The 55,232-nt window shown below is 70.2% G+C and carries 60 protein-coding genes (2 of these 60 only partly in view); 44 read left to right on the top strand and 16 right to left on the bottom strand.

Annotation, left to right across the window (positions count from 1 at the left end; all coding sequences use genetic code 11):
- The 9 genes from ATM97_RS29510 to proB all read left to right on the top strand — a co-directional run.
- On the top strand, positions 1–1,550 hold the 3' portion of the coding sequence (locus tag ATM97_RS29510; RefSeq protein WP_218721469.1) for a valine--tRNA ligase. Its footprint begins 1,129 nt before the window's first position; the window shows 1,550 of its 2,679 coding nt (coding positions 1,130–2,679); its start codon lies off the left edge, out of view; its stop codon occupies positions 1,548–1,550.
- Positions 1,551–1,636: 86 nt separating this feature from the next.
- Positions 1,637–3,007, top strand: coding sequence for a folylpolyglutamate synthase/dihydrofolate synthase family protein (locus ATM97_RS29505; RefSeq protein WP_218721558.1), 1,371 nt, complete (start codon positions 1,637–1,639; stop codon positions 3,005–3,007).
- The gene (locus ATM97_RS29500; protein ID WP_218721468.1) at positions 3,004–3,441 is read left to right on the top strand and encodes a DUF4233 domain-containing protein; all 438 of its coding nucleotides are present in this window, start codon (positions 3,004–3,006) and stop codon (positions 3,439–3,441) included. Before ATM97_RS29505 ends, ATM97_RS29500 begins: the two co-directional genes overlap by 4 nt.
- A gap of 9 nt (positions 3,442–3,450) precedes the next feature.
- A complete protein-coding gene (gene ndk / locus ATM97_RS29495; RefSeq protein WP_218721467.1) occupies positions 3,451–3,867 on the top strand; it encodes a nucleoside-diphosphate kinase in 417 nt (138 codons plus the stop codon).
- Between the two features lie 566 nt (positions 3,868–4,433).
- Entirely contained in the window at positions 4,434–7,589 is a 3,156-nt protein-coding gene (locus ATM97_RS29490) for a translation initiation factor IF-2 N-terminal domain-containing protein (protein WP_308248661.1), read from the top strand.
- A gap of 265 nt (positions 7,590–7,854) precedes the next feature.
- Positions 7,855–8,166 carry a 50S ribosomal protein L21 gene (gene rplU, locus ATM97_RS29485; RefSeq protein ID WP_110039506.1) on the top strand — a complete coding sequence of 104 codons (312 nt, stop codon included), beginning with the start codon at positions 7,855–7,857 and terminating at the stop codon, positions 8,164–8,166.
- 22 nt (positions 8,167–8,188) lie between these two features.
- Positions 8,189–8,455, top strand: a complete 267-nt coding sequence (gene rpmA / locus ATM97_RS29480; RefSeq protein ID WP_022567181.1) for a 50S ribosomal protein L27 — start codon at positions 8,189–8,191, stop codon at positions 8,453–8,455.
- Between the two features lie 121 nt (positions 8,456–8,576).
- Positions 8,577–10,031 (top strand): GTPase ObgE, encoded by a 1,455-nt coding sequence (gene obgE / locus ATM97_RS29475; RefSeq protein WP_218721465.1) that lies wholly within the window; start codon positions 8,577–8,579, stop codon positions 10,029–10,031.
- A gap of 129 nt (positions 10,032–10,160) precedes the next feature.
- The gene (gene proB / locus ATM97_RS29470) at positions 10,161–11,276 is read left to right on the top strand and encodes a glutamate 5-kinase (protein ID WP_374104918.1); all 1,116 of its coding nucleotides are present in this window, start codon (positions 10,161–10,163) and stop codon (positions 11,274–11,276) included.
- A gap of 329 nt (positions 11,277–11,605) precedes the next feature.
- Here the strand turns inward: proB and ATM97_RS34815 are convergent, their stop codons facing one another.
- The 3 genes from ATM97_RS34815 to ATM97_RS29450 are packed head-to-tail and all read right to left on the bottom strand — an operon-like array spanning position 11,606 to position 14,199.
- Positions 11,606–13,057, bottom strand: a complete 1,452-nt coding sequence (locus tag ATM97_RS34815; RefSeq protein WP_305082667.1) for a hypothetical protein — start codon at positions 13,055–13,057, stop codon at positions 11,606–11,608.
- Positions 13,057–13,428, bottom strand: a complete 372-nt coding sequence (locus tag ATM97_RS29455; RefSeq protein ID WP_218721463.1) for a hypothetical protein — start codon at positions 13,426–13,428, stop codon at positions 13,057–13,059. The genes ATM97_RS34815 and ATM97_RS29455 overlap by 1 nt, the downstream gene beginning before the upstream one ends.
- Before the next feature lie 36 nt (positions 13,429–13,464).
- A complete protein-coding gene (locus ATM97_RS29450; protein ID WP_218721462.1) occupies positions 13,465–14,199 on the bottom strand; it encodes an ESX secretion-associated protein EspG in 735 nt (244 codons plus the stop codon).
- A 183-nt stretch (positions 14,200–14,382) separates the two neighbouring features.
- On the opposite strand from ATM97_RS29450, the gene ATM97_RS29445 reads away from it, so the two are divergent.
- From ATM97_RS29445 to ATM97_RS29435, 3 genes are read left to right on the top strand one after another with little or no spacing between them, the layout of a single operon-like run.
- Positions 14,383–14,667: a hypothetical protein gene (locus tag ATM97_RS29445; RefSeq protein WP_218721461.1), complete on the top strand. Its 285-nt coding sequence runs from the start codon at positions 14,383–14,385 to the stop codon at positions 14,665–14,667.
- A gap of 5 nt (positions 14,668–14,672) precedes the next feature.
- Positions 14,673–15,470, top strand: coding sequence for a DUF5602 domain-containing protein (locus ATM97_RS29440; protein WP_218721460.1), 798 nt, complete (start codon positions 14,673–14,675; stop codon positions 15,468–15,470).
- 53 nt (positions 15,471–15,523) lie between these two features.
- Complete coding sequence (locus ATM97_RS29435) at positions 15,524–18,265, top strand: AAA family ATPase (RefSeq protein ID WP_218721459.1); 2,742 nt, start codon at positions 15,524–15,526, stop codon at positions 18,263–18,265.
- Here the strand turns inward: ATM97_RS29435 and ATM97_RS29430 are convergent.
- The 7 genes from ATM97_RS29430 to ATM97_RS29400 form a co-directional block, all read right to left on the bottom strand.
- Entirely contained in the window at positions 18,259–19,209 is a 951-nt protein-coding gene (locus ATM97_RS29430) for a D-isomer specific 2-hydroxyacid dehydrogenase family protein (RefSeq protein WP_218721458.1), read from the bottom strand. The genes ATM97_RS29435 and ATM97_RS29430 overlap by 7 nt on opposite strands.
- Before the next feature lie 119 nt (positions 19,210–19,328).
- Positions 19,329–20,288, bottom strand: coding sequence for a non-homologous end-joining DNA ligase (gene ligD / locus ATM97_RS29425; protein WP_218721457.1), 960 nt, complete (start codon positions 20,286–20,288; stop codon positions 19,329–19,331).
- A gap of 63 nt (positions 20,289–20,351) precedes the next feature.
- Positions 20,352–22,520 (bottom strand): MMPL family transporter, encoded by a 2,169-nt coding sequence (locus tag ATM97_RS29420; protein ID WP_218721456.1) that lies wholly within the window; start codon positions 22,518–22,520, stop codon positions 20,352–20,354.
- Positions 22,521–22,548: 28 nt separating this feature from the next.
- Complete coding sequence (locus ATM97_RS29415; protein WP_218721455.1) at positions 22,549–22,992, bottom strand: EXLDI protein; 444 nt, start codon at positions 22,990–22,992, stop codon at positions 22,549–22,551.
- 215 nt (positions 22,993–23,207) lie between these two features.
- Positions 23,208–23,597 (bottom strand): hypothetical protein, encoded by a 390-nt coding sequence (locus ATM97_RS29410; protein WP_255588603.1) that lies wholly within the window; start codon positions 23,595–23,597, stop codon positions 23,208–23,210.
- Between the two features lie 64 nt (positions 23,598–23,661).
- Positions 23,662–24,765 carry an acetylserotonin O-methyltransferase gene (locus ATM97_RS29405; RefSeq protein ID WP_255588602.1) on the bottom strand — a complete coding sequence of 368 codons (1,104 nt, stop codon included), beginning with the start codon at positions 24,763–24,765 and terminating at the stop codon, positions 23,662–23,664.
- A gap of 106 nt (positions 24,766–24,871) precedes the next feature.
- Positions 24,872–26,995 (bottom strand): ATP-dependent DNA helicase RecQ, encoded by a 2,124-nt coding sequence (locus ATM97_RS29400; protein WP_255588601.1) that lies wholly within the window; start codon positions 26,993–26,995, stop codon positions 24,872–24,874.
- Positions 26,996–27,271: 276 nt separating this feature from the next.
- Here ATM97_RS29400 and ATM97_RS29395 point away from each other — a divergent pair, with 276 nt between their 5' ends.
- The gene (locus ATM97_RS29395) at positions 27,272–27,754 is read left to right on the top strand and encodes a hypothetical protein (protein ID WP_218721454.1); all 483 of its coding nucleotides are present in this window, start codon (positions 27,272–27,274) and stop codon (positions 27,752–27,754) included.
- Between the two features lies 1 nt (position 27,755).
- Here ATM97_RS29395 and ATM97_RS29390 read toward each other — a convergent pair whose 3' ends face one another.
- Positions 27,756–28,967 (bottom strand): RtcB family protein, encoded by a 1,212-nt coding sequence (locus ATM97_RS29390; protein ID WP_218721453.1) that lies wholly within the window; start codon positions 28,965–28,967, stop codon positions 27,756–27,758.
- Between the two features lie 99 nt (positions 28,968–29,066).
- Positions 29,067–29,942: a ribokinase gene (locus tag ATM97_RS29385; protein WP_218721452.1), complete on the bottom strand. Its 876-nt coding sequence runs from the start codon at positions 29,940–29,942 to the stop codon at positions 29,067–29,069.
- Positions 29,943–30,135: 193 nt separating this feature from the next.
- Between ATM97_RS29385 and ATM97_RS29380 the strand changes: the two genes are divergently transcribed.
- The 11 genes from ATM97_RS29380 (at position 30,136) to lexA (ending at position 39,946) form a co-directional block, all read left to right on the top strand.
- Entirely contained in the window at positions 30,136–31,401 is a 1,266-nt protein-coding gene (locus ATM97_RS29380; protein ID WP_218721451.1) for a glutamate-5-semialdehyde dehydrogenase, read from the top strand.
- Positions 31,398–32,276, top strand: coding sequence for a MoxR family ATPase (locus tag ATM97_RS29375; RefSeq protein ID WP_218721450.1), 879 nt, complete (start codon positions 31,398–31,400; stop codon positions 32,274–32,276). The genes ATM97_RS29380 and ATM97_RS29375 overlap by 4 nt, the downstream gene beginning before the upstream one ends.
- A 1-nt stretch (position 32,277) precedes the next feature.
- Positions 32,278–33,669, top strand: a complete 1,392-nt coding sequence (locus tag ATM97_RS29370) for a VWA domain-containing protein (protein WP_218721449.1) — start codon at positions 32,278–32,280, stop codon at positions 33,667–33,669.
- An 11-nt stretch (positions 33,670–33,680) separates the two neighbouring features.
- Positions 33,681–34,022: an MmcQ/YjbR family DNA-binding protein gene (locus tag ATM97_RS29365; protein ID WP_218721448.1), complete on the top strand. Its 342-nt coding sequence runs from the start codon at positions 33,681–33,683 to the stop codon at positions 34,020–34,022.
- A gap of 152 nt (positions 34,023–34,174) precedes the next feature.
- Positions 34,175–35,164, top strand: a complete 990-nt coding sequence (locus tag ATM97_RS29360) for a hypothetical protein (RefSeq protein WP_218721447.1) — start codon at positions 34,175–34,177, stop codon at positions 35,162–35,164.
- An 11-nt stretch (positions 35,165–35,175) separates the two neighbouring features.
- Positions 35,176–35,817, top strand: coding sequence for a nicotinate-nucleotide adenylyltransferase (nadD, locus tag ATM97_RS29355; RefSeq protein WP_218721446.1), 642 nt, complete (start codon positions 35,176–35,178; stop codon positions 35,815–35,817).
- Positions 35,818–35,845: 28 nt separating this feature from the next.
- Positions 35,846–36,259, top strand: a complete 414-nt coding sequence (gene rsfS, locus ATM97_RS29350) for a ribosome silencing factor (protein WP_218721445.1) — start codon at positions 35,846–35,848, stop codon at positions 36,257–36,259.
- Positions 36,256–36,915 (top strand): histidine phosphatase family protein, encoded by a 660-nt coding sequence (locus ATM97_RS29345; RefSeq protein ID WP_218721444.1) that lies wholly within the window; start codon positions 36,256–36,258, stop codon positions 36,913–36,915. The genes rsfS and ATM97_RS29345 overlap by 4 nt, the downstream gene beginning before the upstream one ends.
- A complete protein-coding gene (octT, locus tag ATM97_RS34665; protein ID WP_255588600.1) occupies positions 36,905–38,368 on the top strand; it encodes a diglucosylglycerate octanoyltransferase in 1,464 nt (487 codons plus the stop codon). Before ATM97_RS29345 ends, octT begins: the two co-directional genes overlap by 11 nt.
- Before the next feature lie 3 nt (positions 38,369–38,371).
- Complete coding sequence (locus tag ATM97_RS29335) at positions 38,372–39,214, top strand: DegV family protein (protein ID WP_218721443.1); 843 nt, start codon at positions 38,372–38,374, stop codon at positions 39,212–39,214.
- 81 nt (positions 39,215–39,295) lie between these two features.
- Positions 39,296–39,946, top strand: a complete 651-nt coding sequence (lexA, locus tag ATM97_RS29330; protein WP_218721442.1) for a transcriptional repressor LexA — start codon at positions 39,296–39,298, stop codon at positions 39,944–39,946.
- 11 nt (positions 39,947–39,957) lie between these two features.
- Here lexA and ATM97_RS29325 read toward each other — a convergent pair whose 3' ends face one another.
- Positions 39,958–40,920, bottom strand: coding sequence for a DUF2332 domain-containing protein (locus ATM97_RS29325; protein WP_218721441.1), 963 nt, complete (start codon positions 40,918–40,920; stop codon positions 39,958–39,960).
- Positions 40,921–41,099: 179 nt separating this feature from the next.
- On the opposite strand from ATM97_RS29325, the gene ATM97_RS29320 reads away from it, so the two are divergent.
- From ATM97_RS29320 to ATM97_RS29310, 3 genes are all read left to right on the top strand, one after another.
- A complete protein-coding gene (locus ATM97_RS29320) occupies positions 41,100–42,059 on the top strand; it encodes a ComEA family DNA-binding protein (protein ID WP_218721440.1) in 960 nt (319 codons plus the stop codon).
- A gap of 307 nt (positions 42,060–42,366) precedes the next feature.
- Positions 42,367–43,440 carry a hypothetical protein gene (locus ATM97_RS29315; RefSeq protein ID WP_218721439.1) on the top strand — a complete coding sequence of 358 codons (1,074 nt, stop codon included), beginning with the start codon at positions 42,367–42,369 and terminating at the stop codon, positions 43,438–43,440.
- Positions 43,379–45,040, top strand: a complete 1,662-nt coding sequence (locus ATM97_RS29310; protein ID WP_218721438.1) for a recombinase family protein — start codon at positions 43,379–43,381, stop codon at positions 45,038–45,040. The genes ATM97_RS29315 and ATM97_RS29310 overlap by 62 nt, the downstream gene beginning before the upstream one ends.
- Here ATM97_RS29310 and ATM97_RS29305 read toward each other — a convergent pair.
- The 3 genes from ATM97_RS29305 to ATM97_RS29295 all read right to left on the bottom strand — a co-directional run bounded on the left by ATM97_RS29305 (position 45,024) and on the right by ATM97_RS29295 (position 47,192).
- Complete coding sequence (locus tag ATM97_RS29305) at positions 45,024–45,773, bottom strand: hypothetical protein (protein WP_218721437.1); 750 nt, start codon at positions 45,771–45,773, stop codon at positions 45,024–45,026. The genes ATM97_RS29310 and ATM97_RS29305 overlap by 17 nt on opposite strands.
- A 48-nt stretch (positions 45,774–45,821) precedes the next feature.
- Positions 45,822–46,145, bottom strand: a complete 324-nt coding sequence (locus tag ATM97_RS29300; RefSeq protein WP_218721436.1) for a helix-turn-helix domain-containing protein — start codon at positions 46,143–46,145, stop codon at positions 45,822–45,824.
- A gap of 465 nt (positions 46,146–46,610) precedes the next feature.
- Positions 46,611–47,192, bottom strand: a complete 582-nt coding sequence (locus ATM97_RS29295; RefSeq protein WP_218721435.1) for a helix-turn-helix transcriptional regulator — start codon at positions 47,190–47,192, stop codon at positions 46,611–46,613.
- Positions 47,193–47,395: 203 nt separating this feature from the next.
- On the opposite strand from ATM97_RS29295, the gene ATM97_RS29290 reads away from it, so the two are divergent.
- From ATM97_RS29290 to ATM97_RS29210, 17 genes are all read left to right on the top strand, one after another.
- Positions 47,396–47,680 (top strand): helix-turn-helix transcriptional regulator, encoded by a 285-nt coding sequence (locus ATM97_RS29290; RefSeq protein ID WP_218721434.1) that lies wholly within the window; start codon positions 47,396–47,398, stop codon positions 47,678–47,680.
- Positions 47,677–47,826, top strand: a complete 150-nt coding sequence (locus ATM97_RS29285; protein ID WP_218721433.1) for a hypothetical protein — start codon at positions 47,677–47,679, stop codon at positions 47,824–47,826. Before ATM97_RS29290 ends, ATM97_RS29285 begins: the two co-directional genes overlap by 4 nt.
- Positions 47,827–48,196: 370 nt before the next feature.
- Complete coding sequence (locus ATM97_RS29280) at positions 48,197–48,598, top strand: hypothetical protein (protein WP_218721432.1); 402 nt, start codon at positions 48,197–48,199, stop codon at positions 48,596–48,598.
- A complete protein-coding gene (locus ATM97_RS29275; protein ID WP_218721431.1) occupies positions 48,595–48,942 on the top strand; it encodes a hypothetical protein in 348 nt (115 codons plus the stop codon). Before ATM97_RS29280 ends, ATM97_RS29275 begins: the two co-directional genes overlap by 4 nt.
- A complete protein-coding gene (locus ATM97_RS29270; protein ID WP_218721430.1) occupies positions 48,939–49,157 on the top strand; it encodes a hypothetical protein in 219 nt (72 codons plus the stop codon). Before ATM97_RS29275 ends, ATM97_RS29270 begins: the two co-directional genes overlap by 4 nt.
- Positions 49,157–49,822, top strand: coding sequence for a WhiB family transcriptional regulator (locus ATM97_RS29265; protein ID WP_218721429.1), 666 nt, complete (start codon positions 49,157–49,159; stop codon positions 49,820–49,822). The genes ATM97_RS29270 and ATM97_RS29265 overlap by 1 nt, the downstream gene beginning before the upstream one ends.
- On the top strand, positions 49,822–50,070 hold the full coding sequence (locus ATM97_RS29260) for a hypothetical protein (protein ID WP_218721428.1): 249 nt from the start codon (positions 49,822–49,824) through the stop codon (positions 50,068–50,070). The genes ATM97_RS29265 and ATM97_RS29260 overlap by 1 nt, the downstream gene beginning before the upstream one ends.
- On the top strand, positions 50,067–50,492 hold the full coding sequence (locus ATM97_RS29255; RefSeq protein ID WP_218721427.1) for a hypothetical protein: 426 nt from the start codon (positions 50,067–50,069) through the stop codon (positions 50,490–50,492). Before ATM97_RS29260 ends, ATM97_RS29255 begins: the two co-directional genes overlap by 4 nt.
- Positions 50,489–50,665 (top strand): hypothetical protein, encoded by a 177-nt coding sequence (locus tag ATM97_RS29250; protein ID WP_218721426.1) that lies wholly within the window; start codon positions 50,489–50,491, stop codon positions 50,663–50,665. Before ATM97_RS29255 ends, ATM97_RS29250 begins: the two co-directional genes overlap by 4 nt.
- Complete coding sequence (locus tag ATM97_RS29245) at positions 50,662–50,838, top strand: hypothetical protein (protein WP_218721425.1); 177 nt, start codon at positions 50,662–50,664, stop codon at positions 50,836–50,838. Before ATM97_RS29250 ends, ATM97_RS29245 begins: the two co-directional genes overlap by 4 nt.
- Positions 50,835–51,374 (top strand): hypothetical protein, encoded by a 540-nt coding sequence (locus ATM97_RS29240; protein ID WP_218721424.1) that lies wholly within the window; start codon positions 50,835–50,837, stop codon positions 51,372–51,374. Before ATM97_RS29245 ends, ATM97_RS29240 begins: the two co-directional genes overlap by 4 nt.
- Positions 51,375–51,376: 2 nt before the next feature.
- Entirely contained in the window at positions 51,377–52,267 is an 891-nt protein-coding gene (locus ATM97_RS29235; protein ID WP_218721423.1) for an ATP-binding protein, read from the top strand.
- Complete coding sequence (locus tag ATM97_RS29230; RefSeq protein WP_218721422.1) at positions 52,264–52,689, top strand: HNH endonuclease; 426 nt, start codon at positions 52,264–52,266, stop codon at positions 52,687–52,689. Before ATM97_RS29235 ends, ATM97_RS29230 begins: the two co-directional genes overlap by 4 nt.
- Entirely contained in the window at positions 52,686–53,477 is a 792-nt protein-coding gene (locus tag ATM97_RS29225; protein ID WP_218721421.1) for a phage antirepressor, read from the top strand. The genes ATM97_RS29230 and ATM97_RS29225 overlap by 4 nt, the downstream gene beginning before the upstream one ends.
- A complete protein-coding gene (locus ATM97_RS29220; RefSeq protein ID WP_218721420.1) occupies positions 53,477–54,688 on the top strand; it encodes a hypothetical protein in 1,212 nt (403 codons plus the stop codon). Before ATM97_RS29225 ends, ATM97_RS29220 begins: the two co-directional genes overlap by 1 nt.
- On the top strand, positions 54,685–54,891 hold the full coding sequence (locus ATM97_RS29215; protein WP_218721419.1) for a hypothetical protein: 207 nt from the start codon (positions 54,685–54,687) through the stop codon (positions 54,889–54,891). Before ATM97_RS29220 ends, ATM97_RS29215 begins: the two co-directional genes overlap by 4 nt.
- A protein-coding gene (locus ATM97_RS29210) for a hypothetical protein (protein ID WP_218721418.1) crosses the window boundary here: on the top strand, positions 54,888–55,232 show its 5' portion. The gene runs 276 nt beyond the window's last position; only the first 345 of its 621 coding nucleotides appear in the window; the start codon lies at positions 54,888–54,890; its stop codon lies beyond the right edge, outside the window. Before ATM97_RS29215 ends, ATM97_RS29210 begins: the two co-directional genes overlap by 4 nt.

Genomic DNA, 55,232 nt, shown 5'->3' with positions numbered 1-55,232 from the left:
AGGTCGAGTCGCTGGCCAAGGCCGCGGGCGACGCCGTCCGCGACGGGGACGTGAAGATCCACCCCGCCAGCCAGGAACCGCGCTGGTTCGATTGGGTCGACAACATGCACGACTGGTGCATCTCGCGGCAGCTGTGGTGGGGCCATCGCATTCCGATCTGGTACGGCCCCGAAGGCGAGATCGTCTGCCTCGGACCCGATGAGGAAGCGCCCGAGGGCTGGGTGCAGGACCCCGACGTGCTCGACACGTGGTTCTCCTCGGGCCTGTGGCCGTTCTCCACGATGGGCTGGCCCGAGGCCACCCCGGAGCTGGCGAAGTTCTATCCGACCAGCGTGCTCGTCACCGGTTACGACATCCTGTTCTTCTGGGTGGCCCGGATGATGATGTTCGGCATGTTCGTCAGCGACGACCCGGCGCTCACCGTCGGCAAGGGCGGGCAGAAGCAGGTGCCGTTCGAGGACGTCTTCCTGCACGGCCTGATCCGCGACCAGCACGGCAAGAAGATGTCGAAGTCGCGCGGCAACGGCATCGACCCGCTGGACTGGATCAACTCCTACGGCGCCGACGCGTTGCGCTTCACCCTGGCCCGTGGCGCCCAGCCGGGCGGTGACCTCTCGGTCGGCGAACCGCACGCGCTGGCCTCGCGCAGCTTCGTCACCAAGCTGTTCAACGCCACCAAGTTCGCGCTGATGAACGGCGCTCGCTCGGGTGAGCTGCCGCCGCGCGAGACGCTGACCGACACCGACCGCTGGATCGTCGACCGGCTCGACGAGGTGCGCGCCGAAGTGGACGCCGCCTTCGACGCCTACGAGTTCGGCAAGGCCTGCGAGGCGCTGTACCACTTCGCCTGGGACGAGCTGTGCGACTGGTACCTGGAACTGTCCAAGGTCCAGTTCGCCGAGTCCGACGCCCGCGCCGAGAGCACCGCGGTGGTGCTCGGCACGGTGCTCGACGCGGTGCTGCGCCTGCTGCACCCGGTGATCCCGTTCGTCACCGAGACCCTGTGGAAGGCGCTGACCGGCGGCGAATCGGTGGTCGTCGCCCCGTGGCCGACTGCCGGCGGCGTGGCCACCGACACCGTGGCCGCGCAGCGGGTCGCCGACGCGCAGCGCCTGATCACCGAGATCCGCCGCTTCCGCAGCGACCAGGGCCTGGCCGACAAGCAGAAGGTGAAGGCCACGCTGGTGGGCCTCGCCGAGGCCGGGCTCGGCGAGTTCACCGGCTCGGTGGCCAACCTGGCCCGGCTGACCGAGCCCGGTGACGATTTCGCCACCACCGCCGAGGTGCAGGTCCGCCTGTCCGGCGCGACGGTCACCGTGCAGCTCGACACCTCCGGCGCGATCGACCTCGACGCCGAACGCCGCAGGCTGGAGAAGGACCTCGCGGTCGCGCAGAAGGACCTCGACACCACCACGGCCAAGCTCGGCAACGAGGCATTCCTGGCCAAGGCGCCGCAGCAGGTCGTCGACAAGATCACCGGGCGTCGGGATGTGGCCGCGGCCGAAGTCGCGCGCATCGGTGCCCGGCTGGCGGAGCTGAGCGGCAAGTGAACGACGAGCCGGAGCCGCAGTACGAGGCCGACGACCACCGCCGGGCTCCGCTCGGCGCCGGACCGTCGCCCGTCGACCTGGCCGAGATGGCGCTGGTCGAGGCCGAGCTGGACAAGCGCTGGCCCGAGACCAAGATCGAGCCGTCGCTGACCAGGATCAGCACGCTGATGGATCTGCTGGGCAACCCGCAGCGCAACTATCCGGCGATCCACGTCGCGGGCACCAACGGCAAGACCTCGGTGACCCGGATGATCGACGCCCTGCTCACCGCGCTGCACCGGCGCACCGGCCGGATCACCAGCCCGCACCTGCAACTGGCGACCGAGCGGATCAGCGTCGACAACGCGCCGATCAGCCCCGCCCGGTACGTGGAGACCTTCCGCGAGCTCGAGCCCTACATCGCGATGATCGACCAGCAGTCCGAGGCGGCCGGCGGCCCGGCGATGAGCAAGTTCGAGGTGCTCACCGGCATGGCCTTCGCCGCCTTCGCCGAGGCGCCGGTCGACGTGGCCGTCGTGGAGACCGGCATGGGCGGTACCTGGGACGCCACCAATGTGATCGACGGGCAGGTCGCGGTGATCACCCCGATCGGCCTGGACCACACCGAGTACCTCGGCCCCGACCTCGCCTCGATCGCGGGGGAGAAGGCCGGGATCATCAAGCGCGCCCCCGAGGCGCTGATCCCGGTCGACACCGTCGCGGTGATCGCCGAGCAGGAGCCCGAGGTGATGGACGTGCTGCTGCGTCGCGCCGTCGAGGCCGACGCCGCGGTCGCCCGCGAGGGCGCGGAGTTCCGGGTGCTGGAGCGGGCCGTCGCGGTCGGCGGCCAGTTGCTGACGCTGCAGGGGCTCGGTGGCGTCTACGACGAGATCTTCCTGCCGCTGCACGGCGAGCACCAGGCCCGCAACGCCTCGCTCGCGCTGGCCGCGGTGGAGGCGTTCTTCGGCGCGGGCGCGGATCGGCAGCTCGACATCGAGGCCGTGCGCGCGGGCTTCGCGAGCGCGGCCAGCCCGGGCCGGATGGAGCGGATGCGCAACGCGCCGACCATCTTCGTCGACGCGGCGCACAATCCGGCGGGGGCGACGGCGCTGGCGAACACCCTCACCACCGAGTTCGACTTCCGCAAGCTGGTCGGCGTCGTCGCCGTGCTCGCGGACAAGGACGCGGCGGGCATCCTCGACGCGCTGGAACCGGTCTTCGACGAGATCGTGGTCACCAGCAACGGTTCGCCACGGGCGATGGACGTCGACGCGCTCGCCGACCTGGCCGTGCAGCGCTTCGGCGACGAGCGGGTGATCACCGCCGAGACCTTGCCCGACGCGCTGGAGTCGGCGATCGCCCTGGCCGAGCAGGCCGGCGACGACGGTGACGTGATCTCGGGCGCAGGCGTTGTCGTCACGGGCTCGGTGGTGACCGCGGGCGCCGCGCGCGCCCTGTTCGGAAAGGCTCCGGCATGAGCAGCACGAGTGAGGTTCCACCCCCGGCCACCGACCCGTGGAAGGGTCTGCGCGGGGTGATGGCGGGCACTCTGGTCCTCGAGGCCATCGTGGTGCTGCTGGCGCTGCCGGTGGTCGCCGACGTCGGCGGCGGGGTCACCTGGTTCTCCGGCACCTACCTGGTGGCGCTCGCGCTGCTGATGATCCTCGGCGCGGGCGTGCAGCGGAAGCCGTGGGCGATCCCGTTCAACCTCGGCCTGCAGGTGCTGCTGCTGGCGGGCACGTTCATCCACCTGTCGATCGGGATCATCGGGCTGGTGTTCGTCGCGGTGTGGGCGTTCATCCTCGTGCTGCGCTCGGACGTGCAGCGCCGGATGGACGCGGGGCTACTGCCCAGTCAACGAATGGGTGGCCGAACTGACACGAGTTCGGCTCCGGGCGGCGACGCCGGTTAGAGTGACGCCGTGACTGAGCAGACTTTGGTACTCATCAAGCCGGACGGCGTCTCCCGTGGCCTCGTCGGCGAGGTGCTGGCCCGTATCGAGCGCAAGGGCCTGACCCTCGAGGCGCTGGAGCTGAAGAACGTGTCGACCGAGCTCGCCGAGGAGCACTACGCCGAGCACGCCGAGCGCCCCTTCTTCGGCTCGCTGATCGAGTTCATCACCTCGGGCCCCGTCGTCGCGGCCGTCTTGTCCGGTCCGCGCGCGATCGCGGCCTTCCGTCAGCTCGCCGGCGGCACCGATCCGGTCGAGAAGGCCACCCCGGGCACCATCCGTGGCGACTTCGGCCTGGAGACCCAGTTCAACCTCGTTCACGGTTCCGACTCGCCCGAGTCCGCCAAGCGCGAGATCGCGCTCTGGTTCCCCGAATTCCCTGCCTGAACGGTCAGCGCCCGGAGGCGGTAGCGCAGCGTAACCACGCAGGGCGCCCGGTCAGGCAGTTTCGGATGCTGCCTGAACGCGCTGTACTCGCTCGTCGCGTCCGGTGTGGACGCGACGAGCTCGAGCGGCCGAGGTTCGCGGGAGTTGCGCCGATGGCGATCCCCGCGCGAACCGTATGGGATACTGACTATGGATGTGTTCGTCACCGATGCTCGAACAGGGCGGTTGGTGACAGCCTGTCGCGCAGGTACGCGACGGCGGTGACGGACATGACCGGATGACACCGCGGTTGGATGCCGATCATCGCTGCCACGGACGACCCTGTTGCTGGGGTTGCCCGCGCAGGCACGCTGGATGAGCGCTCGGAACGCGGAGTCACGCCGCACAGCCAGGCGCCGCGTGACCGGTTGGCCCGCCAGAAGATCGATCGAGGTGCGACCGGACACGCGGGGCGAGACCAGATGACCCTCGTACCATCGGGTACGAGGTGCACGGACGATGCCCCCGCGTCGGCCGCGTCACTCCCGTACCGGGGATGGACGCGCCCGGGGGCCCGAGGAGACTTCGTGGCCGATACAGAGCCGCTGGACACAACACAACAGGATGCCGATCAATTGCCGGAGCGAATTCGAGTTCATGCACTGGCCAAGCGGTTGGGAGTGACCAGCAAACGCATCCTGGCCAAACTGGCCGAACTGGGGGCCGAGGCGCGCAGCGTCCAATCGAATGTGGATCGCGCGGTCGCCGAGACCGTGCGCGACGCGATCGCCGCCGCTGACGCCGATACCGGCGAATCCCCGGCATCCACCCCCGCGACGGCGACCCCGCCGTCGACCGCCCCCGTCGCCGAGCAGCCGGCCGACACGACCACCGCGCCCGCGCCGATGTTCTCGGCACCCGAGGTCGCGCGGACCGACGAAGTCTTCGCCGCCATGGCCGACGACGCGCACACCGGTCTGTTCACCCACCGCCCGGTCGAGGAACCGGCGGTGGTCGAGCCGGTCAGCTTCGAGGCGCCCGCCTTCACCGCGCCGCTGTTCCTGCCGCCGGACGCCACCGCCGCCGAGGAGGCGCGTAAGCGCCGCCGCGCCGAGCGGACCGTCAAGCGGACCGAGGAGCCGGTCGAGGAGATCGAGGCCGAGGCCGAGCCGGTCGAGGACGAGTCCGACGCCGCCGGGGACACCGGCGACCACGACGCCGACGGGCAGCCGCGTCGCCGTCGCCGGGGCCGTCGTGGCCGCGGCCGTGGCCGGGGCGAGCAGTCCGCCGACGGCGACGACACCGACACCGAGGGCGCCGAGCACGACACCGACGACGAGCCCGCCGCGCCGTCCGAGGCCGCCACCGACGAAGCCGAGCAGCAGGCCGAGGACACCGATACCGACGCCGACTCCGACGACGAGGATGACACCCAGCCCGAGGGCGCGAGCCGGCGCCGCCGCCGTCGTCGCCGCCGCAAGGTCGGCGGGGAGGGCGGCGATGCCGACGCGTCGTCGGAGGACGATCCGCCGAACACCGTCGTGCACGAGCGCGAGCCGCGCAACAAGAGCCGTGGCCGGGCCGCGTCCGACGAGGTGCAGGGCATCTCCGGATCCACCCGGCTCGAGGCCAAGCGTCAGCGCCGCCGCGACGGCCGCGAGGCCGGTCGCCGTCGTCCGCCGATCCTGACCGAGTCGGAGTTCCTGGCCCGCCGCGAGGCGGTCGACCGGGTGATGGTCGTGCGGGAGAAGTCGTTCGACGCCGCCGAGCACGCGCCGGGTCACCAGATCACCACCCAGGTGGCGGTGCTCGAGGACAACATCCTGGTCGAGCACTTCGTGACCAGTTCCGGCCAGGCGTCGATGGTGGGCAATGTCTACCTCGGCAAGGTGCAGAACGTGCTGCCGAGCATGGAGGCCGCGTTCATCGACATCGGCCGCGGCCGCAACGGCGTGCTCTACGCCGGTGAGGTGAACTGGGACGCCGCCGGTCTGGGCGGCAAGGAGCGCAAGATCGAGCAGGCGCTCAAGCCCGGCGATCAGGTGCTGGTGCAGGTGTCCAAGGACCCGGTGGGTCACAAGGGCGCCCGTCTGACCACTCAGATCTCGCTCGCGGGCCGGTTCCTGGTGTACGTGCCGGGCGGCACCTCCACCGGGATCAGCCGCAAGCTGCCCGACACCGAGCGCAAGCGCCTCAAGGAGATCCTGCGCGAGATCGTGCCCGCCGACGCCGGTGTGATCATCCGCACCGCGTCCGAGGGTGTCAGCGAGCCCGAGCTGGCTCGCGACGTCGAGCGGCTGCAGGCCACCTGGCGCACCATCGAAGAGGCCGCCGCCAAGGAGTCCAACGCGCCCAAGGCTCTCTACGAAGAGCCCGACATGCTGGTCAAGGTCATCCGTGATCTGTTCAACGAGGACTTCGCCAAGCTGGTCATCGAGGGCGAGCGGGCCTGGAGCACGGTCGAGACCTACGTGCGCACCGTCGCGCCGGACCTGCTGCCGCGGGTGAACCGGCACGAGAACAACGGTGTCGACGTGTTCGACGCCTTCCGCATCGACGAGCAGCTGGCCAAGGCGCTCGATCGCAAGGTGTGGCTGCCCTCGGGCGGCACGCTGGTGATCGACCGCACCGAGGCGATGACGGTCGTCGACGTGAACACCGGCAAGTTCACCGGGTCGGGTTCGTCGAACCTGGAGGAGACGGTCACCAAGAACAACTTGGAGGCGGCCGAGGAGATCGTGCGCCAGATGCGGCTGCGCGACATCGGCGGCATGATCGTCGTCGACTTCATCGACATGGTGCTCGAATCCAACCGTGACCTGGTGCTGCGCCGGCTCACCGAGGCGCTGGGCCGCGATCGCACCCGGCACCAGGTGTCGGAGGTGACCTCGCTCGGCCTGGTCCAGATGACCCGCAAGAAGCTGGGCACCGGACTGGTCGAGGCGTTCTCGACGACCTGTGAGCACTGCCACGGGCGCGGCATCCTCGTGCACTCCTATCCGGTCGACGCCGGGTCCGGTGCCGACGACTCGGGCAACCGGGCCAAGGAAGGCTCGTCGCGTCGTCGTCGCGGCAAGGACAAGACCCAGGACAAGCCCGCCGCCCCGGCCGCTCCGGCGACCAACGGCACCGCGCCCGCCGCCGAGCACGGTGAGGAGGACATCGCGGTCAAGCGGGCCCACCCGGTCGCGCTCGCGATGGCCGCCCACCACGGTGAGGACGGCGAGCCCATCGAGGAGGTCGTGGCCGAGACCGCGGCCCCCGCGGAGGCGCCCGCCGAGCCGACCCGGTCGCGGTCGCGGTCCCGGTCGCGCCGGTCGAGCCGCGGCGCTGCCGCTCAGACCGAGTCGGCGGTCGACAGTCCCGCGCTCACCGGGGTCATCCCGGCCGAGCCCGTCGCGGCGGACGAGGAGGCGGCCCCGGTCGCCGAGCCTGTTGCCGAGCCGGAGCCCGTCGTGGCGGAGACCGCCGTCGAGCCGGAGCCCGAACAGGCCGAGCCCGAACCCGAGCCGGTCGTGGAGGAGCCCGCTGCTCGCGCACCGCGCAGGCGCCGCGTGGCCCGCTCGACGGCGGCACCCGCCCCCGACAGCGCGGGCGCGGTGTTCGTCCTGTCGACGAGCGAGCAGCCCCCCGCCGCGGCCGTCGTGGACTTCGCCGCCGAGCCGGTCGTCGTCCCGGCCCGCAAGCCGCGCCGTCGCGCGGTGGGCAGGCCGGCGGGCGCACCCGCGCCCGAATCGAACTAGGAGGCCGCCTGCGCGCGGGGAGCACTCCTCGCGCGCAGGCCCTCGATTCGGCCCTGACCGGCCGAATTGGGGGAGTGGATACCGGTCTGGTAACCTAGGTCGGTCGCTGCCCCGCGATTGGGCACCTAGCCGAACGGCAGGGTGATTCCGCAGGCAAGTGACCGTTGCTCTCCCCGTTCGCGGGAATGAGCCCCAGTCAAGAACACGCGTCGCGCAGCTGTGACGTGAAACGAGCACGACCAACGTGAGTGGAGGAAGCCGACCGATGGCAGCGTACGCAATCGTCAAGACCGGCGGAAAGCAGTACAAGGTCGCGGTCGGTGACCTGGTGAAGGTCGAGAAGATCGAGGGTGAGCCCGGCACCGCCGTGGCCCTGACCCCGGTTCTCGTCGTCGACGGCGCCGATCTGACCACCGACGCCGACAAGCTGGCCAAGATCTCCGTGGCCGCCGAGGTCGTCGATCAGACCAAGGGCCCGAAGATCCGGATCCACAAGTTCAAGAACAAGACCGGCTACCACAAGCGCCAGGGTCACCGTCAGCCGCTGACGGTCATCAAGGTCACCGGCATCAAGTAAGACATCCCGAGGAGACGAAGCAATGGCACATAAGAAGGGTGCATCCAGCTCCCGGAACGGTCGTGATTCGAACGCCCAGCGCCTCGGCGTGAAGCGCTTCGGTGGCCAGAAGGTCAGCGCGGGCGAGATCCTCGTCCGTCAGCGCGGAACCCACTTCCACCCCGGCGTGAACGTCGGTCGTGGCGGCGACGACACCCTGTTCGCCCTCGCGGCGGGCGCGGTCGAGTTCGGCACCAAGCGTGGCCGCAAGACCGTCAACATCGTCGTCCCGGAGCCGGCCCAGGCCTGACCGCCTGGAGCGTCAGCTCCCCACGGACACCGGAGCGGGTCAGGGTTGTTTCCCTGACCCGCTCCGTCGTGTTCGCTCACCCTTACCGCAATCGACCAGTCAGAAGGAGGAGGATCAACCCATGTCCAAATTCATCGACCGCGTCGTGCTGCATGTTCGTGCCGGTAGAGGTGGACACGGTTGCGCCTCGGTGCATCGTGAGAAGTTCAAGCCGCTCGGTGGTCCCGACGGTGGCAACGGCGGCAACGGCGGGGATGTGATCCTCGAGGTCGACCCGAACGTCCACACCCTGCTCGACTTCCATTTCCATCCGCACGCCAAGGCCGGCAACGGCAAGCCCGGCGAGGGCGGCAACCGCGACGGCAAGATGGGCACCGACCTGGTGCTCAAGGTGCCCGACGGCACCGTGGTCGTCGATGCCGACGGCGAGGTCGTCGTCGACCTGGTCGGCGTCGGCAACAAGTTCGTGGTCGCCAAGGGCGGCCGCGGCGGTCTCGGCAACGCCTCGCTGGCGTCCAAGGCACGCAAGGCGCCCGGTTTCGCGCTGCTCGGGGAAGAGGGCGAAGAGCTCGACCTGGTCCTGGAGCTGAAGTCGGTCGCCGACGTCGGCCTGGTCGGGTTCCCGTCGGCGGGCAAGTCCTCGCTGGTCTCGGTGCTCTCGGCCGCCAAGCCCAAGATCGCCGACTACCCGTTCACCACGCTGGTCCCGAACCTTGGCGTGGTCGCCAGCGGCGACACCACCTTCACCGTCGCCGACGTGCCGGGTCTGATTCCCGGCGCCAGCGACGGTCGTGGCCTCGGCCTGGACTTCCTGCGCCATCTGGAGCGCTGCGCGGTACTGGCCCACGTCGTCGACTGCGCGACCCTGGAACCGGGCCGCGACCCGGTCTCCGACGTCGACGCGCTCGAGGCCGAACTGGCCGCGTACAAACCGGCCCTGGCCGGTGACGCGAGCCTCGGCGACCTGGCCGACCGGCCCCGCGTGGTCATCCTGAACAAGACCGACGTTCCCGACGCCGCCGAACTGGCCGAGATGGTGACGCCGGAGTTCACCGAACGCGGCTGGCCGGTGTTCGAGATCTCCGCGGTGAGCCGCGCCGGCCTGCGTCCGCTGACCTTCGCGCTGGCCGATATGGTCCGCCAGTATCGCGAAGATCACCCGAAGGCCGCGCCGAAGCGCACGGTGATCCGTCCGATCGCGACCGACGAGTCCGGGTTCAGCGTGATCGCGGATCCGCAGGAGCCGGGTGGCTTCATCGTGCGCGGCACCCGGCCGGAGCGCTGGGTGCGCCAGACCCAGTTCGACAACGACGAAGCCGTCGGCTATCTGGCCGACCGGCTGGCCCGCCTCGGCGTCGAGGCCGAGCTGGTCAAGCAGGGTGCCGAGCCGGGGTGTTCGGTGACGATCGGCGATGTGTCGTTCGAGTGGGAGCCGCAGGTATCCGCCGGTGTCGACATCGTGCCGACCGGCCGCGGTACCGACATCCGGCTGGAGAACAACGACCGCATCGGCGCGGCCGAGCGCAAGCTCGCCTCGCGTGCGCGTCGTGGCTTGCTCGACGAAGACGGGAAGTAGAGGTCCGGCCGTGTCGGCGCCGGTCGAAAACCGTTGTCGGACACGGTCGTTCGATCGGCATACTGCGGTGGGTCACCGGCATGAGCTGGGACCGTCGACGACGGTGATCGCGGTGCAGGGAGTAAGGCTATGCAGGTGAGTTCGGAGCTGAGTGCGGCGCGCCAGGCCATCGTGTCGGCGCGCGCGGTGGTGGTGAAGATCGGTTCGTCGGCGCTGACCAGCCTCGAGGGCGGTCTGGACACCGACCGGCTCGATCGGCTGGCCGACGCCGTGGAGGCGCGGATGCGGGCCGGTTCGGACGTGGTCGTGGTGTCCTCCGGTGCGATCGGCGCGGGCATCGCGCCGCTTGGCCTGTCGCGCAGGCCCAAGGACCTGGCCACCAAGCAGGCCGCGGCGAGTGTGGGCCAGCTGGCCCTCGCGCACGCCTGGGGCACCTCGTTCGCCCGCTACGACCGCACCGTCGGCCAGGTGCTGCTCTCCGCCGACGACTTCGCCCGCCGCGAGCACCACCGCAATGCCCAGCGCACCCTGGACCGACTACGCTCGCTCGGCGCGATCGCCGTGGTCAACGAGAACGACACCGTCGCCACGGAGGAGATCCGCTTCGGCGACAACGACCGCCTCGCCGCCCTGGTGGCGCACCTGGTCGGCGCCGACGCGCTGATCCTGCTCTCGGATGTGTCCGGCCTCTACGACGGTGACCCGCGCAAGGGCGCCGCGAACTTCATCCCCGAGGTGCGCAGCAGCGCCGACCTCGACGGCGTGATCGCCGGCAGCGGGGGCGCGCTCGGCACCGGCGGCATGGCCTCCAAGCTGTCCGCCGCCCGCCTCGCCGCCGACGCGGGCATCCCCGTCCTGCTCGCCTCGGCCGCCGACGCCGCGACCGCGCTGGCCGACGGCACCGTCGGCACCGCCTTCGCCGCCCGCCCGGTCCGCCTGTCCGGCCGCAAGTTCTGGGTCCGGCACGCCGCCGATACCCGTGGCTCGGTCCTCATCGACGCGGGCGCCGTGGAAGCCGTCGCCGAGCGCCGCTCCCTGCTCGCGGCGGGCATCACCGGCGTCCGCGGCCGCTTCTTCGGCGGCGATGTCGTCGACCTGGTCAGCCCCGACAACCGGGTGGTCGCCCGCGGCGTCGTCGAATACGACAGCACCGAACTGACCACCATGCTCGGCCGCTCCACCACCGAACTCCCCGACACCATGCAGCGCCCGGTCATCCACGCCGACGACCTGGTCAAGGTCTGATCCCGGACGCCGGCACCGGAAACACCGCCACGGGTAGACCTTTCGCGACCCGAGGTCGAGGCGCTCCGGGTTCGCACCCGCTACCAGCCGCCGCGCTCCACGACGACGCGGCGGTTCGTCCGTAGCGGGCGAGTTACCCGACCCCCTTCGGGCCGAACTCGTCCTCCCGCACTGCCAGGCGTGGGCGAGCAGCCCGACCCGACCCAGGTGCGGGGAACAGCCGGGAAGGCTCACTCGCGGGTCACGGAGGCGGGTGGCACCGAGCGGCCCGGTCCCGCCCCCGTCGCGATCGTGGCTGTGCGGTGGCATCGGCGGCCACGCCGCCGCGACTACCGCCGCGGCGGAATGACGCCCGGCTGATCCAGATCCAGCGGTGGTGCGGGCGGCGGCGTCATGGGCTGCGGCTGTGGGCCGGCTGTCTCCGGGATCGGCCCGGTCACCCCCGGCTGCCCACCCGGATCGACCGGCCCACCGGGTACCGGCGGCACCCCGATACCCGCGTGCGGCTCCGGCGCCCGCGGAACCTGCTGCGGTGCCGGCACTTCCGGCGCGGGGCTCGGCGGCGCGGGTGACTCCGGTTGCGGCCGTTCCGAAGTCGGCGCGGGTGGCTGCGGCGCTGGTGCGGGGGCCGCGGTCTCCGGTTGGGGTGCGGGGTGTTCCGAGGTGGGCGCCGGCGCTTGCGGCGCTGGCTCGGGTGCGGGGGCTGCGGGTTCCGGTTGGGGAGCGGGCTGTTCCGAGGTGGGGGCGGAGGGTTGGGGCGCGGGCTGTTCGGTCGCGGGCGCCGGAGGCTGCGGTGCGGGGTGTTCGGATGTCGGCGCTGGTTCGGGCGTCGGCGGCGCGGGCTCCGGTTCGGGGGTGGGCTGTTCCGCCGTGGGTGCGGTGGTCTGCGGTGCAGGGGTGGAGGGTTCTGGTTGCGGCGCAGGCTGTTCCGAAGTCGGTGCGGAAGGCGCCGGTTGATCGGTCGTCGGCGGTGCCGGTCGCTCGGATTCTTCCGTCGGGGCGGGGCTGCCCGAAGTCGGGGGAGCGGGTGTCTCGCTCGACGGCACGGGAGTGGTTTCCGGCTGTGGAGATTCGGTAGTCGGGGCCGGGTCCTGGCTCGGCGCCGAGCCTGCCCCGTTCCCGGAGCCCGGGTCGGTCGTGCCGGTCTCTGGCGTCGAACCGTTCTGGGGCGAATCACCTTGTGGTGCGGCGGGTTGCGGGAGCTCCGGGGACGCCCCGTCGCGTCCCTGCCCGCTGGACGACTCCGATCCCGGCGGCGCGGGCAAGGCGGGCACACCGGTCCCGGCCAGCGAATACGCGGGCTTGTAGATCATGTTCATCGCCAGCACGGCCTCCTGGCGCAACGCTTCCGCCGCCATCTGCGCGTCGATGACATGGGCGGCTTCGAGCAACCGCGCGATGGTGCCGATCGGCCCGGAACCGCCGGGCGCGACGACCGCGAGCTTCACCGCCTCCGCGGCCGCCGCGACCCCACCGAGGCGGGCGCCGACCTCGCCGAAGACCGCCGCGAGCTCGCCGATCGAGTCGGCGAAGGCGCGGGTGCTGGCGAAAGCGGCGTCGGCGGCGGCACCCTCCCACCCGGTCTCGTCGAGGACGCGGTCGACGTTGGACCTGGTCAGCGGCATGGTCGTGGTCAGTGCGGCGGCACTCTCCAGCCAGGCGAGCGAGCTGTCGAGGATCTCGCCCGCATCGATCTGCTGGGTGCGGGTGTAGATCTGCTCGTGCGGCATGGACTCGAAATGCTCCATCGCACTGATGTAGGTGGGGTCGGTGCCGCCCATCAGCGCCGCCTCGGGTCGACCGCGCGCAGCGCGGTGGCCGCGGCCGCGTCGGCCTCGTCGAGCAGACCGGCGCTGAGCAGGAAGGCCTCCTTCATCCGGTAGGCGGCCTCGATGTAGTGGTCGAGCAGTTCGGCGGCGTCGCGGGCCTTGTGGGCGAACCCGGCCTGCAACTGCTGCGCGGAGACGAAACCACCGAATCCGCCCGCCGCACCGGCGTATTCGAGGCGCTGACGGAGCTGGGCGAGCCGGTCGGCCTGCTGTTCGTAGAGGTCGGCGCAGCGGCGCGCGGCATCGGGATCGAACTTCACGGTGCCCGCCGCGGCGGCGCTGCGGAACCGGGAGATCTCGGCTCTGCTGCTCTCGATCGTCATCGCGTCTCCCCTCCAGATCGTGCGTCGGCGTCCAGGCTAGCCGGACCTTCGGGTGGTGGAACTGTGCGCAGGAGCGAGCCTGCGCTGGAGCTGGGCGGCCAGCTGACCGGTCGCGGCGGGCACGACGTGCACCGTTTCTCCCGCGCGCAGCAGGTAGCGTCCGTCCCCGGCCACATCGATCCAGCTGTAGTGCACCGGCGGGGTCGGCGCGGCGCGGTCGAGCCCGGTTTCGATGCGGATGTGTCCCTCGGCGGTGTGCGGACGCCGCAGCAGGCGCTGGATCCGGGGGACGGCGGGATGCGCGGCGACCACGGTCTCCTCGTCGCGAACGGCGTCGGCGGCGGCCTCGCGCGCGGGTTCGCGGCCGGGCGGGATATCGGGCAGGCAGGCGGCGACGCGAGCGCCGATCCCGGCGGTGTGCCCGATCGAAACCCGCACGCGACCACCGAAATCGGGTCGGGAACCTGGTTCCTGGACGACGAGCACGGCATGGTCGTAGACCGCGCAGGCGAGCAGCCGGATCTCGCTGCCGGGGGTGTGCGCGCCGCCGACGAGCACGATCCTGGCGTGTGGTGCGGCGATGATCCGCAGGCAGGCGGCGAGGTCGGGGTCGCCGCCGCCGGGTAGTCGATGGTCGAGGTCGGCGCGTAATCGGGCGGCCTCGTCCTCGGTGCGCGGTGATTCGAGCACCCGGATCGGGAAGGGCATTCGGTCCTGACCGGATTCCCGCCACACGTGCGCGAATTCGTCAGCGCTGAAGGTCCATCCCATTGCCGATCCCATCCTTACCGAACCAGGACGAGGACAGCCTAACCGTCGTGTCCGATTCCGGCGCATCGTTCATCCGTCCGAATGGAAACTTCGGTGCTCTGAGTAGCCAGATGAGTATTTCGGCGGACGCTTCCCGCCGCCGCGGCTCCTACCTTCGGGACAGATCCGTCGAATGGAGGAGCCATGACCTACGTCCACATCACCGAGAGCCCCGGGGTGGGGCTCGCGCAGTACCGGACGGTGCACGAGGCGCTCGGACCGGAACCGGTCGCGGGCAATCTGTGGCACTTCGTCGGCGAATGCGACGGCGCGCTGACCGTCGTCGACATCTGGGAGTCGGCCGACGCCGCCGACCGGTTCGCCGCCGAGCGGCTCTTCCCCGCCCTCGACCGGGTCGGCATCCGTCCCGGTCCCGATGCCCGGGTGCGCGCCTTCGAGGCCGCCGTCGAGACCGTGGCCCAGGGGTGAGTGAGATGCGCACGCGAAGCCTCACCGCCGCGCTGGCGGCCCTGCTCGTCCTGGCCACCGCCGCGGCCTGCGGCGACGATGCCGACAAGACCTACTACGGCGACGAACGCGCGCTGGGCAACGGCCAGATCCGCACCTTCGTGACCACCGACGGTTCCGGCACCCCGACCGAGGTCGGCCTGCGGATCCAGGAGGCGGCGCTGGAGGGCCTGCCGATGCCCGCCACCATGCCGGAAGGTCCGCCACCGGCCAGCCCGCCGCTGGCCCTGCCCGAGGAAGCGTCGGGCACGGTGATCAACCACCTCACCTTCGACTGGGTGCCGCACGGCCACCCGCCGATCGGCATGTTCGACAAGCCGCACTTCGACGCCCACTTCTATTTCGTCGACGCCGCCGCGGTGGCCGCGATCGACCCGCAGGATCCGGAGTTCCTGACGAAGGCGGCGCACAGCCCGGACTCGAAGTACATGCCGGCCGACAGCAGCACGCTGCCCGAACCGATCGAGGTGCAGGCGGTGCCGGCGATGGGCGTGCACTGGGTCGACATGAGCAAGCCGGTCGTGCCGGGCGAGTTCACCCAGACCCTGATCAACGGCGCGTGGGACGGCCAGTACATCTTCACCGAGCCCATGTTCACCAGGGAGTGGCTGCTCACCAAGCCGTCGTTCACCGGGGACATTCCGCAGCCGCAGGCCTACCAGCGCTCCACCCGGTACCCGACCACCTATTCGATCAGCTACGACGACAAGGCCAAGGAGTACGTCGTCACGGTCGGTGGGCTCACCGAGCGCACCGCCTCCTGACCCTTCTGTAGGGCCCTCACCTGCGAGTATGCTCTGATACTCGGAGGTGCGGCGTGATCACCGAGCTCATCGGACGCGAGGCGGAACTGGCCGATCTGCTGGCCCGGCTCGACGACGCGGTCCACGGCGCGCCCCACCTGGTGATCTGCTCGGGGGAGGCGGGTGTCGGCAAGACCCGGCTGGTCGCCGAACTGGCCGGACGCGCCCGCGAGCGCGGGGTGCGCACCCTGTGGGCGCGCGCCCTCGAACTCCCCGACACTCCGCCCTTCTGGTTGTGGCGCCAGGCCCTCGGCACCGGGACGCCCGTGCCCGGCGCCGACCGGATCGCGCTGTTCGAGGGCTTCGCCGCCGGTCTCGACGGCACCGACACCGGCGTGCTGCTGGTGATCGACGACATCCACTGGGCCGACGAACCGTCGCTGCAGGCGCTGCTCTACGTGGTGCGGGCGCTACGCGAGCGCCGGATCATGGTGTGCGCCACCGAACGCACCGGCGCGACCGACGGCGGCTGGCCCGCGATCAAACCGGAGCTGTTGCGTGAACCGGTGACCGCGTCGCTGCTGTTGCGCGGGCTCTCGCCGGCCGATTCGGCGCGCTGCCTGCGGCTGGAGGCCGGCCGCGAGCTCCCCGACGAGCTGGCAGGCGAAGCCTTCGACATGACCGGCGGCAACCCCTTCTACCTGCGCGAGCTGGGTCGTTCGATGCGCGGTTCCACCGACGGCGCGCTGCGCCTGCCGACGAGTCTGCGTGAGGTGGTGCGCGGCCGGATGGCGCCGCGGTCGAACCGGGCGCAGGAGCTGCTGCGGGCGGCGTCGATCCTGGGCGAGCAGTTCTCGATCGCGGTCGCCGCCCGGCTGGTCGCCCGTCCGGCGGTGGACTGTCTCGCCGCCGTCGACGAGGCGATCGAGGCGGGCCTGCTGGCCACCGCCGCGGAACCGGGCACGGTGCGGTTCGCGCACGCGCTGGTGCGCGCGACCCTGCTCGACGGGCTGTCCCTACAGCAGCGGGTGGTGTTGCATCAACGTGCGGCGCTGGCGATCGAGGCGCTGTATCCCGATGCGGTCGAGGCGAATTCGGCCGCACTGGCCTGGCACTGGGCCAACGCGGCGGTGGCCGGGGCGCACGAGCCCGCCGTCCGCTGGGCGCGGCGCGCGGCGGAGGTGGCCCTGCGTGAGCTGGCCTTCGAGGAGGCGGTGCGGCTGTACGGGCTGGCCCTGACCCATGCCGCCGCGCTCGATCCGGTCGACCGGGGCAGGCTGGTGCTCCAGCGCGCCCTCGCCGCGGTCCGGGCCGGTGACCTGATCGCCGCCCGCGCCGATTGCGCGGCCGCGGAGGCGCTGGCCCGCAAGGCCGGGGAACCGGCGTTGCAGGCCGAAGCCGCGCTGGTGCTCGAACCGATCGGGGATCGCGGCTGGGATCGCGACATCGCCGACGCCTGCGCCGAGGCACTCGCCGCCGACGACCTGCCCGAGCCCCTGCGCGCGCGCCTGCTGGCCCGTGCCACCGAGACCGCGATCTACCTCGGCAGGCTCGACGGCGTGGACGAATCCAGCAGGGCCGCCCTGGTCTCGGCCGATCGCGGTGACGATCCCGCCGTTCTCGCGGCGGCGCTGCGGGCGCGTCAGCTCGCCTGCAGCGGTCCCGACCATCGGGACGAACACGGCGTCCTGGCTGCCCGCATGATCGCGGCGGGGGAACTCGCGCGCGATCCGGCCGTGGAGATGTGGGGCAGGTTGTGGCGCCTCGACGCGCTGTGGGAGCGGGGCGATCTGGGCGAGATCACCGGGGAGCTGTCCTGTCTGACCTGGTGCGCCGAGCACACCGGCGGTCCCATGTCGCGGTGGCATCTGCTGGTCGCCGAAGCGGCGCTGGCGCAGGCCCGCGGTGAATTCGCGCACGCGCTCGATCGAGCGGCCCGGGCCCACACCCTGGCGAGCACGCTGGGCCATCCCGCCGGGGAGGGCGCGTTCCGGGCGCTGCGCGCCGTCGTCGGCCATCACACCGGTCACGACCCGCACGCCTTGGTCCTGCCACACGCCCCGATGCGCGGCGAGGTCCGCAACCTGCTGTTCGCCGCCCTCGGTACCGCCTTCCCGCTGGTCGACAGCGGCCTGATCGCCGAAGCCGAACCGCTCTATCGCGGCCTCGGCCGACCCGAGAAGTGGCCGGTGCCACCGTATTTCCTGCTCAATGTGCTCGCCGTCGGCGGCGCGGTGGCCGCCGCGCTCGGCCTGCGCGACGATGTCGCCTACTTTCGTGCGCGGCTGACGCGCTATCGCGACGGGCACATCACCGGCGGTGGCGGGAACGCCCACTATCTCGGCCCGACCACCCTGTGGCTGGGGAAATTCGCTGCCGCCCTGGATGACCCGGACACGGCGTGCGCCGACCTGCGCTCGGCGGGGCACACCGCGCGGACGATGGGCGCGCCCGGATTCGCCGTCGAAGCCGACTGCGAACGCGCCGAACTACTGTTCGCCCGCGGCGCCACCGCCGACGCGGTCGCGCTCGCGGTGGCCGCCCTGCCGGTAGCCGTATCGCTCGGCATGGAGCCCTGGATCGAGCGGCTGCGTGTGCTCACCGCCCACGAGAACGCGTGCGCCACCCTGACTCCGCGGGAACGCGAGGTCGCCGACCTGGTGGCCCGCGGCCTCACCAATCGCGAGATCGCCGCCGCGCTGGTGCTGTCGGAACGCACCGCGCAGAACCACGTCCAGCACATTCTCACCAAACTCGGCTTCGCCAAGCGCAGCCAGATCGCGGCCTGGGTGTCACGCGGCCGGATCGCTCAATAGCCGCGTCGCGGTTCGACGATCGCCAGCAGCGGCGCGCCCGCGACGAACCGGGCGACATTCGCGGCGACATGATCGGCGAACGCCGCCAGGCGCAGCTGCGGCGGATTCGAATCGTGCGGGGTGATGATCGCGTTCGGCAACGTCCACAGCGGATGCCCGTCCGGCAGCGGCTCGGGCTCGGTGACATCCAGGCCCGCGCCCCCGATCACCCCGCGGGTCAGCGCGTCGACCAGCGCGTCGGTGTCGACCAGGCTGCCGCGCGCCACATTGATCACCCACGACGAGGGCTTGAGCCTGGCCAGTTCGTCGGCGCCGACCAGGTGCCGGGTCTGCGCGGTCGCCGGCGCCGCGATCACCACGTGGTCGGTATGCGACCACACCCGGCCCAGCTGATCGGCGGGCAGCGTCTCCATCCCGTCGGGAATGCCCGTGCCCGTCACCGGCGTGCCGGAGCGGTTCACCGCGATCACGTGCGCACCCAGCGGCACCAGCATCGGGATCAGCGCCCGCCCGATCCCGCCCGCGCCCACGATGGTCACGGTCTTCCCGCGCAACGAGCCGACGTGCGGGAAGAACTCGCGCTGCTGCCACGAGGTCGCCCGCAGGTGCTCGGGCAGGTAGCGGACCCCGGCCAGCAGCAGCATCAGCGCGTGCTCGGCGACACTGTGCGAGAACGCGCCCGCCGCCGAGGTGAACAGCACGTCGGGGTGCGTGGCGAAGACATCGGCGTCGAAGTAGTCCTCGATCCCCGCCGCGGGCAGCTGGACCCAGCGCACCGCGGGCGGCAGCGTCGCCGGGAAGTCAGTGGGCTTGCCGGTCCAGATCAGTGCCTCCGCGTCGGCGAGCTCGCCGACCTGGGCGCCCGCCCCCACGACCGCTTTCTCGAGCAGTCGGGATGCCTGCGGGTCCGGGCCGAGCGCGATCGTGGTCGCGGATTCCTGCACGGAGACCTCCTGGAGTGGTCGACCGCACGGTGCGGCCGGGCTGTGTCGGAATCCGATTCTTCCCTCTCCGGCGCGACGGTGCCGCCCCGCCCCGGGTTCGCCGGATCACCGGGGCACGGTCACGGTTCGTCGAGGTCGACGGGCTCGTCGACGCCGTGCCGGTCGGCCAGGTCGAGCAGCGGGGTGATGTCGAAGACCGCGTCGTCCATCTCGGCCTGGATGTCACCGAGCTCGGCATAGCGGGCCGGAACGGTCGCGATGGTGAAATCGCGCGGGTGGATGTCGCCGATCTCGCTCCAGCGCACCGGGGTCGACACCGTCGCCGCGGGCACACCGCGCACCGAGTACGCGGCGGCGATGGTGTGATCGCGCGCGTTCTGGTTGTAGTCGACGAACAGCTGGGCCGGATCACGGTCCTTGCGCCACCAGGCGGTCGTCACGTCGGCGGGCGCGCGCCGCTGCACCTCCTGGGCGAAGGCCAGGGCGGCCCGGCGCACCTGCTTGAATCCGTGCTCGGGCGCGATCCGCACGTAGACGTGCAGCCCCGATCCGCCGGAGGTCTTGGGCCAGCCGACCGCCCCCAGCTCGTCGAGCACCTCGTGCACCACCCCGGCGACCCGCTGCACCCGCGACCACGGGCAGTCCGGCATGGGATCGAGGTCGATGCGCCACTCGTCGGGGGACTCGGTGTCGCTCGCCCGCGAGTTCCAGGGATGGAACTCCACCGTGGACATCTGCACCGCCCAGATCACGTCGGCGAGCGCGTGGACGCAGAGTTCGTCGGCGTGCCTGCCGTAGCGCGGGAAGTACACCCGCACCGTCGAGATCCAGTCCGGCGCGCCGCCGGGCAGCCGCTTCTGATGCACCTTCCCGCCGGGCAGACCCTTGGGGAACCGGTGCAGCATGCACGGCCGGTCCCGCAGCGCGTTGACGATGCCGTCACCCACGCTCAGGTAGTACCGCGCCAGGTCGAGCTTGGTCGCGCCGAGCTCGGGGAAGTACACCCGGTCCGGATTGCTGACCCGCACCGTGTGCTCACCCACCGGTAGCTCGACCGCCGGTGTCGCAGACTTGGCCACACGCGCAACGATAGACGAGCAGGCCCGCTCCCGAGGGGGAGCGGACCTGCGGCGCCTGGCGTGTCAGGGGCGCTGACGCGCCGGTGGCGTGTAGTAGCTCTCGGCGTAGGAGTACTCGGCCCAGCGGGGTGAGCGCTCCTCGTCGCTGTCGCCGCCGTGGCCCGGCCACCAGGCCCGGCGGCCCAGCAGCGCGGTGACCGCCGGGGTGAAGAACAGCGCCATGACGAAGGCCGCGATCGCGATGCCCACCGAGATGGCGAAGCCCATCTGCGACAGGGAGCTGTTGCCCGCCAGCATCATCGAGGCGAAGGTGCCCGCCAGGATGAGGCCCGCCGCGGCCACCGTCGGCCCGGTGTGGCGCACCGCCAGCGCCGCCGCCTCGCGGGGCGTGTGGCCCTCGCGGGATTCCTCCCGCAGCCGGGCGACCATCAGGATGTTGTAGTCGGTGCCCAGGGCCACCACGAACAGGTACATGATCACCGGCAGCGTGAAGATCAGCCCGTGCTCGCCCTGGATCCGCTGGAACACCAGCACCGTCGCGCCCAGCGTCGCGGCGAAGCCGAGAAACACCGAGGCCATCAGGTACCAGGGGGCGACGAGGCTGCGCAGCAGCAACGCCAGCACCAGCATGATCAGGACGGCGGCCACCGGGAACACGATCCGGTAGTCGTGGTTCATCGCGTCCTCGAAGTCGACGAACACCGCCGTCATGCCGCCGACCGCCGCCGTGGCGCCCGCCGGTGCCGCCTGGTGGGCGACCTCGCGCAGCGGCCCGGCCACCGTGTCGAGCGCGGCATCGGATTCCGGCGCGTTCGCCAGCGTCACCTGGAAGTTCGCGATCGTGCCGTCCGCCGACAGCTGCGGCGTGCCGACCTGACCGACGCCGTCGACCCCGGTCAGCGCCGTGCGGTAACTCGCGAGCTGGTCCTCGGCCAGCGGCGCGGCCGACTGCAACAGCACCTCCGAGGGCTGGGTGGCTCCGGCCGGCATGCCCTCGAGCAGCTCGGTGGTGAACGTCACCGACTCCGAGGCATCGGTGGTCGAGCCCGAGCTCAGATCAAAGGTCGGATTGAAACCGAAGGCGAACACGCCCAGCACCACCAGCACACCGCCGGAGGCGACGGCGAATACGCCGGGCCGCCTGCCCATCGCCGCGCCGATCGCGCCGAACCGGGCGCCCTTGGGCTCCACTTGCCAGGCCTTCGACGGCCAGAACACCTTGGTGCCCAACAGCGAGACGATCGCGGGCACCAGCGTGAGCCCGGCCAGCAGCGCTACCGCGACCGCGATCGCCAGTGCCGGTCCCAGCGCCCGGAACATCCCGAGGCTCGACAGGGTCAGCGCCATGAACGCGATGATCACCGCGGCCGCCGCCGACGTGATGGCCTCGCCGACCCGCGCGACGGCATTGACCATGGCGGTCTTCGGATCGTCGCCCGCCCGCAGCCGTTCCCGGTACCGGAACATCAGGAACAGGATGTAGTCGGTGCCCACACCGAACAGCACCACCAGCAGGATCGAGTTCACCGAGGTATCGATCTCGAGGTCGAAGGCCTCGGCCGCCATGGCGATCAGGCCACCGACGGTGCTCGAGATGGCGCCGATGGTGACCACCGGCAGCAGCGCGATGACCGGACTGCGGAAGATGATCAGCAGCAACACCAGGATCAGCACGATCGTGGCGATGCCGATGATCGCCATGCCCTTCTCACCCTGCTCGGTCTGGTCCAGAGTCTGCGCCGCCGTGCCGGTGATGCCCGCCTTGAGACCGGTGCCCTCGACCTGCTCCTTCAGGTGCTCGCGCAGACTCTTCACCGCCTCGCCCTGGGTCTTGTCCGCCGCGTCGGTCAGCTTGGTCATCCGCACCGCGATGACCTGGACCAGGCGATTCTCCGAGGGCGGTGTCACCTGGAGGCCGGTGACGCCCTTGATGTCGCGGGCTGTGAGCGCGCCGGCCGCGGCGGCGATCGTGGCCGAGTCGGTCTCGGTCAGCGGGCCGCCGTCCGCGCGGACCGCCACGATCAGCGCGGCCGGTGCGGCATTCTGCGGGAAGGCCTGTTCCTGCAGCTTCATCGCCTGGATCGACTCGTAATGCGAGGGCAGGAAGGCGGATTGGTCGGTCGTCGCGGTGAGCGCGGGTGCCGTGGACAGCACGGCGACGATCGCGATCACCCACAACCCGATCACTTTCCACGGATGGTGGACGACGACGCGCCCCAGTCTGGCGAACATGATGGAGGTCCTTTCCGGGCCAGGTGGGTCAGACGTCGAGGTCTTGGGTCCGCGGATGCCGCGCGCGGTCGGCGATCGTCTCGTGGACCTTCGGCGGCACCAGCGCGCGCAGCGCGTCGAGCGAGTCGACGACCTCGACGGTGAAATCGCCCCAGTTCTGCTCGCCGATCATCGAGCGCCAGTCCTTCCAGTCCTTGGTCCAGTGCTCGGCAAGCGCATAGTCCGCCCACTCGGAGGTCTGGGTGTGCACCACGTAGTTGCCCTTGCGGGTGAGGTACACGCGAATGGTGTCGACGCTCTTCTTGCTCACCTGCCGCGACTCGCCGACCTTGCGCCCGGTGAAGCGCTGGAAGCGGCCGCCCCCGGGGCCGACCTTGACGGTGATCGGGCCGAATCCGTCGGCGTCGGGCTTGGTGGTGTCGGGCTTGGTGGTGTCGACGGTGGCGGGCGTCGGGTGCGTCTCGGTGGTCATCGGTCGCTCCATTTCAATATGTGCATGCGCATATGGGCATGGGTATTCGAGCGGCGAGCCCCTGTTCCGGCTCGTCGTCGCTGGTCTGTGTGCAGTTGTGCGGCGACTGTGTGTCCCGCCCGACTCACTATAAGTAGATGTATACGTATATCGCAAGGGTCAAAAAAAGTCCGCACGGATCGACCCCGTGCGGACCGCGGATCGGCGGCTCGGAACTACAGCTCGTACACGCCGAACGCCCGGTTCTGGATGCACATCGGCATCACGTGGACCCGGTCGGTCCATTCGAATTTGGCTGCGGCCTCGACGGTTCCGCGCTCGTCGACGCACACGCTCGCGGTGCCCGGCATGGTCAGCGGGTTCAGCACGGCCAGCGGAATGCCCGCGTGGATGCCGCTGTAGAGGCCACCGCTGAAGCACAGCGGGGTGATCGCGATGCCGCGCTGCGCGCTCTCCCGGTCGGCCGCGGCCTGCGCGCCCGGCACGCCGGAGCAGTCGAGGGGGTTCTCGTTCGACGCCTGGGCGGGAACGGTCAAGAGGGTGAATCCGGCCGCACAGCCCGCGGCGACGGCCATCAGGGATCGAGCAAATGAGGTCCTGGTCATAGCCGCATTGAAGCACTCGTGGCGGGTCGCACACACAATCGGCGGCGGCGTGTCGACCCGCCAGTCACCGGGGACGGGCCTCCAGCACGCAGTCCGGCGCCGCCGTCTGGACTGTTCGCTCCAGGGTGAAGCCGCTGCGCGCCAGCAGCGCGCGGAACTCGGCCTCGGTGCGTTCGTGGCCGCCCTCGGTGTTCACCAGCATCTCCAGGTCGATGAATTTCCCCGGGTGCGGCCGCCGATGCTCGGGCAGCACCAGCTCGAGCAGCAGCAATGTCGAGGTCGGACGCATGCCGGCGCGCACGGTGCGCAGGATCTGCTCGGCCTGGGCGTCGGACCAGTCGTGCACGATGTGTTTGAGCAGGTAGACGTCGCCGCCCTGCGGGACCTCCGCGAAGAACGAGCCGCTCTCGACCGCGCAGCGCTGCCCCAGCCCCGCGGCCGCGAGGTCGGCGGCAAGGTCCTCGACCACATTCGGCAGATCGAACACGATGCCCCGAGCCGCCGGATACCGGCCGAGGAGCTCGATGAGCAGACTGCCGCGCCCGCCGCCCACATCGACGAGGGTGCCGAACCGGCTGAAGTCGTAGGCGGCGAGCAGGGGCTCGATCGCCAACGTGCTCACGCTGGTCATGGCGTTGTCGAACAACTCGCCGACCTCGCGGTTCACCGCCGCGTACTCGAAGAAGCTCGCTCCGTCCAAGGCCCGACCGACGGCTTCGCCGCTGCGCACCGCGTCGGTGAGATGAGACCAGTGGTTGCGGTGGTACGGCGAGCCGAAGAACCGCGACAGATCACGCAGCGTCACCTCGGCGTCGCTGCGCAGCGCGTCGCCGATCCGGGTCAGCGCGTAGGTGCCGTCGCGCCGCTGGGCGAAGAGGTCGTAACTCACCAGCAGCCGCATCAGCCTGCGCAGCCCGTCTTCGTCGGCCTCGACCGCGCGCGCCAGCTCGGCCGCCGTGCGCGGGCCCCGGGCCAGTTCGTCGGCGATCCCGAGTTCGGCGGCGGCGCTGATGGCCTGGGACAGAAAGCCGGCGACCTGGAACTCCAGCAGGGCGATGTGGCCGGGAACCAGTTTCCGTTGCAGCGCGCCGAGCGCGTCCCGCAACCGATCGATCGCGCGGATCACGGGCAGCGGAGGGAGCTTCTTCGGTGCTGTGGACGCCATCATGACCCCATCGTCGGCCGGTTGACCTGCACGTACGGACAGAGCTTACGGGAGCAGGGGTGACCAGGGACAGGGATTGCGCGCCCGGCCGATCGGGTGCCGAGGTGGCTCAGGTCGGCGTGGCCAGGGCGAACGGCAGGACCGCGTCCGCGCCGCTGGTGCGCAGGGCGTGGGCGGCGACGGTCATGGTCCAACCGGTGTCGGTGAGAGTGTCCACCAGCAGGATCGGGCCGTCGACGCCGGACAGATCGGGGACCTCCCACGAGTCGAACAGCCCCGCTACCCGGTGCGCGGAATTCGCCGCCGACACCGGCGGCCGATCCGGCCTCGTGGGCAAGGTGCCGAGGTTGTCGAGCCTGCCGACCTGCGCGAGCCGCGCGGCCAGACTCGTGGTGAGCTGCGGATAGCGCGGCGATTCCAGCGCCAGCACCGAGGTCGGCCGGGTGGCCCAGTTCCAGTCGCGCAGGACGGCGATGCACGCGTCGAAGACGGCGTCGGGCACCGGGGCATCGGGTCCGTCGAGCAGCGCGCGCAGCCGCTGACCCCAGCCGAGGTCGGTGAGCCTGCCCAGCACCCGACCGGTGTCGGCGGCACCGGTGATCTTGCCCGACAACGGGATTCCCAGTTTCGCCATGCCGGTCGGCCACTGCTTGCGCGGTGCCAGATCGAGCCCGGGCCGGTCCAGCCTGGCCCTGGTGGCGGCGACAGCGGCCGCGTCGACGGTGGTGTCGGGGCGGGCGCCGGTGCAGTTGTCACAGCGTCCGCAATCGGGGGTCGCGGCGTCGAGGGCGGCCAAGCCGGGATCGTCGAGCTGACGGCGCAGGAAGGTCATCCGGCAGGCGGTGGTCGCCTGGTAGTCGATCATCGCCTGCTGCTCGGTGTCGCGGGCGGCGGCCAGGCGTTCGTAGCGCTCGGTGTCATAGGTCCACGGCTCGCCGGTGGACAGCCAGCCGCCCCGTACCCGCCGGACCGCGCCGTCCACGTCGAGCACCTTCAGCACCATCTCCAGGCGCGACCGGTTCAGCTCGACCAGCGGTTCCAGCGCCACCGTCGACATCGGCCGATCGGTGTCCAGGGCGGCCAGTACCGCGCGCACGATGTGCTCGCGCGGGAACGCCACCGAGGCGAAGTAGCTCCAGATCCGCGCGTCCTCCGCGCCCGGCAGCAACACCACCTCGGCGCGATCGGTGCCACGCCCCGCACGCCCGACCTGCTGGTAATAGGCGATCGGGGAGGACGGCGCGCCCACGTGCACCACGAAGCCGAGATCGGGCTTGTCGAAGCCCATGCCCAACGCCGACGTCGCGATCAGTGCCTTCACCTCGTTGTTCAGCAGCGCGCCCTCGAGCACCTCGCGTTCGGCCGGGTCGGTCTGGCCGGTATAGGCGGCGACGGTGTGACCGTGCGAATTCAGCACGTCGGCCAGGTCGTGCGCGGCGGCGACCGTGAGGCAGTAGATGATGCCCGAGCCGGGCAGCCGGTCCAGTTGGGCGCCCAGCCAGGCCGTGCGCTGCACCGCGTCGTCGAAGCGCACCACCGACAGGTGCAGCGACTCGCGGTCCAGCGTGCCCCGCAGCACCAGGGTGTCGGTGCCGATCTGGCCCGCCACGTCGGTGACCACGCGATCGTTGGCCGTCGCGGTGGTCGCCAGGACCGGCACATCCGAGCCGAGATCGGCGATCAGCGTCCGGATGCGGCGGTAGTCGGGCCGGAAGTCGTGGCCCCAGTCCGAGACACAGTGCGCCTCATCGATCACGACCAGCCCCGCGTCGGCGGCCAGCCGGGGCAGCACCTGATCGCGAAAGTCCGGATTGTTCAACCGCTCCGGGCTCACCAGCAGCACGTCGACCGCGCCGTCGGCCACCCGCTGATGGATCTCGTCCCACTCGGTGACATTGCCCGAGTTGATCGTGTCGGCCACCACCCCGGCCCGCTCCGCGGCGGCCACCTGATTGCGCATCAACGCCAGCAGCGGCGACACGATCACCGTCGGCCCCCGCCCCGCGCGCCGCAACAGCTTCGCCGCGATGAAATACACCGCCGACTTGCCCCAGCCGGTCCGTTGCACCACCAGCGCCCGGCGGCGTTGCACCACCAGCGCCTCGATCGCGACCCACTGGTCCTCCCGTAACCGCGCCTGCGGCCCGGCGAGCTCCCGCAACAACTCCTCCGCGCGTTCGCGCAGGTCGGGAGCCGTCAGGTCGAGCACGTCGTTGCCGGTCGCTGAGGTCATGGGCACCATGCTGCCCGACCCCACCGACAGACACGATCGGCAGTACGAGCTTTCCGCCGCTCCGCGTTTCCGGCCGGAGCCAGGTGCGTCGGGCGGTGTCCGGGCGGCCATCGGAGGGGCGGTGGCTCGGCGCGCCCGTCCCCGGGGAGTCGCCCATGCCCGTGCGCGATCAGTCGGCGCGACCACGGGACTGGTGAGGGGTATCGCGTTCCTTCGGCGAAATGCCCGCTGAGGGAGGAGAATAGGGCGCGACACCGGACTCTGCCGGAGGGCTGCATGGCGAACAGATTCGATCCGCCTACGGGCTGGACGCCGCCCGGGTCGCAGTTCCGGACGAATTCGGGGGCGTCGCGCACCGTGGCGGGCGCGTTCCTCGCGCTGATCGTCACCCCGCTCGGGATGACCTTGGCGGCGCACGGTGCGCTGGACACCAGCCGGTGGGTGATCCTGGGCGATGCCGCCGACCGGTTCGGCTCGACCCTGCAGATCATCGGGGGCGCACTGCTGTTGTTGCTGGTCAGCGCGCTGGCCGGGTTCACGCCGATCGCGACGATCCTGGCCGGGCTGGTGTGGGGCGTGCTGCCGGGCCTGGTCTACTTCGTCTCGCCGGAGAGCACCTGGCGGATGGTGGGGGATCTGCCGCTGATGACCGACGAGCTGCACATCGCGCTCAACGCGTGGATCACCAGCGGCTTCACCTTCGTCCTCGGGCTGCTGCTCGTCGGCGCGGGGGTGGCGGGCACCCTGCGCCGACGATGACTCAGCCCTTCACGCAGAGGACCTGACGCAGCGTCGCCACCACGTCGACCAGGTCGGCCTGCGCCGCGATCACCTCGTCGATGTCCTTGTACGCGGCCGGGATCTCGTCGACCACGCCCGCGTCCTTGCGCGATTCCACGCCCTCGGTCTGAGCGACCAGATCGGCGACCGTGAACTGCTTCTTGGCCGCGGTCCGGCTCAACCGCCGTCCCGCGCCGTGCGAGGCCGACTGGAACGAGGCCGGATTCCCCTTGCCCCGCACCACATACGACCGCGTCCCCATCGATCCGGGGATCAACGCCAGGTCACCCGCGCCCGCCCGCACCGCGCCCTTCCGGGTCACCAGCATCGGCACACCGTCGATGACCTCCTCGGCCACATAGTTGTGGTGGCAGGAGATCGGCTCGTCGAACCGCACCTCGCGATCGGCGAATTCGTCGCGCACCGCCCGGCACACCAGCGACAGCATCACCGCGCGGTTGCGCGCGGCGTACTCCTGCGCCCAGGTCAGGTCGCGCCGGTACGCGGCCATCTCCGGCGTCCCGGCCAGGAACACCGCCAGATCCCGATCCGGCAGCGACTGATTGTGCGGCAGCGCCCGCGCCACCGCCATGTGCCGTTCGGCCAGCTCCTTGCCGATATTGCGCGACCCGGAGTGCAGCAGAATCCACACGGCGTCGTCCTGATCGAGGCAGACCTCGATGAAGTGATTGCCGCCGCCGAGCGAGCCGATCTGCTTGTGCGCCTTGGACTCCAGCGACGACACCCCTGGGTGCAGATCACCGAACTCGCGCCAGAACCGGTCCCAGCCCTTCGTCCGTGCCGACTGTCCGTGCGAACCGGCATGCAGCGCAGCGACGTTCACCGCCTCCTTGTGCGCGTTGAACCCCACCGGCACCGCCCGCTCGATCCGGGATCGCAGGGAACGCAGATCATCGGGCAGATCCGCGGCGGTCAGCCCGGTCTTGACGCTCTCCATCCCGCACCCGATATCGACACCCACCGCGGCGGGCGCGACCGCGTCCCGCATGGCGATGACCGATCCCACCGTCGCGCCTTTGCCCAGGTGCACATCCGGCATCACGCGCAGTCCGTACACCCACTCCAGCTCGGCGATATTGCGGAGCTGGCGCAGCGCCGACTGCTCGATCTCGTGCTCGTTGGCCCACATGAGCGTCTGCGCCCTGGTACCGCGCAGCTCGACGGGAAACATGGTTCGGTCCTCTCCTCGGTGTACTACCAACGGTAGGACCGCGGCGGCGGCATCGCACCTGAATATCGGGCGCTCAGGCGGTGCCGGGGAGCGAGCGGGTCAGTCCGTCGCGAGCGCGTGTTCGATCCGGGCGCGGTCCGGAATCGACGAGCTGGCGCCGAGCCTGGTGGTCGCCACTGCGCCGGCGGCATTGGCCCAGGTCACTGCCGCTCGCGGGCCCTTCGGCCAGGTGGCGACGAGGGCGCCGGTGAAGGCGTCGCCGGCGCCGGTGGTGTCGACGACGTCGACGGTGCGTCCGGCGACCGCGAACTGGGGGCCCTCGGCTGATCGATACAGCGCACCGTCGCCGCCGAGCGTGCGGACCACGTGCGGAATCCGGTCGAGGTCGGCCGAATATCGTTCGGACTCGAGCGAATTCACGATCGCCAGGTCGACGTCGGCCCATAGTGCGGCGGGCAGCGGCTGTACCGGCGAGGGATTGAGCACGACGACCGTGTCCGCGGCGTGCGCGTGCCGGGCGGCCGCGGCCACGGTGGCGAGGGGAATCTCCAGCTGGCACAGCAGAATGTCGGCGTCCGCGATCGCCGCGAGCTCGTCCGCGGTCAAGTCGGTCACCCGCCCGTTCGCGCCCGCGACCACGATGATGCTGTTCTCGCCGGACTCGTCGACCACGATCGTGGCCACCCCGCTCGACCCGTCGACAGTGCGTAGCAGGGTGGTGTCGACACCGGCGTCGGACAGCGTCGATCGCAGCGTGGCACCGAACGCGTCGTCTCCTGTCGCGCCGAGGAAGCGCACCCGCGCGCCTGATCTGGCCGCCGCGATGGCTTGATTCGCGCCCTTGCCGCCCGGCACTGTCGCGAAGCCGGACCCGAGGACGGTCTCGCCTGGTGCGGGGCGCTGCGGCGTGGTCGTGACCAGATCCATGTTGACGCTGCCCAGCACGACGACGGTGGGTGCGGCGCAGCGGTGCATCCGACGAATCTAGCGGTGCGGGCACCGTCGGCGCGGGTTTCGGGCGGCTCGCGCGCCGATCGACCGGTGACCTGTGGACAAGTCCCCCCGCCGCCAAAACCTGTGGACAACTCGGTCTCGCCGCCGGTAGGAGGCGTATTCCGGGGTCCGGGTGGCGTCGAGGCGGACCGGCGGCCTGCGTACGCTGATACCCATGACGGTAGAAGTGACCCCTGAGCTCGACATCCGCGCAGCGGTGCACGACGCCGCCCGCAGGGCTCGCGTCGCGTCCCGTGTGCTGGCTCAGCTGACCACGGCGCAGAAGAACGAGGCCCTGCACGCGGCGGCCGACGCCCTGCTCGCCGCCGCCGACCGCGTGCTGGCGGCCAACGCCGCCGACATCGCGACCGCGCAGGCCGCGGGCACCGAGGAGAACCTGCTCGACCGCCTGCGGCTGACCAAGGCCCGCATCGACGGCATCGCCTCCGGCCTGCGCCAGGTGGCCGGGCTGCCCGATCCGGTGGGCGTCGTCGTGCGCGGTTCCACGCTGCCCAACGGCCTCGAGATCCGCCAGACCCGGGTGCCGCTCGGCGTGGTCGGCATGGTCTACGAGGCGCGTCCCAATGTCACCGTCGACGCGTTCGGCCTGGCACTCAAGTCGGGCAACGCCGCACTGCTGCGCGGCTCCTCCTCGGCCGCGAACTCCAATGCCGCGCTCGTCGAGGTGCTGCGCGAAGCGCTTGTCGCCCAGGGCGTCCCGGCCGATGCGGTCCAGCTGCTGCCCAGCCACGACCGTTCCAGCGTCACCCACCTGATCCAGGCGCGCGGCCTGGTCGACGTGGTCATCCCGCGTGGTGGCGCCGGCCTGATCAACGCGGTGGTGCGCGACGCGCAGGTGCCGACCATCGAGACCGGCACCGGCAACTGCCACGTCTACGTGCACTCCGCCGCCGATCTGGACATGGCCGAGGCCATCCTGCTCAACGCCAAGACCCGCCGTCCCAGCGTCTGCAACGCCGCCGAGACCGTCCTCATCGACGCGGCGGTCGCCGAGACGGCGCTGCCCCGGCTGAGCAAGGCGCTCGAGGATGCCGGAGTGACCATTCACGGCGATCTGCCCGGCCAAGTGCCCGCCACGGATGCCGACTGGGGTGAGGAGTACCTCACGCTGGATATCGCGCTGAAGGTCGTCGACGATCTCGATGCCGCCGTCGACCACATCAACACCTGGGGCACCGGCCACACCGAGGCCATCGTCACCGCCGATCTGGCCGCCGCGCGGGAGTTCACCACCCGCGTCGACGCCGCCGCGGTGATGGTGAACGCGTCCACCGCGTTCACCGACGGCGAGCAGTTCGGGTTCGGCGCCGAGATCGGCATCTCCACCCAGAAGCTGCACGCCCGCGGCCCGATGGCACTGCCCGAACTCACCTCCACGAAGTGGATCGTGTGGGGCGACGGCCAGACTCGGCCGGTGTGATCGTGACGCTTGTACAGGAACCGATCTTCACCTCGGTCGACGACGTCATCACCCGCCTGGCCGAGACCGGCTACCTGGCCGACAAGGCCACCGCCACCTCGGTCTTCCTGGCCGACCGGCTGGGTAAGCCGCTGCTCATCGAGGGCCCGGCCGGTGTCGGCAAGACCGAGCTGTCGCGCGCGGTGGCCCAGGTCGCCGGCGCCGAACTGGTCCGGCTGCAGTGCTACGAGGGTGTCGACGAGGCCCGCGCGCTCTACGAGTGGAACCACGCCAAGCAGATCCTGCGGATCCAGGCGTCGAGCGAGAACGACTGGGCCGAAACCAAAGCCGACGTCTTCACCGAGGAATTCCTGCTCTCGCGCCCGCTGCTCACCGCCATCCGGCGCAGCGAGCCGACGGTGCTGCTGATCGACGAGACCGACAAGGCCGACGTCGAGATCGAGGGCCTGCTGCTCGAGGTGCTCAGCGATTTCGCGGTGACCGTGCCGGAACTGGGCACCATCACCGCCACCCGGAAGCCGTTCGTGGTGCTCACCTCGAACGCCACCCGCGAGCTGTCGGAGGCGCTCAAGCGCCGCTGTCTGTATCTGCACCTGGACTTCCCCGACGAAGACCTGGAGCGTCGGATCCTGGCCAGCCGGGTGCCCGAGCTGGCGGAGTCGGTCGCCGAGCAGCTGGTCCGGATCGTGCACGTGCTGCGCGGGATGCAGCTCAAGAAGCTGCCGTCGGTGGCCGAATCGATCGACTGGGGTCAGACCCTGCTGGCCCTGGGCGCGGCAGACCTCGACGATGCCACCGTGCGCGCCACCCTCGGCGTGGTGCTCAAGCACCGCAGCGACCACCAGCGCGCGCTGGCCGAGCTGAAGCTGGCCTGAGATGACTGCGCCTGCCCCGCACGGACTCGGCGGGCACGTGGCCGGGTTCGTCGCGGCATTGCGGGCCCGCGGTGTGCCGGTCGGGCCGTCGGAGACCGTCGACGCGGGCCGGGTGCTCACCGTGCTCGATCTGCTCGATCGCGAGTCCGTGCGGGAGGGGCTGGCGTGCGCGTTGTTGCGCCGCCCCACCCATCGCGCCACCTTCGACGGGCTGTTCGACCTGTGGTTCCCGGTCGCGGTGGGGGAGCGCACCACCGAGACACGGGACCTGCCCCGCACACCCGACGGCCAGATCGACCTGCCTGCCCTGCGCGAGCAGCTCGCCGAGCTGCTCGCCGCGGAGGACGGGGGTCGGCAGCTGGAGTTGCTGGCCGGACAGGTCGTCGAACAGCTCGGCCAGTACCAGTCCGCGCGCGGACCGTCGTTCTCGGCCTATCAGGCGATGAAAGACCTTGCGCCGCAGACCTTGCTGTCGCGGGTGCTGGCGGGGCTCGCGCTGCCGCCGGACGCGAGCGAGCGCGACACCGAGGTGGCCCAGCGGATCGTCCGGGAACGGATCGCCGGCTTCCGGGCGAGCGTGGAAGCCGAGACCAACCGTCGCGTCGCCGAACAGATCGGGCGCGACCGTGTCGCTACCTACGGTGTGGCCCGCCAAGCCGAGGACGCCGACTTCCTGCGTGCCTCCGAACGCGAACTCGTCGAACTACGTCGCGGCAGCCAGCGGCTGGCCCGAATCCTGGCGTCGCGCTTGGCCGTGCGGCGCAAGAAGGCCCGCCGTGGCGAGATCGACCTGCGCAAAACCCTACGGGCGTCGATGTCGACCGGTGGTGTGCCGATCGATCTGGTGAATCGCAAGCCACGGCCCGGCCGCCCGGAACTGGTGCTGCTGTGCGACATCTCGGGCTCGGTGGCCGGCTTCAGCAACTTCACCATGCTGCTGGTGAGCGCGCTGCGCGAACAGTTCTCCCGGGTCAGGATCTTCGCCTTCGTCGACCGCACCGACGAGGTCACCGGCTTCTTCGACCCGTACGCCGGCCTCGACAACGTGCTCACCAGGATCTTCACCGAGTCGCGGATCATCGACGCCGACGGACACTCCGACTACGGCCAGGCGCTGACCACCTTCGCCGACAACTTCGGTGACGCCGTCACCAGCCGCAGCTCGCTGCTGGTGCTCGGCGACGGCCGCACCAACTACCGCAATCCGAAGCTCGACGTCCTGCGTCAGCTCGTCGACACCGCCCGGCACGCGCACTGGCTGAACCCGGAGCCGCGGAACCTGTGGGGCACCGGTGATTCGGCGGCCCGCGACTACGGCGAGGTGATCGAGATGCACGAATGCCGGTCGGCCCGGCAGCTGACCGATGTGGTCTCCCGGTTGTTGCCCGTGTGAAGGAGCTGGTGATGAGCGAGGATCTGCTGGCCTACTGCCTGGCCAAACCCGGTGCCTGGCAGGACGAACCGTGGGAGGGTGACGTCGTCGCCAAGGTCGGCGACAAGATCTTCGCCTTCCTCGGCGGCGGCGACTCGATCGGCCTCAAGTGCGGCCGTGACCGCGCCGAAGCCGACGAACTGGTGCACGTCTATCCCGACGATGTCACCGCCTCGGCCTACATCGGCCGCTACGGCTGGAACAGCGTCACCGTGGGCGGTGCCGTCCCGCCCGACGAACTGCGTGAGCTGATCGACGCCTCCTACGACGCGATCGTGGCCAAACTGCCGAAGTCCAAGCGCCCCACGGTCTGATCGTTTCAGCGGACGTTAAGCCGCTTACAGGCGCCATCCACCAAGATCACCGCCATGCTGGCAGGGGCGTCGCGCGACGACGAGCGGTTCGGTCGACGGGCGTCGGCCGACACGGTGGTACGAGTGGTGGCACGGCGGGCGCGGTCGACCCGGTGACCGATCCGCTCGCGAACCCCGGTGCCGGAGCCGTTCCGTCGCCGTGCGCGGCACCCGACAGCACGGTCCCGTCCGGCGAGATCGTGCGCCCCGAGCACCTGCGTCCGGGTGCGGGGGCACGGGCGGCGCGGCGGCTTGCCGATCTCGCGGCGACCCGGCTGGCCGACGCGCCCGCCGCCGCGGAGGATCAGTTGCGCCGCGCCCTGGTCGTGGGCTGTGGCGAACTGGACGGGCGCGAGCTGGCCGAGCTGCGTACCCGCCTGGTCACCGCCATCGCGGCTCAACCACGCCGGGATCGCGACCTGGCCAGGGCGGCGGCGGCCGCCGCCGCGTGCTGGCACCCGATCTCGCCGGCCGACGCGGCGCACCTGTGGGTAGTCGCGGGCCGGGCCTGGGCCAGGGCGGGCAGGCACGCCGAGGCGGTCACGGCCTTCGACCGGCCCCTGCTCACCGGTGCCATCGCCTATCCGCCCGGTGAGCTGGCCCTGGTCCGCGCCGAGTTCGCCGAGTCGCTGCTGCGGCTCGGCCGCTACCGGCAGGCCGCCTGGCAGTTCACCGAGGCCGCCCGGCTGCTCGCGAACGCGCCCACCCACCGCCGCAGGCACGCCGACCTGGTCTGGTCGGCGGCCGTCGCCCGCGAGTGCTGCGGGCAGGAATCGGCGGCGCTGGGCGGCTATCTGCGCGCCGCGGGCCTGTGGGGTGAGCTGGACAAGATCGTGCCGCGCGCGCGCTGTCTGCGCGCGGCGGCCTGGCTGCAACTGCGGGGTCCCGCGGGCCGGATGCGCGGTCCGTGGTGGGTCACCATCGACGTGCTGATGGCCGAACTGAATCAGCGGCTCGCCGCCGAACCTGCTGCGCACATCGCCGACGAGCTCGATCGCACCCGCGCCCAATTCGCCCAGATGTGCGCGCAGGCATCGGGCCCGAACGACCGCCCGGCCGCTCGGGGGCGGTCCGGTCCGGTCGAGTGGTGGCAGTCCCGTTAAGCTCGGACCTCATGCACGAGACAGCTCGGCCGCGCCGCAAGCTCGGCGTCATGGGCGGCACGTTCGATCCGATTCACCACGGTCACCTGGTCGCGGCCAGCGAGGTCGCGAACCGGTTCGAGCTCGACGAGGTCATCTTCGTCCCCACCGGCCAGCCGTGGCAGAAGGTGAACAAGCAGGTCAGTCCCGCCGAGGACCGCTACCTGATGACCGTCATCGCCACCGCGTCCAACCCGAGGTTCTCGGTCAGCCGGGCCGACATCGAACGCAACAAGGTCACCTACACGGTGGACACCCTGCGCGAGATGCAGAACGCCCATCCCGACGCCGAGCTGTACTTCATCACCGGTGCGGACGCGCTGGCCAACATCCTGACATGGCAGGATTGGACCGAACTGTTCGAACTGGCGAAGTTCGTCGGGGTGAGCCGTCCGGGGTACGAGCTGAACACCGACCATCTCGAGGAGCATCTGCGGGACCTGCCCGCCGATGCCGTCACGATGATCGAGATCCCCGCGCTGGCCATCTCGTCGAGTGAGTGCCGCCGCCGCGCCGCGGAGGGTCGGCCGGTCTGGTACCTCGTCCCCGATGGCGTGGTGCAGTACATATCGAAGCGGCACCTGTATGTGCCCGCAGGAACGGAAGGTAGCTGACGTTGAGCCACACGAGCGAGGTGCAGTCGTGACTGCCACTACCGAAGCGGTCGAAATGGCCAAGGTCGCCGCACTCGCGGCCGACGACAAGCTCGCCACCGACGTCGTCGTCCTCGACGTCTCCGAGCAGCTGGTGATCACCGACTGCTTCGTGATCGCCTCGGCGCCCAACGAGCGCCAAGTCAACGCGATCGTCGACAACGTCGAGGAGAAGCTGCGCGAGGCCGGCCACAAGCCGGTCCGCCGCGAGGGCACCCGCGAGGGCCGCTGGGCGCTGCTCGACTACGTCGACATCGTCGTGCACATCCAGCACAACGACGAGCGCAATTTCTATGCGCTGGAGCGGTTGTGGCGTGACTGCCCGACCGTGGCCGTCGAGGGCATCGCCACCCCGGCGACACCCGCCGCCGACGACGCACAGGTAGAGGGCGACACCGAGTGAGCAAGTACGCCCATGTGCGCACGCTGATCCTGCTGCGGCACGGGCAGACCGAGTGGAACGCCGCCGACCGGATGCAGGGCCAGATCGATACCGATCTCACCGACCTCGGCAGGCAGCAGGCCAAAGAGGCAGCGCGGGAACTGGTGTCCCGTAACGCGATCGCGGTCCATGCCTCCGATCTGCGCCGCGCCAAGGAAACCGCGCAGGCGCTCGGCGACATCAGCAATCTGCCGGTCGTCACCGATCAGCGGCTGCGTGAGACCCACCTGGGTGACTGGGAGGGGCTGACCCACCTCGAGGTCGACGCCGACTACCCCGGCGCGCGCGTGCAGTGGCGTCTCGACGCCACCTACACACCGCCCGGTGGCGAGAGCAAACTCGAAGTGGGCGCGCGTGCGCTGCCCGTGGTGCGCGAACTGTACAACGAGAGACAGGATTGGCCCGGCCGGACTATCATCCTGGTGGCGCACGGCGGGCTGATCGCTGCCCTCACGGCCGCGTTGCTGGAACTGCCTCCGGAGAACTGGCCTGCCCTCGGTGGGCTGGCCAATACGAGCTGGGTGCAGCTGTCCAGCCACGGGCCCGACATCGACCGACCCGGCTGGCGCCTCGATGTTTGGAACGCAGCGGCGAAGGTAGCTCCCGATGTCCTCTGAAGAGCCCGTCCGATCGGTACCGGACGAACTGTTCCAGCAGGTGACGGCCAAGCCCGGACGGCAATTGCCGGACGCGCTGTTCGGTCCGCCACCCGCTGAGCCCGCACGCCCCGAGCGTGAGGAGCCCATCCGTTCGGTACCGGACGAACTCTTCAAGCAGGTCACCGCGCGCAGCGAGCGCTCGCTACCCGATGCGCTGTTCGGCCCGCCGCCCGCGGCGGTCGTCGCCGAGTCCGAGCAGGCCGACGCCGCGACAGCTGACGCGGCGACCGGCTCGTCCGACGAGGCGGACGCCGACGGCGACGGCGAGCCTGCCACAGCGGGCACCGCTGTCACCGAGGCCGCGGTCGAGGATTCCGTCGCCCGGACCGAGGCCGAACCGGCTGTCGCGCAGCCGGATACCGCCGAGTCGGCGGTCGTCACCGAGATGGGCGCGGACACCGAGGATGCCGTGGCGATGACCGCCTCGGTGGCCGAACCCGCCGTGGCGCAGGACCTCCAGTCGGCAAGTGCGGCTGATGGTTCCGACGCTACGTCGGCCGACACGTCGCCGGGCGACGAGCCGGGGGCGGATGCGGTCGCGACGGACGAGTCCGTCGCGGTGGCCGCCGAGTCCGTCGCGGTTACCGAGGTCTCCGCGCCGGTCGTGGAGACCGCTGTCGCGCAGAGCGAATCGCTCGTCGAGGCGGCCGCGGAGGTCGTGCTCGTCGAGGAAGCCACCGCGCCCCGGCCGGTGGAGTCCGCCTCGCCGCGCCCCGTCCTGCTGGTGATCGCCGACTCGCTCGCCTACTACGGTCCCAAGGGCGGCCTGCCTGCCGACGATCCCCGGATCTGGCCGAATATGGTGGCCGCCGAACTGGATTGGGATGTCGAGCTGATCGCGCGGATCGGCTGGACCTGCCGCGATGCCTACTGGGCGTTGATCGGCGACCCGCGGGTGTGGGCCGCCGTGCCCCGGGCGGGTGCTGTCGTGTTCGCCGTCGGTGGCATGGACACATTGCCCTCGCCGCTGCCGACCGCGCTGCGCGAGCTGATCCGCTATATCCGTCCGCCCAAGCTGCGTCGTGGCGTGCGCGCCTCGTACAACTGGCTGCAGCCCAAGCTGTCGAAACTCGGTCGGCCCGTGGCGCTTCCGCCGAAGGTGAGTGTCGACTACCTCGAGCAGTCGCGGGAGGCGCTGCATCATCTGCGTCCCGAGCTGCCCGTGGTCGCGGTGCTGCCGTCGGTGCACAAGTGCGATGCCTACGGGCGGGTGCACCGGGGCCGGGCGCGCGCGGTCAAGGCACTGCAGGCGTGGTCGGGCCGCACCTCGGTGCCGCTGGTCGACCTCGGCGAGGCCGTGCGCGACGACATCGAGTCGGGTGCGGCGAACCCGGACGGCATCCACTGGGGCTGGGCCGGGCACGCGGCGGTGGCGACGGCGATGACCAAGACTCTGCAGGAGGTCCGGTAGTCCGTGACCGTTGTCGTGGTCACCGATTCGGCGGCCGGGCTGTCGGCCGACGTCGTCGGCGAGCTCGGTATCGAAGTGGTCCCGTTGCACGTGCTCGTCGGCGACCGGGAGATCCGGGAGGGCGTCGACCCCGTCGAGATCGATTACTCGACGGACTCGGTCACCACCTCGGCTGCCTCGCCGGGCGAGCTGCGCGAAGTCTACGAGCGGGCATTGAGCCGCAGTGACGGCGACGGTGTCGTCGCCGTGCACCTGTCGCGCACCTTGTCGGCGACGTGGGAGTCCGGCCGGCAGGCCGTTCGCGACATGGGTGCCGAAGACCGAGTGCGCCTGGTGGATTCGCTGGGGGCGGGCTTGGCGACCGGTCTGCCCGTGCTCGCGGCCGCCCGTCGCGCGCGGGCGGGCGAGGCGCTGGACGCGGTCTACGAACGCGCCGTGACGGCCGCCGCCCGCGCCCGCACGTTCATCCTGGTCAATCGGACCGAGCAGCTGCGCAAGGGCGGCAGGCTCAGCAGCGCCGCCGCGTTCTTCGGCAGCGAACTGGTGACGAAGCCGTTGCTGCAGCTGGTCGACGGCAAGCTGGAACTGCGCGAGAAGGTGCGCACGCGCTCGCGCGCCTACGCCAAGCTGGTCGCGGCCGCCGTGGAGGCGGCCGGGCGCGATCGCGCGGCCCTGGCGGTCCAGCACCTGGGCGCCGCCGATGCCGCCGAGACGATCGCGGCCCAGCTGCGCGAACAGGTCCCGGAGGTCGAGGAGCTGTACGTCGGCGAGTTCGGCCCCACCCTCGGAGTCCATCTCGGCGTCGGCGCGCTCGGTGTGCTCGTCGTGCCCGGCGGGTGTTCCTGACCGGCGCCGATTTCCGGTGCGGCAGGGCACGCCGGGAGGCTGCGCCGACGCTCCGGCACGGTGGGCCTCTACGATGCCCCGGTGACCGGATACGACGACTTCGACTTCCCCGACACCGCGCACCTGCCGCCCCGCAGGCAACACATCCTCGCCGTGATCCGGGATTCGGTGCTCGCGCACGGCTACGCGCCGAGCGCGAGGGAGATCGCCGACGCCGTCGGCCTGCGCTCCACCTCTACGGTCTCCCAGCATCTGAAGGCGCTGGAGGAAGACGGTTTCCTGCGCCGCGGCACCGGGATGGCGCGCCAGACCGATGTGCGACTGTTCCTGCGTGACACCCCGGCCGCCGGCTCCAGCGCCTCGGTGAGCGTGCCGGTGGTCGGCGACATCGCCGCGGGCACGCCGATCCTGGCCGAACAGCACGCCGACGACGTGCTGACGCTGCCGCGTGAACTCGTCGGTCGTGGTGAGGTTTTCGGACTCCGGGTGCGCGGTGACTCCATGATCGACGCCGCGATCTGCGACGGTGATCTGGTTGTTGTGCGCAGCCAGCGGGAGGCGAACAACGGCGACATCGTCGCCGCCATGATCGGCGAGGAAGCCACCGTCAAGGTGTACCGCCGGCGCAACGGCCATGTCCTGCTCGAACCCCGCAATCCCGCCTACTCGGTCATCGACGGCGACGAGGCCGTGATCCTGGGCCGGGTGGTGTCGGTGATGCGCCGCGTCTGAGGCCGCCCCTGCTACGCCGGGCCGAACCAGTCCAGTGACTGACCGTGCGGCCCGGCGTAGGCTACCGGCTCGCCGTCGACCGCAAGCACCATCCGCGCTGTGTTCGAATCCCGTTCGGGCAGTAGGTCGGTGAACTCGGCGACCACCCCGGTGCCCTCCTGGGACACCCAATGGCAGGGCAGCGCACGCACCGACGCGACGAACTCCGCGCGCGTCAGCGCCGACAGGTAGGTGAGCACAGCGCTGTGGAACACGACCACCGTGCTGTCGCTGGGCGCCGTGTGGACCAGCTCGGCGATCTGTTCGTTCAGATCTCCCGGCACCAGCAGCGGTGGATTCGCGGCGGCGATCGCGCAGGCATTGCGCAGCCTGGTGAGCCGCTGGTCCTGCCCCGGCCAGACGAGGGCTTCCAGCCACTGCCGATCCTGCCGGTCCGCCGCGTTCAAGGGGTTCAGGTCGACCCCGGCGCGATGGACCACCTCGGGCAACCGATCCGGAATCGGCGCGGGCCCGGTTACGGTGCACCGCAAGACCACTGACGACGGACCGTCCGCGGGATCCAGGGCGCGCCCGCCGTAGCGATAGCTGAAACGGTCCGGGTAGAGACACAGTCCCGCCGATGCGCCCACTTCGATGAGCGACAACGGTCCCGGCAGCCGAGCGAGGATCGGCAGCAAGGTTGCCGCACGACCCGCTTCGTTGGTCTGGGTACGGCGAGCGAGTGCGGTCGCCGCGATCGATGGCCAGCGTGCGATCAGCTGCGCACGGAAATCGCGGTACGGCACCGCGATCGCGCCGTTGACCCGCGCCGCCGCCAGCACCAGGTTGGGCTGCTGTTTGTCCGTCGGCAGTTCGGCGATCAGCGCGAGCACCGGTGGATCGTCGGCGATGTCGATCGCACGCCGGTGGTACAGCGGAGAATTGCCGCTCACCTCGCGCTGCGCGAAGTCGCGGAAACGTTGTGCCAGGTCCATGGATCCATCCGTACGTGGTCTCGGCCATGTCCGCACCGTATTCGCTCGGGCAGCGTGCATCCCGGTCTCGACGACCGAGAAACCGCGAGTTGTCCACAGGCTCGAGGTTGTCCACAGCTTCGCTCGAGACCCAGGTCGGCGCCGGTTTCGCGGGCTCGCCGGCTCGTAGCGTCGCTGCCATGTCACGACACGACGAACACGAGCGGGTACGGCAACGGCTGGGCGGGCTGGCGTTGCGCGACAAACCCGGGACCCGAGGGGCGCTGCGCGACGAGCCCGACACGGCACGCCCGCGCGGCGGCACCGGCACCGAAGGGCGGTGGGCCGAGGAGGATCTCCCTTCGACGGGGGAGGTGCGTTCGCCGGGCTGGCTCGACGACGGCGCCGACTCCGGTGGCCTGCGCCGATTCGTCCCGGACCGGTTCCGGCAGACGCGGGTCGATCCCGGCCGCCGGGGTGCTGTGGTCTTGGGCCTGGTGGGTCTGGCAGCGGTGGTCTGCACCGGCGTGCTGGTCCTGCGCGATCAGCCGACGCCACAGGCGTTGCCACCGGTACCGGTCGTCCGCGCGGAGAGCGCGGGCGCCCCCGCGGAACCGAGCGCCGGCATGGCCGCGGTCGCCGGCACCATGCCGAGCCCGCCAGCGGAAGTCGTTGTCAGCGTGGTGGGTCTGGTCGAACGACCGGGCCTGCACCACCTGCCCGGTGGCGCCCGTGTCGCCGACGCCATCGAACGGGCAGGCGGTGCGACCGACGGTGCCGACCTCGCCGGGCTGAACCTGGCCCAGCGCCTCACTGACGGCGACCAGGTCGTCGTCGGCACGACTGGCCCACAATCGGGACCCCCACTCCTTGGCAGCGCGATGATCGGCGCCGCCGACCGCGCACCCACGACAGGACAGAACACCTCCGGCCCGCCGGCCCCGAATACCAACGCCCAGAACACCAGAGCGCGTATCAACCTGAACACCGCGACGGAAGCCGAACTGGACGCGCTCCCCGGCGTCGGCCCGGTCACCGCCCAAGCCATCCTCGCCTGGCGCACCACCAATGGCCGATTCACCGATATCGCCCAACTCGGCGAAGTCGACGGCATCGGCCCCGCCCGCCTGGCCCGCCTCCGTGATTTGGTGACGACATGACCGAATCGGTCCAGCCATCCGGTGCGACCGGTGATGGTCCCTGCCAGGCGAAAGTCGCGGCCCGAATCGGTGCGGCACCGGCGGTCTCGGGCGAAGATACGGCCGGGGCGAGCGATGGTGCGGAGTACGGCGCCAACGAATCGCCCCTGCCCGCGAATCCCGCGGTGAGCGGCGGGTTCTCGACCTGCTGCGCGGACCGCGTCGAACACGCCCACAGCAGTATGGAATTCGGGTGTTTCGGGATGTCGTCGGTGCTCGGGCGGGGTGGGGTCTGTCCGGATTCGCCGGTGCGGTGCCCGGGACCGGAATGAGCACGGCGGCTCAGCAGGAGGCGGGAACGGAGGAGCCGGAACGGCAGGTGCTGGACATGCGCCTGGTACCGGCGGCGCTGGGATGTTGGGGCGCGACGATCGTGGCGGTGTCGCTGGGGTGGTTCGTCGGCCTGGTGCTGGCGGTCGGTGCGGTGGTCGTCGCAATCGGATTGTGGGTGGTGTTGCTGTGGGCGATCGCGCACGAGCGTGAACGATGGCGAGTCGTCGCGATCGCCGGGTTGGCGGTGATGCTGGTGACCGCCGGTTTCGGGGCCGCAGGCGCGTGGCGTGCGCACCATGTGCAGACACACCCGCTCCGGGAATCGTTCGGGCGGACGGTGACGGTGCTGGCAGTGGTCACCGACGATCCGAAACCGATGCGGGCGGGCGGGTTCGGTGGACAACGGCGGTGGATCGTCCCTGCGGAGCTGCATGAGTACGGAGGCGGTACGCCACCCCAGAGTGACGGGAAGCTCGGCTCGACGAGCGCGGGGGTCGGCGGGGTGTCGGGGTCTGCGAGCGCTGGGGCCGACGGAGTGTCCGGTTCTACGAGTACTCGGGCCGACGGAGACTTCGGTTCTACGACCAATCGAGCCGGCGGGGAACGCGGGTCGACCGCCACTCGGGTCGGCGGGGCGCTCGTCATCCTTGCGCCGGGGGAGGGCTGGGCGGACCTGTCTCCCGGCCAGGTGATCCGGTTTCGGGCGAAGGTCGCCGAACCGAACCGATCGGATCTGACAGTGGCCGCGCTGCACCCCGTCGCCGAGGCGGAACGTGTCGGGACACCCCCGTGGTGGCAGCGAATGGCCGGGGGCGTGCGGGCAGATCTGGCGATGGCCTCGGCCAGAGCGTTGCCACCCGCCGCGGCGGGATTGCTGCCCGCGCTCGTCGTCGGCGATACCGCCGCGCTATCCGACGAGGTCAGGGACAACTTCGAAATCGCAGGCCTGCAACACCTTTGCGTGGTGAGCGGTGTGATTAGTCAATACCCAGATGTAACATTGCCGCATGGATTGGCAGTGGGATCAGATCGAGGCGATCATTCTCGCGCGCGTCTCCGACGACCGTGACGGACACAGCGACTCGACAAGCCAGCAGGTAGAAGAGGCGGTCGAGGAGTGCAGGGACCGCGGCGCGACCGTCCTCGAGATCCTGGTCGAGGACGACATCGGAGCGTCGCGGTATTCCCGCAAGGCCCGCCCCAACTTTGACCGCGCACTGCGGTTGCTCCGGGAGAAATCAGCCAAACGCCGAATGCTGATCACGTGGGAGTCGTCGCGCTCGACGCGTCAGCTCAAACGACACCTCGAGCTGCGCGAGGCACTGGAGGAAGCCGGTGCGCTGTGGATGTACGGGGGCCGCGTCTACGACATGCGCGATCCCGACGACCGCAAGCGCACCGCCCAGGACGCCATCGAGGACGAGTACGAGGTGGAGAAGACCCGGCGTCGGGTGATGCGCGACCTTCGCAAGGTTGCCGCTGACGGTCGGCCGCATGGCAAGCTGGCCTACGGCTACAAGATCATCCGCGATGAGAAGACCGGCAAGGCGATCGGCCGCGAGATCTTCAAGGAGCAGGCCGACATCGTCCGCGAGATCGCCCACCGACTCCTCAACGGCGAGAAAGTGCACGGCATCGTCACGGACTTGAACAACCGCGGCATCCCGGCGCCGCGGCCGGCGCGCAAGGGGCCCGACGCGGGAGGCCCTGCTCGGTGGCGGTCGAACTCGATGCGCACGCTCATCCTCTCGCCCACCTACGCAGCGCTACGCGTGACGCATGGTGAAGTCACCGGATCGGCAACCTGGCCGCCGATCCTCACAGCGGACCAGCATGAGCGGATCAAGGCGATCCTCAACGATCCGACTCGGCTGACGCATCGCGGCACCACGCCGGTGTGGCTTCTGACCTCGCCGGTGGGGATGTGCGGCGAGTGCGGCGGGGAGCTGGTCATCCGCAAGGGCAGGACCGGCAAGACGTACATGTGCGCGACGAACTTCTGCGTCGGCGCGATGGCCGACCAATTCGAGAAGCTGGTGGAGCTGGCAGTCCTGGACCGCCTGGAATCGCCGGATGTGCTCGAGCTGCTCGCCGCTGGTGATGAGGCGGCTACCGAGGCGTTCGAGGAAGAGCGGGCGTTGCAGGCGCGCCTGGACAACCTGATCGACCAGGCGGCCGACGGGTCGATCTCCGCCGCGGTGCTTGCACGGTTGACGGGCAAGCTTGAGCCTCAGATCGCCGCAGCGAAACGGCGCGCACAGGCGGCAATCTCGTCGCCGCTGGTTGCTGAGCTCGCCGGACCAGACGCCCGGGCGAAGTGGACGCCGATGGCCATGACCCAGAAACGCTCCGTGGTGCGGGCGTTGGTGGAGGTTCGACTGTTCCGGGGCGGGAAGGGGACGCGGGTACTGAACCCTCGGCGGGTGCACTTGCGGTGGGTGGGCTCCGATGAGCCCGTGCCGACCGAGCTACCGCCGCCTGTGCCCCTGTCCGAAGGAGGGGACCCGATGGACTTCCGAACGTGGGAGGTGAAGGAGTACCTGCGAACTGCCACCCTCGAGGAGCGCGCCCGCATCGTCGAGCTGGAGCGACAGGGACAGAGGCGCTACGACATCGTGCGTCGCAGCCTGAGCCCGACGCGTGCCGTGGTGATCAGCGACGGGGTCTGATCGCGGATCTCGGGATGCCGAGCAGGCCGGCAACCGTGATGCCGATGAGGCCGGGGACAGTCCACCACTGGCCATAGCAGCTGAGCCAGGCTGACGTCCGGCCGTGATCGAAGATCAGGCGTGACAGGACGAATGTCGCGATCACCGCGCTGATGCCGCCCGCCACGCCCATCGCGGCGAGCTGTCCGTGGAGGCCGTGGTCGCGCGATCCGACGACGGCGGCGGCAAGCACCAAGGTAGCGGTGACGATGATGACCGACCAGAAGGTGGCGGTGTACAGGACCGCCGCGGGGTCGGTGAACTGCTCTGTCTGGATAGCTGGGACCGTGCGAGCGGATGACAACCGCGACAGCGCGATGAGCGCCAGAGCTACTACCCCGCATCCGATCAGCGATGCAGGTCGCAAATCGGACGCCCGATCGCCGGGCAGCCGCTTCGTGAGGATGGTCAGACTCTGGCCGGCGAAGAAGCTGCACGCGGCGACGAGATAGAGGTAGCCGAGCAGATCCGAGAGGTTCTCGCCAAGTCGCATCGAGGCGAGGAACGGGTCGACCACCTCGTCGCCGATGGCGTTGAGCCCGAGCGCGGTTGCAGCGACGACCGAAGCAATCGCAACGGTGAAGCGTGGGAAGTCCAGGCCGTCGGATGCCATCTCCGAGTGGAACCTCAACCGCGCGAGCACGACTGCAGCAGAGATGAGCAGCAGTACGCAGGTCGATAGCAGGGGCAACACTTCGCGAGCGTATCGCCTGCGTGTGACAGATTCTGGGGATTCGCCAGCTCAGCCGGAGCGCTTCGGGTTGAGTGCTCGGCGCCAGGACTCGGCGGCTTGCCCTGCATGCGAGGGAATTTCGCCGCCCTCGACCATTGCGATTGCCTCGGCCCGGATGGTGGTGGGCGAGATGCCGAGGACGTGGGCGATCACCTCGAGCTCGGGTGCGGTGATCGCGCGCTCACCGAGCTCGATCCGCCTGTATGAGTTGGTCTTCATTCCGCAGGCGGCAGCGAACGCCGACATGACCGGCCACCGCTCTTTCCGCGCGCGCTCGATTACCAACCCGTAGGCAATCCTCAGCTGCCGCCTGAGCTCGTCGAAATCGGTCATGCTGCACCATGATTCGTGAGCCCCCATAGATGGGCAATGTACCAGCGATCGACAGGCGAACGGCCAGTTGCTGAAATGTGATGTTTAGGGTTTTTCAAATCTGAAAAATAGGATTTGCTGGGGACTAGCGTCGAGGCCAGAAGTTCCGTCCGGCAGGGTAAGGGGTTGGGCGGCGTAGCTGCCAGGGGGCAAAGTGCACGACTCCGGAGAGTTCGGCCAGCGAATTGCCGATGTGCTCGGGGTTGTGGAGCGACCGCCCATGGGCCGCATATCGGTCGCACCGGACGGCCTCCTGGAGATCGGCGCACTCCTGCTGCGCAATGGTCGGGTGTTCATCATCCCTCGCTGTGGCATATCGGCCCGGCAATCGGCGCTTCTGCGAGGCGAGGCTGAGGCTGCGGTGGTTCTTGGTCCGCGGCCTGGCTGGTATCAGCGTCGCGGCGAATGGGTGACCGGCGTACGGGACTACTGCACATCCTTCAGGGAGTCGAAGACTGCTTCTTCGTCCTCCGGTGCGAGCGGACCAAGCTTGGCTCGCCGACCCCATGCGAGGTCGTAGTCTCCCTGGTCGTCCCAGTCCGGGAACCGCGCCCGGCCGAGCTCGTCGATGAGTGCCTGTACGCGGGCGATGTCCTCGGCTGGCAGCAGCGCCAGGCGCTCCGCCGCGACGGCGATATTTGCGGCGCGGAGCTGGCCGAGCGCGTCATGGAAGTTCGTGTTGACCTTGGCCGTCGGGAAGCTCACGTCGACGGTAGGCCCGTCTTCGCCTGTGTCGTCTCGATCGGTCAAGGTCTGCTCGAACTTCGCCAGCTCATGCGGGTTCTCTCTCCATAGTTCGAGTGCCCCGACTGCGAAGCCCAGTGCCTGCTCGATCTTGGTCCGATTCGCATCCCAGGGCCATTTGTCACCGGACTCCAGCCCTCGGACCGTGCGGACGTCGACTTCGGCGGCGCGCGCGAACGCCGCCTGGTTCAACCCGCGCCGCAGGCGGGCGCGAGTCACGATCGCGCCAATCCTGCGCGTGAGCGCGTCATCTTCCGCAGTCATGCCTACATCTTGCGGTGCAAGAGTGTGCGTCTGCAAGCACGACGCTGCACGTTCATCACTGCGCATGACCAGCAACAATTCGCATTATTGCGCGCCAGATTCGTGCATAAGATCCACGACCTCGACTGTTCTGCTCTATTAATGCCGACATGATGACCGAAGATGCTTGCACGATTGCGCACGAGTGACGTAGCCTCGATCACGTGGCAAATCAAACTTCCTCCGGCGAGTTGGCGACAGGCAGCGCCGTTGTCGACGACCGCGTCCGGGTCGGAGTCACGCTCAGGACGCTGCGCGAACTGCGTGGGGCGTCCATCAAGCAGCTCGCCGAGGCCATGGACGTCAGCCCTCACTACCTGAACAACATCGAGAACGGGCACCGGCGGCTGACCAATGCGCTGCTCGTCCGTGCCGCGCAGTTCCTCGTCGTGCCGCAGCTAGCGATCCTTCAGCCAGAAGCGGTCGCGCCCGATGGAGCTGGCGAATGAGAACCGCGGGCAAGGTGTCGCCAGCGGAGCAGCGTTGGCTCGACGCGCAGCGCACCAAGTGGGTGCCGCTGTCTGAGCGTCAGGCGCTCGTCATCCGCAATGCTCTTCGGTCTGCCGATGCCAGCACGGAGGAGTCCGCAGCATGAGCACCGTCCTCGGCTACGGCCTCCTGTTCGTCGCCTGCTGGTGCGTCGCTGCGGCGATCGTTTCCCCCGCCCTCGGCCTGGCTCTCCGTGGCCACCGCCGTTCCTCCCGTCCGGCGCACCCCCACGCCCCCGGTGCGGGTCGGGTGCGCCCCGGTAGCACAGCCCGCGGCCGTCACGCCGCGTCGAGCGCCTACCGGAGGCCGCGCCACGCAGCTTCCTCGCTTCCGGCGCTTCGGCCCGTAGGCGAGGACGGCCCTGCCGCAGGGGACGCGGCAGGGCCCACCAATCTCGCCACCCCGTAAACGAGTTCGGCCGCCGGGGGTCCATCCCGGCGGCCGCGCGTCACAACAACTCAAGGAGCAGTCTACTCATGACGCACCCGCAGTCTAAGTCCCGCATCGACATCGCGGACCAGCTGAACACTTCCGTACTCGAATCGACCTTCCAGCAGCCGCCCGTCGCCGCCGCGCGCATCCTCGCCGCGATCACGGTCGCGAGGATCTCGCTCCACTTCCACGGCTACTCCGAGGATGCCCGCTGGGTCGGCGCGCACCTGGACAAGACCAGCAGCACCGATGCCACAGCCGTCTCCCATCTGGCGGACCGGTTGATCGAGCGGCTCCACATCGAGCACAAGGATGAGCCCGCGCCGATGGTGACTCGCGTGCTGCACGACAGCATCGTCACCGCGCTGGTCGAAGAGAACGCGCGGCTGCGCGCACAGCTCGCCATCGCCGCCGCCCACGCCGACGGCAAGGCGGTGCAGGCGTGAAGATCCTGGACACCCTGCGTCGCAGCGCGTTCGGGCGCCGCGCCCGCCACGACTTCGCCGAGACCCGCGAGACCGTCGATCAGATGCTCGCCCGGATCGACGCCATGCCGGTCGATCCGGCCTACGTCCACGCCGTCGGCCCAGACGGATACGAGACAGCGAAGCTGCCGGTCTTCACCCTGCAGCAGATCGAGCGCCAGGCCGACGGGAGCGTCCGCGTCCTCGTCGCCGCGGGTCGCCTGACGGGCGCGGTCGCGGCCATCGAGGCACCCCAGGTGCAGGTCGACGGCGGCCGGCCGATGCACGACCTGGACTTCGCGCTGGTGATGGGCGGTGTGCGATGAGCACTGTCGCCCACATCATCCAGTGCGCCATCGTCGGCGGCACCCTGATCGCGGTCGTCTACTTCTTCTACGCCCTGGTCCGGGCTGACCTGCGCGCCAACCCGCCGATGACCGTCGTCGCCTGCGACGAGGAGGTCGAGGACGGCGACGATCCCGGCGCCGACTGGGACCGCGGCCACGACCAGTGGGTCGACCGCCAGATCGGGGCGGCGTGATGGCTGAAATCGAATGGCGCGACCGCGCGGCTTGCAGGAATGAAGACCCGGAGCTGTTCTTCCCACTGCGCCTTGCTGACGCCGCGGGAGCGAAGGCCATCTGCGCGAAGAAGTGCAAGGTGCGCGAGACCTGCGCCCGCGAGGCCAAGCGCACCGCCACCTCGCACGGTGTGCATGGCGGCTACTTCCTGCCCGATCAGAAGGGCGCGCTGCGGAAGTACGTCGAGGTCCTGGAGCAGCGGCCACCGCGCGAGCTGATCACCTCTACCTGCGAGAGCTGCGGCAACGAGATCCATACCCGCGTCAGGCTGGTCATCTGCGGATCGTGCCGGGTTGCCGAGCGCGGTTCCGCTGTGCCCGCCGCGCCGGTGCGCGAGCACATCGAGGCCCTGATCAGCCAGGGGTGGACGCTCAAGCAGGTCTACGTCACCGCCGGTGTATCCCAGTCGACGGCGAGCAGGGTGGCGTGCGGCCGCGTCGAGGTCGTGACAAGCACCGCCGCGGACAAGCTGCTCAAGGTCTCCGGCACGCCACCGAAGCGACTGACTGGCGTGTGCCCGGTGTGTGAGCGGGACCTGCCCGCCTCGGCACACTCGCCGAAGACGGGACTGCGCGGCCACTGCTCGAAGAAGTGCCGGGACGCAGCCGCAGTGGCGGTGTCGTGATGGCCGCGTACTCCGACCTCGACCAGCTGGCCGCCGACACGCTCCAGCTCGTCGAGGACATCCAGGCCATCGACCCGGACCGCACCTTCGAGCACCTGACTCGTCGCTGCGAGCACGACCCAGCGCGCATGGCTCAGGTCGTGATGCTGCTGGCGATCTGGATGGATCCCGACGTCTCGCTGTCGGTGCTCGGCCAGCGCGCCGAGGCGCTCGCCGGTGGCCGCCTCGGGAAGGCGGTGTCCGCATGAGCGAGACCGTCCATGACCGGCTGGTCGCCCGCTTCATGGTCAGCCTGCAGCACACCAAGAAGGACCGCGATTTCGCTCGCCACCTCGCGCACTGCGTGCAGGCCGACCTCAGCCTCGGCGTGGTCGGTGTCGAGCGCGACGGCACCGCGACCAGCACCGGCGTGTCCTGGCGGGTGCCGGGCGTGGCGGAGCTCGCTGTCGCCGACGGGCAGGAGTCGGTCGGGCTCGCCCTGTTCAAGCGCCAGCTCACGCCGGACGAGGCCCGGCACCTCGCCGCGCAGCTGATCGACGCCGCGCACGAAGCGCGAGTCCAGCCCAGCCGCGCGCGGAATCGAGCGGCTATGGCCCAGTTCTGGGCGAGCCGAAAGCCCGCCCAGCAGCAGGAGCCATCGGACCTGCTCGACCTTCTGGAGGTGCCGTGATCCACGACTTCTGGGACGGCCGGTCCCGCACCCGCATCTCCGCCGAGCCCGACGGTCGCGTCGCCATCGAGGGCTACGACGGCGAGCTGCTGGTGCACCGCACCACCTACAGCTCGACGGTCGCCGCGCTCATCGCAATAGCCCTCACCCATGCCGCCAAGGAGGCGCGGTGAAGACATTCACGCACGGCTTCGGCAGCACGGAGATCACCGCCCAGCCGGACGGCGGGGTGCGCGTGGCGATCCTGCATGCCTCGCAGCTGCTGAGCCTCAACATCTACAGCCCCGACATGGCCAAGAGCATCGGCCTGGCCCTCATCGACGCAGCACAGGAGGCGACCCCATGACCGCCGAGATCCAGGCGTACACCGACGCCGACCTCGCGTACAAGATCGTGCTGCTCAAGACCCTCGCGGATCTGGTGCAGGAGGAGCTCGCCCGCGCCAAGGCGATCGCCGACGAGCAGCTGGCGAAGGGTGCCGGCATCCCGGCCCGCACCGCCGACGACGTGAAGCTGGGCCGGGTCACCAAGTCGGACCCGAAGCCGGTGCCGAAGATCGTCGACCGCGACGAGCTCGACGAGTGGATCCGCACCCAGTACCCGGACAAGCTCGAAACGCGAGCCGAGCTCGGCGACCTCGGCGAGATCGTGGCCCTGCTCAAGGACTCCGGGCGCGAGGACCTGTTCACCGTGGTCTCCGACATCCCGGCCTACCTGTACAAGCAGGCCGAGGCGCTGGCCAAGAACGGCCGCCCGGTCCCGGGTATCGAGCTGCGCACCCCGAAGCCGGTGGTGTCGGCGCGCAGCGAGATCGCTGCGGAGTACGTGGTGCGCCAGCTGCTGGCCGGTGCGCCGGTGCCGCTGCTCGGAATCGAGGCGTGAGCATGGATTTCGAGGAAGCTACCAAGGCCGCGGCGAAGGCGCGGATCGCTCTGACCGGTCCGGCCGGGGCGGGCAAGACCTACACCGCGCTGATGCTGGCGTCCGGCCTTGGCCAGAACATCGCCGTCATCGACACCGAGCGCGGCTCGGCCAGCAAGTATGTCGGCCGAAACGGGTGGGCGTTCAAGACGATCAAGCCCACCCGGTTCGCCCCGCTGTCGCTGGTCGACCACCTCGGTGTCGCCGCCGGCCACGGGTTCGACGTCCTCGTCATCGACAGCCTTTCCCACTACTGGGAGGGCACCGACGGGATGCTCGAGCAGGTCGACCGCCGTTCGGGGACCAGCAAGTTCACATCGGGCTGGAAGGAAGTCCGGCCAGAGGAGCGCCGGATGTTGGACGCGATCCTGGCCTTCCCCGGCCACGTCATCGTCACGCTGCGGTCGAAGCAGGAGTACGTCCTCACGACCAACGCCCGCGGCAAGCAGGAACCGACACGCGTCGGGATGAAGCCGATCCAGCGCGACGGCGTGGAGTACGAGTTCGACCTCGTCGGTGATCTGGATCTGGCGAACACGCTGACGGTGTCGAAGTCGCGCATCGAAGGCGTCGAGATGGGCGCCACGTACCCGCAGCCGGGTATCGAGCTCGCCATCGAGATCGACAAGTTCGTGTCGGCAGGCGCGCGGATTCCCTCCGCCGCCGAGTACCGCGAGCGGGCCATCGAGCTCACCGATCTGGACGAGCTGCGCGCGCTGTTCGAGGAGGTCTCCGGGCACCAGCTCGATGGCGCGCCCATGGTCGATCTCGAGGGCCGCCCGACTTTGCTCGGCGAGTTCATCCGCAAGCGCGGGCTGGTCGTGAAGATGTCGGCCAGCGAGCAGGGCGCATGAGGCGGGGCAAGCCGCGGCGCACCGGCCCGGACCGCGCCGTCGTCGAGCTGGTGCGCGCCCGGGCGGGGGAGCGCTGCGAGCGGTGTGCCTGGATGCTCCACGGCAACGGCCAGATCCACCACCGCGTGCCGCGCGGTATGGGTGGCAGCAAGGCGGCGTGGATCAACCGGCCGCCCAACCTCGTCCTGCTGTGCCTGCAGTGCCACTCGTGGGCCGAGAGCTATCGCGAGTCGGCGATGGACGCCGGGTGGCTGGTGCTGCGCCGTCACAACCCGGCCGCGACCCCGGTGCACTCCGTGCTGCACGGGGTTGTGCTACTGGCCGACGACGGGTCCGTTGTCCCAGCTCGCGACTCCGTTGCACCCCATATCTCCACACTGCGCGCCGACCTTGATCACGACGCCGAGGAGGCGACCCCATGACCAACCTGATGCCCTTCACCTACGAAGGCTCGCCCGTGCGCACTGTCGTGGTCGACGGCGAACCGTGGTTCGTCGCGCGCGACATCTGCACCATCCTTGGACTCGCCAACTTGTCGATGGCTATGCAGCGCCTGGCCGATGATGAGAAGGGGGTCAATCGGATTGACACCCCTGGCGGCGTCCAGGAGATGGCCGTCGTCAGCGAGTCCGGGATGTACGCGCTGGTGCTCCGGTCCGACAAGCCGGTCGCTGTGGGGTTCCGTCGCTGGGTCACCGGCGAGGTGCTGCCCACCCTCCGCAAGACCGGCAGCTACGGGGTCACCGAGCTTTCGCGCCGCGAGATTCTCACCATGGCACTCGAAGCGGAGGAGCGGGCCGACGCTGAGCAGCGCGCCCGGATCGAGGCCGAGCAGCATGCCCGCGCCCTCGAAGCCCCGGCCTCGGCGTGGTCGCACCTGGCCGAGTCCGCCGGCGACTACGGCGTGGCCGACGCGGCGAAGGTCCTCTCGCGCGACCCGAACATCACCATCGGCCGTGACCGCCTGTTCAAGTTCATGCAGGGCGAGGGCTGGATCTTCCGCGACACCGGCACCGGATCGTGGAAGGCGTATCAGACCCAGGTCGACCGCGGCCGCCTGACCGAGAAGCTGGGTACGCCGTTCCTGCACCAGCCGACCGGCGAGATGCGTATGCCCGCGCCGACGATCCGGATCACCACCAAGGGCTTGGCAGAGCTGCACAAGCGGCTCGGTGGTGACGGGCAGATGTCCCTGCTGGCGGTGTCCTGATGACCGGCGGAAGGTACGGGCGCACGCCGTATGCCGTGTGGGATCAGGACGACTACCTGGCGTTGGGTCCGCACGCGAAGCTCCTGGACTACGTGCTGCGCCAGCACGGCGGCATCTCCTTCTGCGGCCGCGCCGACTGGCGCCCCGCGCGGCTGACGGTCCGGTCGGGCCTGTCGGTGGAGGAGATTCGGACCGCGGGCGCCGAGCTGGTCGAGCGCGGGTTTGCGGTGATCGACGAGGGCACCGAAGAGATCCTGATGCGCAAGCACATCTTGTGGGACGAGCTGCTGCGCAACCCGAAGATGGCCGTTGCGGTCGTGAGGGCGTATGGGGATGTCGCGTCGCCGCTGGCGAAGGCTGCGGTGGTGACGGCGGTGCGTGAGGTTCACGCCGTCTCGCCGGAGTTCTCCTCGTGGACGAGTCCGGTGTCGAACTCGGGCGATCAGCTGGAGTGGCTGATGTCGCGGACCGCGCTGGACGAGATCGCCGAGGCCGATTCGATCACCAACCCGATTACCAATCAGATCACCAATCCGGTTGGTAATCAGGATCGGTCCGATTCGGTGTCATCAGACCTGGTCAATACCAACGGGATTAGTAATCGGATTGGCAACGACATCACGGATCAGATTCGGTCCACATCCCCAGGCACCAAGCACCTAACACCAGGCACCTCTAGTGGGGGCGTTACTGGGGTACCTCACCACGCGCACGCGAACGAGACCCCCAACCCCATCCCTCCCAAGAAATTCCACGACGAGCACAACGACGGTTGGGTCGTCGGCTGCGAGGAGTGCGAGCACCTCGAGGGCGAGTACATGGCGATCCTCGCCGCGGCTGTCGAGTTGCGGCGGCCGGCGGGTACCTGCTCGCTGCACCCGGACGGGACGACCGAGGCGTGTGGTCCGTGCGGGGATGCCCGGCGGGCACGCAAGCAGTGGGAGGACCAGCGCGTCCGGTGGCAGGCCGAGCAGCGCTCGCTGGCACGCCAGTCCGCCGCCGAGGCCCGCGCAGCCGAGATCGCCAACTGCGGGATGTGCGACGTCGACGGCTACCGCGGCACCACCGTCTGCGACCACGTCGCCCGGCAGCCACGGAAGTCCCTGCGGGCCATGGTCGCCGAGATGAAGGCCGAGGGTGCCGAACCCGATCTTGATCCGGCACAGGACGAACCAGGCCCCAATCCGCCCCCGCTGAGGTCGGTCTCATGACCCGCGACCGCTACGGCGAAGAGGTAGAAGACCAGCCCTGCCCGCACGGCTGCCGCAACGGGTGGCTGTCAGCGCCCGACGCGGACGTCGCCGTCGCCTGCCGCTGCCGCTGGCAGCGGATCCACAACACCAACAACGACTTCGCGGTTCGCGAGCCCAGTGCCCGTGCCGCCGCGGCGATCCGAGCAGAGGAGAACCGATGAGCACCACCCCGATCGTCTTCCTGGACACCGAGACCGACGGCGTTCATCCAGGCCGCAAGGTGTGGGAGATCGCGATGATTCGCCGCGACGAGCAGGGCGAGCGCGACACCTCGTTCTTCGTCGACATCGACCTCAGCACCGCCGATCCCTTCGGCCTCAAGGTCGGACGCTTCTACGACCGCCACCCGCAGGGCCGCGACCTGGCCGGCATCGACGACGACCAGGGCGACCCGTGGAGTCCCAACAACGCCTGGCATCCCGAGCTCGCCGCCCGCGAGGTGGCGCGCTGGACCCACGGCGCGCACATCGTCGGCGCGGTGCCGAACTTCGACACCGAGTGC

It is taken from the genome of Nocardia sp. MH4 (assembly GCF_019266065.1).
GTDB lineage: Bacteria > Actinomycetota > Actinomycetes > Mycobacteriales > Mycobacteriaceae > Nocardia > Nocardia canadensis.
Note: the sequence above shows the minus strand (reverse complement) of the source record. Positions and strands in the feature narration are given on the sequence as shown.

What these genes read in the sequence shown, in the direction of transcription:
- ATM97_RS29505 (WP_218721558.1), top strand. Translation starts at nt 1,637, where the DNA reads ATGGCGCTGGTCGAGGCCGAGCTGGACAAGCGCTGGCCCGAGACCAAG.
- ATM97_RS29500 (WP_218721468.1), top strand. Translation starts at nt 3,004, where the DNA reads ATGAGCAGCACGAGTGAGGTTCCACCCCCGGCCACCGACCCGTGGAAG.
- rplU (WP_110039506.1), top strand. Translation starts at nt 7,855, where the DNA reads ATGGCAGCGTACGCAATCGTCAAGACCGGCGGAAAGCAGTACAAGGTC.
- rpmA (WP_022567181.1), top strand. Translation starts at nt 8,189, where the DNA reads ATGGCACATAAGAAGGGTGCATCCAGCTCCCGGAACGGTCGTGATTCG.
- obgE (WP_218721465.1), top strand. Translation starts at nt 8,577, where the DNA reads ATGTCCAAATTCATCGACCGCGTCGTGCTGCATGTTCGTGCCGGTAGA.
- proB (WP_374104918.1), top strand. Translation starts at nt 10,161, where the DNA reads ATGCAGGTGAGTTCGGAGCTGAGTGCGGCGCGCCAGGCCATCGTGTCG.
- ATM97_RS34815 (WP_305082667.1), bottom strand. Translation starts at nt 13,057, where the DNA reads ATGGGCGGCACCGACCCCACCTACATCAGTGCGATGGAGCATTTCGAG.
- ATM97_RS29455 (WP_218721463.1), bottom strand. Translation starts at nt 13,428, where the DNA reads ATGACGATCGAGAGCAGCAGAGCCGAGATCTCCCGGTTCCGCAGCGCC.
- ATM97_RS29450 (WP_218721462.1), bottom strand. Translation starts at nt 14,199, where the DNA reads ATGGGATGGACCTTCAGCGCTGACGAATTCGCGCACGTGTGGCGGGAA.
- ATM97_RS29445 (WP_218721461.1), top strand. Translation starts at nt 14,383, where the DNA reads ATGACCTACGTCCACATCACCGAGAGCCCCGGGGTGGGGCTCGCGCAG.
- ATM97_RS29440 (WP_218721460.1), top strand. Translation starts at nt 14,673, where the DNA reads ATGCGCACGCGAAGCCTCACCGCCGCGCTGGCGGCCCTGCTCGTCCTG.
- ATM97_RS29420 (WP_218721456.1), bottom strand. Translation starts at nt 22,520, where the DNA reads ATGTTCGCCAGACTGGGGCGCGTCGTCGTCCACCATCCGTGGAAAGTG.
- ATM97_RS29415 (WP_218721455.1), bottom strand. Translation starts at nt 22,992, where the DNA reads ATGACCACCGAGACGCACCCGACGCCCGCCACCGTCGACACCACCAAG.
- ATM97_RS29410 (WP_255588603.1), bottom strand. Translation starts at nt 23,597, where the DNA reads ATGACCAGGACCTCATTTGCTCGATCCCTGATGGCCGTCGCCGCGGGC.
- ATM97_RS29405 (WP_255588602.1), bottom strand. Translation starts at nt 24,765, where the DNA reads ATGATGGCGTCCACAGCACCGAAGAAGCTCCCTCCGCTGCCCGTGATC.
- ATM97_RS29400 (WP_255588601.1), bottom strand. Translation starts at nt 26,995, where the DNA reads ATGACCTCAGCGACCGGCAACGACGTGCTCGACCTGACGGCTCCCGAC.
- ATM97_RS29395 (WP_218721454.1), top strand. Translation starts at nt 27,272, where the DNA reads ATGGCGAACAGATTCGATCCGCCTACGGGCTGGACGCCGCCCGGGTCG.
- ATM97_RS29390 (WP_218721453.1), bottom strand. Translation starts at nt 28,967, where the DNA reads ATGTTTCCCGTCGAGCTGCGCGGTACCAGGGCGCAGACGCTCATGTGG.
- ATM97_RS29385 (WP_218721452.1), bottom strand. Translation starts at nt 29,942, where the DNA reads ATGCACCGCTGCGCCGCACCCACCGTCGTCGTGCTGGGCAGCGTCAAC.
- ATM97_RS29380 (WP_218721451.1), top strand. Translation starts at nt 30,136, where the DNA reads ATGACGGTAGAAGTGACCCCTGAGCTCGACATCCGCGCAGCGGTGCAC.
- ATM97_RS29370 (WP_218721449.1), top strand. Translation starts at nt 32,278, where the DNA reads ATGACTGCGCCTGCCCCGCACGGACTCGGCGGGCACGTGGCCGGGTTC.
- ATM97_RS29365 (WP_218721448.1), top strand. Translation starts at nt 33,681, where the DNA reads ATGAGCGAGGATCTGCTGGCCTACTGCCTGGCCAAACCCGGTGCCTGG.
- nadD (WP_218721446.1), top strand. Translation starts at nt 35,176, where the DNA reads ATGCACGAGACAGCTCGGCCGCGCCGCAAGCTCGGCGTCATGGGCGGC.
- octT (WP_255588600.1), top strand. Translation starts at nt 36,905, where the DNA reads ATGTCCTCTGAAGAGCCCGTCCGATCGGTACCGGACGAACTGTTCCAG.
- ATM97_RS29325 (WP_218721441.1), bottom strand. Translation starts at nt 40,920, where the DNA reads ATGGACCTGGCACAACGTTTCCGCGACTTCGCGCAGCGCGAGGTGAGC.
- ATM97_RS29320 (WP_218721440.1), top strand. Translation starts at nt 41,100, where the DNA reads ATGTCACGACACGACGAACACGAGCGGGTACGGCAACGGCTGGGCGGG.
- ATM97_RS29315 (WP_218721439.1), top strand. Translation starts at nt 42,367, where the DNA reads ATGAGCACGGCGGCTCAGCAGGAGGCGGGAACGGAGGAGCCGGAACGG.
- ATM97_RS29310 (WP_218721438.1), top strand. Translation starts at nt 43,379, where the DNA reads ATGGATTGGCAGTGGGATCAGATCGAGGCGATCATTCTCGCGCGCGTC.
- ATM97_RS29300 (WP_218721436.1), bottom strand. Translation starts at nt 46,145, where the DNA reads ATGACCGATTTCGACGAGCTCAGGCGGCAGCTGAGGATTGCCTACGGG.
- ATM97_RS29295 (WP_218721435.1), bottom strand. Translation starts at nt 47,192, where the DNA reads ATGACTGCGGAAGATGACGCGCTCACGCGCAGGATTGGCGCGATCGTG.
- ATM97_RS29285 (WP_218721433.1), top strand. Translation starts at nt 47,677, where the DNA reads ATGAGAACCGCGGGCAAGGTGTCGCCAGCGGAGCAGCGTTGGCTCGAC.
- ATM97_RS29280 (WP_218721432.1), top strand. Translation starts at nt 48,197, where the DNA reads ATGACGCACCCGCAGTCTAAGTCCCGCATCGACATCGCGGACCAGCTG.
- ATM97_RS29270 (WP_218721430.1), top strand. Translation starts at nt 48,939, where the DNA reads ATGAGCACTGTCGCCCACATCATCCAGTGCGCCATCGTCGGCGGCACC.
- ATM97_RS29265 (WP_218721429.1), top strand. Translation starts at nt 49,157, where the DNA reads ATGGCTGAAATCGAATGGCGCGACCGCGCGGCTTGCAGGAATGAAGAC.
- ATM97_RS29260 (WP_218721428.1), top strand. Translation starts at nt 49,822, where the DNA reads ATGGCCGCGTACTCCGACCTCGACCAGCTGGCCGCCGACACGCTCCAG.
- ATM97_RS29255 (WP_218721427.1), top strand. Translation starts at nt 50,067, where the DNA reads ATGAGCGAGACCGTCCATGACCGGCTGGTCGCCCGCTTCATGGTCAGC.
- ATM97_RS29240 (WP_218721424.1), top strand. Translation starts at nt 50,835, where the DNA reads ATGACCGCCGAGATCCAGGCGTACACCGACGCCGACCTCGCGTACAAG.
- ATM97_RS29235 (WP_218721423.1), top strand. Translation starts at nt 51,377, where the DNA reads ATGGATTTCGAGGAAGCTACCAAGGCCGCGGCGAAGGCGCGGATCGCT.
- ATM97_RS29230 (WP_218721422.1), top strand. Translation starts at nt 52,264, where the DNA reads ATGAGGCGGGGCAAGCCGCGGCGCACCGGCCCGGACCGCGCCGTCGTC.
- ATM97_RS29225 (WP_218721421.1), top strand. Translation starts at nt 52,686, where the DNA reads ATGACCAACCTGATGCCCTTCACCTACGAAGGCTCGCCCGTGCGCACT.
- ATM97_RS29220 (WP_218721420.1), top strand. Translation starts at nt 53,477, where the DNA reads ATGACCGGCGGAAGGTACGGGCGCACGCCGTATGCCGTGTGGGATCAG.
- ATM97_RS29215 (WP_218721419.1), top strand. Translation starts at nt 54,685, where the DNA reads ATGACCCGCGACCGCTACGGCGAAGAGGTAGAAGACCAGCCCTGCCCG.